This is a genomic window from Foetidibacter luteolus (genome assembly GCF_009650435.1).
Classification (GTDB): Bacteria; Bacteroidota; Bacteroidia; order Chitinophagales; family Chitinophagaceae; genus Foetidibacter; species Foetidibacter luteolus.
The window spans coordinates 1-57,671 of sequence record NZ_VVIP01000020.1 but is presented as its reverse complement, the minus strand read 5'-3'; the positions used below and the strand labels follow the sequence as shown (position 1 = coordinate 57,671).

At 43.3% G+C, this 57,671-nt stretch carries 56 protein-coding genes and 1 tRNA gene (1 of these 57 running past the window's edge); 37 read left to right on the top strand and 20 right to left on the bottom strand.

All coding sequences use genetic code 11. From position 1 onward, the window contains the following. From lolB1 to porV, 4 genes are all read right to left on the bottom strand, one after another. Positions 1-504 carry the 5' portion of a lipoprotein insertase outer membrane protein LolB1 gene (gene lolB1 / locus F0364_RS06065; protein WP_153796872.1) on the bottom strand. It extends 315 nt beyond the left edge of the window, so the window shows 504 of its 819 coding nt (coding positions 1-504); it begins with the start codon at positions 502-504; its stop codon lies beyond the left edge, outside the window. Positions 505-513: 9 nt separating this feature from the next. After that, the gene (gene dut / locus F0364_RS06060; protein WP_153796871.1) at positions 514-957 is read right to left on the bottom strand and encodes a dUTP diphosphatase; all 444 of its coding nucleotides are present in this window, start codon (positions 955-957) and stop codon (positions 514-516) included. A 592-nt stretch (positions 958-1,549) separates the two neighbouring features. Continuing rightward, a complete protein-coding gene (ispF, locus tag F0364_RS06055; RefSeq protein WP_153796870.1) occupies positions 1,550-2,026 on the bottom strand; it encodes a 2-C-methyl-D-erythritol 2,4-cyclodiphosphate synthase in 477 nt (158 codons plus the stop codon). A 230-nt stretch (positions 2,027-2,256) separates the two neighbouring features. Next, a complete protein-coding gene (gene porV / locus F0364_RS06050) occupies positions 2,257-3,402 on the bottom strand; it encodes a type IX secretion system outer membrane channel protein PorV (RefSeq protein ID WP_153796869.1) in 1,146 nt (381 codons plus the stop codon). 335 nt (positions 3,403-3,737) lie between these two features. Here porV and F0364_RS06045 point away from each other — a divergent pair, with 335 nt between their 5' ends. From F0364_RS06045 to F0364_RS06035, 3 genes are all read left to right on the top strand, one after another. Further along, positions 3,738-5,285, top strand: a complete 1,548-nt coding sequence (locus F0364_RS06045) for an SUMF1/EgtB/PvdO family nonheme iron enzyme (protein WP_153796868.1) — start codon at positions 3,738-3,740, stop codon at positions 5,283-5,285. Between the two features lie 91 nt (positions 5,286-5,376). Further along, positions 5,377-5,820 carry a DUF2721 domain-containing protein gene (locus F0364_RS06040; protein ID WP_153796867.1) on the top strand — a complete coding sequence of 148 codons (444 nt, stop codon included), beginning with the start codon at positions 5,377-5,379 and terminating at the stop codon, positions 5,818-5,820. 373 nt (positions 5,821-6,193) lie between these two features. Then, the gene (locus F0364_RS06035) at positions 6,194-7,375 is read left to right on the top strand and encodes a hypothetical protein (RefSeq protein WP_153796866.1); all 1,182 of its coding nucleotides are present in this window, start codon (positions 6,194-6,196) and stop codon (positions 7,373-7,375) included. 240 nt (positions 7,376-7,615) lie between these two features. On the opposite strand, the gene F0364_RS06030 is transcribed toward F0364_RS06035, so the two are convergent. Continuing rightward, positions 7,616-9,043, bottom strand: coding sequence for a beta-helix domain-containing protein (locus F0364_RS06030; protein WP_153796865.1), 1,428 nt, complete (start codon positions 9,041-9,043; stop codon positions 7,616-7,618). 43 nt (positions 9,044-9,086) lie between these two features. After that, the gene (locus F0364_RS06025) at positions 9,087-11,888 is read right to left on the bottom strand and encodes a TonB-dependent receptor (RefSeq protein ID WP_207632540.1); all 2,802 of its coding nucleotides are present in this window, start codon (positions 11,886-11,888) and stop codon (positions 9,087-9,089) included. Positions 11,889-12,094: 206 nt separating this feature from the next. Here F0364_RS06025 and F0364_RS06020 point away from each other — a divergent pair, with 206 nt between their 5' ends. The 8 genes from F0364_RS06020 (at position 12,095) to F0364_RS05985 (ending at position 21,235) form a co-directional block, all read left to right on the top strand. Further along, the gene (locus F0364_RS06020) at positions 12,095-12,742 is read left to right on the top strand and encodes a DUF47 domain-containing protein (RefSeq protein ID WP_153796863.1); all 648 of its coding nucleotides are present in this window, start codon (positions 12,095-12,097) and stop codon (positions 12,740-12,742) included. A gap of 66 nt (positions 12,743-12,808) precedes the next feature. After that, positions 12,809-13,849 carry an inorganic phosphate transporter gene (locus F0364_RS06015; RefSeq protein WP_153796862.1) on the top strand — a complete coding sequence of 347 codons (1,041 nt, stop codon included), beginning with the start codon at positions 12,809-12,811 and terminating at the stop codon, positions 13,847-13,849. Between the two features lie 48 nt (positions 13,850-13,897). Then, entirely contained in the window at positions 13,898-14,953 is a 1,056-nt protein-coding gene (gene galE / locus F0364_RS06010) for a UDP-glucose 4-epimerase GalE (RefSeq protein WP_153796861.1), read from the top strand. A 1,140-nt stretch (positions 14,954-16,093) separates the two neighbouring features. Then, positions 16,094-17,659 carry a ribonuclease Y gene (gene rny / locus F0364_RS06005; RefSeq protein ID WP_153796860.1) on the top strand — a complete coding sequence of 522 codons (1,566 nt, stop codon included), beginning with the start codon at positions 16,094-16,096 and terminating at the stop codon, positions 17,657-17,659. A 153-nt stretch (positions 17,660-17,812) separates the two neighbouring features. Beyond that, the gene (gene rplS / locus F0364_RS06000) at positions 17,813-18,163 is read left to right on the top strand and encodes a 50S ribosomal protein L19 (protein ID WP_153796859.1); all 351 of its coding nucleotides are present in this window, start codon (positions 17,813-17,815) and stop codon (positions 18,161-18,163) included. Positions 18,164-18,282: 119 nt separating this feature from the next. Continuing rightward, complete coding sequence (locus tag F0364_RS05995) at positions 18,283-18,498, top strand: Sec-independent protein translocase subunit TatA/TatB (protein WP_153796858.1); 216 nt, start codon at positions 18,283-18,285, stop codon at positions 18,496-18,498. Positions 18,499-18,620: 122 nt separating this feature from the next. Then, positions 18,621-20,057 carry an Asp-tRNA(Asn)/Glu-tRNA(Gln) amidotransferase subunit GatA gene (gene gatA / locus F0364_RS05990; RefSeq protein ID WP_153796857.1) on the top strand — a complete coding sequence of 479 codons (1,437 nt, stop codon included), beginning with the start codon at positions 18,621-18,623 and terminating at the stop codon, positions 20,055-20,057. Between the two features lie 116 nt (positions 20,058-20,173). After that, positions 20,174-21,235, top strand: coding sequence for a lytic transglycosylase domain-containing protein (locus F0364_RS05985; protein WP_153796856.1), 1,062 nt, complete (start codon positions 20,174-20,176; stop codon positions 21,233-21,235). A 413-nt stretch (positions 21,236-21,648) separates the two neighbouring features. Here the strand turns inward: F0364_RS05985 and F0364_RS05980 are convergent, their stop codons facing one another. Further along, on the bottom strand, positions 21,649-24,003 hold the full coding sequence (locus F0364_RS05980; protein ID WP_153796855.1) for an efflux RND transporter permease subunit: 2,355 nt from the start codon (positions 24,001-24,003) through the stop codon (positions 21,649-21,651). Between the two features lie 181 nt (positions 24,004-24,184). Here F0364_RS05980 and F0364_RS05975 point away from each other — a divergent pair, with 181 nt between their 5' ends. Next, the gene (locus tag F0364_RS05975; protein ID WP_153796854.1) at positions 24,185-24,802 is read left to right on the top strand and encodes a hypothetical protein; all 618 of its coding nucleotides are present in this window, start codon (positions 24,185-24,187) and stop codon (positions 24,800-24,802) included. An 80-nt stretch (positions 24,803-24,882) separates the two neighbouring features. On the opposite strand, the gene F0364_RS05970 is transcribed toward F0364_RS05975, so the two are convergent. Then, positions 24,883-26,022 (bottom strand): cystathionine gamma-synthase, encoded by a 1,140-nt coding sequence (locus F0364_RS05970; RefSeq protein WP_153796853.1) that lies wholly within the window; start codon positions 26,020-26,022, stop codon positions 24,883-24,885. A gap of 336 nt (positions 26,023-26,358) precedes the next feature. Between F0364_RS05970 and F0364_RS05965 the strand changes: the two genes are divergently transcribed. Continuing rightward, on the top strand, positions 26,359-26,793 hold the full coding sequence (locus F0364_RS05965) for a hypothetical protein (protein ID WP_153796852.1): 435 nt from the start codon (positions 26,359-26,361) through the stop codon (positions 26,791-26,793). A gap of 151 nt (positions 26,794-26,944) precedes the next feature. Here the strand turns inward: F0364_RS05965 and F0364_RS05960 are convergent, their stop codons facing one another. After that, entirely contained in the window at positions 26,945-27,226 is a 282-nt protein-coding gene (locus F0364_RS05960; RefSeq protein ID WP_153796851.1) for a hypothetical protein, read from the bottom strand. 142 nt (positions 27,227-27,368) lie between these two features. After that, positions 27,369-27,845, bottom strand: a complete 477-nt coding sequence (locus F0364_RS05955; protein ID WP_153796850.1) for a hypothetical protein — start codon at positions 27,843-27,845, stop codon at positions 27,369-27,371. 227 nt (positions 27,846-28,072) lie between these two features. Here F0364_RS05955 and F0364_RS05950 point away from each other — a divergent pair, with 227 nt between their 5' ends. Beyond that, positions 28,073-28,999, top strand: a complete 927-nt coding sequence (locus tag F0364_RS05950) for an IS1595 family transposase (RefSeq protein ID WP_153796849.1) — start codon at positions 28,073-28,075, stop codon at positions 28,997-28,999. Positions 29,000-29,188: 189 nt separating this feature from the next. On the opposite strand, the gene F0364_RS05945 is transcribed toward F0364_RS05950, so the two are convergent. Both F0364_RS05945 and F0364_RS05940 read right to left on the bottom strand, forming a co-directional pair. Beyond that, positions 29,189-29,261: transfer RNA gene (locus tag F0364_RS05945), tRNA-Thr, on the bottom strand. Positions 29,262-29,312: 51 nt separating this feature from the next. After that, positions 29,313-29,750: a hypothetical protein gene (locus F0364_RS05940; RefSeq protein WP_153796848.1), complete on the bottom strand. Its 438-nt coding sequence runs from the start codon at positions 29,748-29,750 to the stop codon at positions 29,313-29,315. A gap of 140 nt (positions 29,751-29,890) precedes the next feature. Here F0364_RS05940 and F0364_RS05935 point away from each other — a divergent pair, with 140 nt between their 5' ends. From F0364_RS05935 to F0364_RS05900, 8 genes are all read left to right on the top strand, one after another. Then, on the top strand, positions 29,891-30,040 hold the full coding sequence (locus tag F0364_RS05935) for a hypothetical protein (RefSeq protein WP_153796847.1): 150 nt from the start codon (positions 29,891-29,893) through the stop codon (positions 30,038-30,040). Then, positions 30,037-30,282 carry a hypothetical protein gene (locus tag F0364_RS05930; protein WP_153796846.1) on the top strand — a complete coding sequence of 82 codons (246 nt, stop codon included), beginning with the start codon at positions 30,037-30,039 and terminating at the stop codon, positions 30,280-30,282. The genes F0364_RS05935 and F0364_RS05930 overlap by 4 nt, the downstream gene beginning before the upstream one ends. A 401-nt stretch (positions 30,283-30,683) precedes the next feature. After that, positions 30,684-30,971, top strand: coding sequence for a hypothetical protein (locus F0364_RS05925; RefSeq protein WP_153796845.1), 288 nt, complete (start codon positions 30,684-30,686; stop codon positions 30,969-30,971). A 3-nt stretch (positions 30,972-30,974) separates the two neighbouring features. After that, entirely contained in the window at positions 30,975-31,274 is a 300-nt protein-coding gene (locus tag F0364_RS05920; protein WP_153796844.1) for a cell division protein ZapA, read from the top strand. Positions 31,275-31,411: 137 nt separating this feature from the next. Continuing rightward, on the top strand, positions 31,412-32,377 hold the full coding sequence (locus F0364_RS05915) for a transketolase family protein (protein WP_153796843.1): 966 nt from the start codon (positions 31,412-31,414) through the stop codon (positions 32,375-32,377). A gap of 83 nt (positions 32,378-32,460) precedes the next feature. After that, on the top strand, positions 32,461-33,006 hold the full coding sequence (locus F0364_RS05910; RefSeq protein WP_153796842.1) for an RNA polymerase sigma factor: 546 nt from the start codon (positions 32,461-32,463) through the stop codon (positions 33,004-33,006). 34 nt (positions 33,007-33,040) lie between these two features. Then, complete coding sequence (locus F0364_RS05905) at positions 33,041-33,769, top strand: hypothetical protein (RefSeq protein WP_153796841.1); 729 nt, start codon at positions 33,041-33,043, stop codon at positions 33,767-33,769. 14 nt (positions 33,770-33,783) lie between these two features. Next, the gene (locus tag F0364_RS05900; RefSeq protein WP_153796840.1) at positions 33,784-34,182 is read left to right on the top strand and encodes a hypothetical protein; all 399 of its coding nucleotides are present in this window, start codon (positions 33,784-33,786) and stop codon (positions 34,180-34,182) included. 268 nt (positions 34,183-34,450) lie between these two features. Here F0364_RS05900 and F0364_RS05895 read toward each other — a convergent pair whose 3' ends face one another. From F0364_RS05895 to F0364_RS05865, 7 genes are all read right to left on the bottom strand, one after another. After that, complete coding sequence (locus tag F0364_RS05895) at positions 34,451-34,909, bottom strand: DUF983 domain-containing protein (protein WP_153796839.1); 459 nt, start codon at positions 34,907-34,909, stop codon at positions 34,451-34,453. Positions 34,910-34,970: 61 nt separating this feature from the next. After that, entirely contained in the window at positions 34,971-35,288 is a 318-nt protein-coding gene (gene trxA, locus F0364_RS05890) for a thioredoxin (RefSeq protein WP_153796838.1), read from the bottom strand. Between the two features lie 65 nt (positions 35,289-35,353). Further along, a complete protein-coding gene (locus tag F0364_RS05885) occupies positions 35,354-35,659 on the bottom strand; it encodes a rhodanese-like domain-containing protein (RefSeq protein WP_153796837.1) in 306 nt (101 codons plus the stop codon). Positions 35,660-35,736: 77 nt separating this feature from the next. After that, entirely contained in the window at positions 35,737-37,014 is a 1,278-nt protein-coding gene (locus tag F0364_RS05880; RefSeq protein WP_153796836.1) for a UDP-N-acetylmuramoyl-tripeptide--D-alanyl-D-alanine ligase, read from the bottom strand. Between the two features lie 331 nt (positions 37,015-37,345). Next, entirely contained in the window at positions 37,346-37,696 is a 351-nt protein-coding gene (locus F0364_RS05875) for a HesB/IscA family protein (protein WP_153796835.1), read from the bottom strand. Positions 37,697-37,713: 17 nt separating this feature from the next. After that, positions 37,714-38,130 (bottom strand): Fe-S cluster assembly scaffold IscU, encoded by a 417-nt coding sequence (gene iscU, locus F0364_RS05870; RefSeq protein WP_153796834.1) that lies wholly within the window; start codon positions 38,128-38,130, stop codon positions 37,714-37,716. A 28-nt stretch (positions 38,131-38,158) separates the two neighbouring features. After that, positions 38,159-39,376: an IscS subfamily cysteine desulfurase gene (locus tag F0364_RS05865; protein WP_306452325.1), complete on the bottom strand. Its 1,218-nt coding sequence runs from the start codon at positions 39,374-39,376 to the stop codon at positions 38,159-38,161. Between the two features lie 101 nt (positions 39,377-39,477). On the opposite strand from F0364_RS05865, the gene mce reads away from it, so the two are divergent. The 9 genes from mce (at position 39,478) to F0364_RS05825 (ending at position 45,703) form a co-directional block, all read left to right on the top strand. Next, positions 39,478-39,888, top strand: a complete 411-nt coding sequence (gene mce / locus F0364_RS05860; RefSeq protein ID WP_153796833.1) for a methylmalonyl-CoA epimerase — start codon at positions 39,478-39,480, stop codon at positions 39,886-39,888. Between the two features lie 228 nt (positions 39,889-40,116). After that, positions 40,117-40,773, top strand: coding sequence for a hypothetical protein (locus F0364_RS05855; protein ID WP_207632539.1), 657 nt, complete (start codon positions 40,117-40,119; stop codon positions 40,771-40,773). An 80-nt stretch (positions 40,774-40,853) separates the two neighbouring features. Further along, entirely contained in the window at positions 40,854-41,153 is a 300-nt protein-coding gene (locus F0364_RS05850; RefSeq protein ID WP_153796831.1) for a winged helix-turn-helix domain-containing protein, read from the top strand. A gap of 52 nt (positions 41,154-41,205) precedes the next feature. Then, positions 41,206-41,391: a hypothetical protein gene (locus tag F0364_RS05845; RefSeq protein WP_153796830.1), complete on the top strand. Its 186-nt coding sequence runs from the start codon at positions 41,206-41,208 to the stop codon at positions 41,389-41,391. 10 nt (positions 41,392-41,401) lie between these two features. After that, positions 41,402-41,611 carry a hypothetical protein gene (locus F0364_RS28855; RefSeq protein ID WP_207632538.1) on the top strand — a complete coding sequence of 70 codons (210 nt, stop codon included), beginning with the start codon at positions 41,402-41,404 and terminating at the stop codon, positions 41,609-41,611. Further along, entirely contained in the window at positions 41,608-43,440 is a 1,833-nt protein-coding gene (gene creD / locus F0364_RS05840) for a cell envelope integrity protein CreD (protein WP_207632537.1), read from the top strand. The genes F0364_RS28855 and creD overlap by 4 nt, the downstream gene beginning before the upstream one ends. Before the next feature lie 409 nt (positions 43,441-43,849). After that, positions 43,850-44,617, top strand: coding sequence for a ferritin-like domain-containing protein (locus F0364_RS05835; RefSeq protein WP_207632536.1), 768 nt, complete (start codon positions 43,850-43,852; stop codon positions 44,615-44,617). Between the two features lie 8 nt (positions 44,618-44,625). After that, the gene (locus tag F0364_RS05830) at positions 44,626-44,979 is read left to right on the top strand and encodes a diacylglycerol kinase family protein (RefSeq protein ID WP_153796828.1); all 354 of its coding nucleotides are present in this window, start codon (positions 44,626-44,628) and stop codon (positions 44,977-44,979) included. Between the two features lie 4 nt (positions 44,980-44,983). Next, positions 44,984-45,703, top strand: a complete 720-nt coding sequence (locus F0364_RS05825) for a DUF1361 domain-containing protein (protein ID WP_153796827.1) — start codon at positions 44,984-44,986, stop codon at positions 45,701-45,703. Here the strand turns inward: F0364_RS05825 and F0364_RS05820 are convergent. Further along, positions 45,700-46,716, bottom strand: a complete 1,017-nt coding sequence (locus tag F0364_RS05820) for an alpha/beta hydrolase (RefSeq protein ID WP_153796826.1) — start codon at positions 46,714-46,716, stop codon at positions 45,700-45,702. The genes F0364_RS05825 and F0364_RS05820 overlap by 4 nt on opposite strands. A gap of 94 nt (positions 46,717-46,810) precedes the next feature. Between F0364_RS05820 and F0364_RS05815 the strand changes: the two genes are divergently transcribed. From F0364_RS05815 to F0364_RS05790, 6 genes are all read left to right on the top strand, one after another. After that, the gene (locus F0364_RS05815; protein ID WP_153796825.1) at positions 46,811-47,032 is read left to right on the top strand and encodes a DUF2905 domain-containing protein; all 222 of its coding nucleotides are present in this window, start codon (positions 46,811-46,813) and stop codon (positions 47,030-47,032) included. A gap of 106 nt (positions 47,033-47,138) precedes the next feature. Further along, positions 47,139-48,263: an acyltransferase family protein gene (locus F0364_RS05810; RefSeq protein WP_153796824.1), complete on the top strand. Its 1,125-nt coding sequence runs from the start codon at positions 47,139-47,141 to the stop codon at positions 48,261-48,263. 376 nt (positions 48,264-48,639) lie between these two features. Beyond that, positions 48,640-49,989: an MFS transporter gene (locus tag F0364_RS05805; protein ID WP_153796823.1), complete on the top strand. Its 1,350-nt coding sequence runs from the start codon at positions 48,640-48,642 to the stop codon at positions 49,987-49,989. A gap of 332 nt (positions 49,990-50,321) precedes the next feature. Beyond that, positions 50,322-52,265, top strand: a complete 1,944-nt coding sequence (locus F0364_RS05800; RefSeq protein WP_153796822.1) for an alpha-amylase family glycosyl hydrolase — start codon at positions 50,322-50,324, stop codon at positions 52,263-52,265. 750 nt (positions 52,266-53,015) lie between these two features. Further along, positions 53,016-54,311 carry an APC family permease gene (locus F0364_RS05795; RefSeq protein WP_207632535.1) on the top strand — a complete coding sequence of 432 codons (1,296 nt, stop codon included), beginning with the start codon at positions 53,016-53,018 and terminating at the stop codon, positions 54,309-54,311. Positions 54,312-54,892: 581 nt separating this feature from the next. Beyond that, the gene (locus F0364_RS05790) at positions 54,893-56,911 is read left to right on the top strand and encodes a tetratricopeptide repeat-containing sensor histidine kinase (protein ID WP_153796821.1); all 2,019 of its coding nucleotides are present in this window, start codon (positions 54,893-54,895) and stop codon (positions 56,909-56,911) included. Positions 56,912-57,671 lie beyond the last annotated feature (760 nt).

Here is a 57,671-nt window from a genome sequence, read left to right as displayed (position 1 = left end):
AACAATATTGCTGTCCAGGAATACTGGGTTACCCATAATTAAATCCTGCAGGCTGTAAAAATCCAGCGGAATATCGGCCAGTTCCTGCAAATAGCTGATGCTGCGGTATTGAACGGTTTTATTCAGCTTGTTCATCAGGCGTACACTGTCTTTGTCAGCCAATAGCCGGTAACCTTCAATGCCCAACAAGCCGGTAAGAGATACCCAAATAAGGCTGTCTTTCTGGATGCGTATATTGGCTGTGGCCTGGTCGCTGCCGTTTTTACCCTCATACTCTACTTTAATCTTGGCGGAGAATGTGTTAAAGTCAATTTTATTCTGCCCTACGTTATGGAGTATGTTCTTAACCACCGCGTTGGAGTCTACCTTTTCATTCGGCTGTATAATAACCGTTTGAGAGGTATCTTTCTTAGAAATTGAGGTTTCAATGCGCTGCACTTTTTTTGCCGGCCTGCACGATGCCAGCAGCAACAGTACAAGTATGGTGTATAACTGAATTTTCATTTTTGCTCTTTATTGTTTGCCTGTATGCCCAAACCCACCTGCGCCCCTCTCGGTAGCGCCAATTTCCTGCACCAATAACCATTCCACCTGACCTACCTGCTGTATTACCATTTGCGCAATACGGTCGCCGGGATGAATGACCTGTTCTTCCGTTGAAAGATTAATGAGTATTACTTTTATTTCCCCACGATAGTCTGCATCAATGGTTCCGGGGGTGTTAAGACAGGTAATGCCCTGTTTTACCGCCAGGCCGCTGCGGGGCCTCACCTGTGCCTCATAACCCTGGGGCAGCTCTATAAAAAGCCCTGTAGGCACCAGCATACGTTCCAGTGTTTTCAGTGTTACAGGGGCTTCCAGGTTTGCCCGTATATCCATACCGGCCGAACCTTTGGTGGCATACTCTGGCAAGGGGTTGGGCGACTGGTTGATAATTTTAACTTGTAAACTGCTCATTGCGGCAAAGCTATAGAAGTTGGCTTTAGGCTGTATGTGTAAGTTTTCCAGCATGGTGAATAAGAATAACCGGGTACTAAGCTTGAGGTACGAACTAAGTTAGTCTCAAAAACCTCCAGCGCTATTGAAAACAAGTTTTAAATAATTTTTTTATGTACCCTAGCAGCAAGAATTATGAAGCTTTGGTTGCGTCGCACACTTGTACGCTACCGTGTGTACACAAATAACTATTGGAACACGGATGACACGGATAGAACGGATACGCTGGATTTTCAATGCTGCTTCGCAGCATTATCGGTGCCAATCCGTACTTTTTTTGGCTTGTAAGTTTGATTTCTTACCGGATGTTTTCGCATTCTGCGAAAACAAACGGTGAAAATCCATTCTATCCGTGTCATCCGTGTTCCCTTTTTTTCTCCGAAAAGACGTGTACACACGGTAGCACACTTGTACGTTCTAAACATTATTCCTCCTTTTTTCCTTTAGAAGAAGGTGCCGGAAGGACGAATGTTGCAAAACAAGGATAGAAATCCAGCCATCATAAGCCGCCAATTCCATACTTCGTTCTTAAACCTTCTTATTTTGTACTTCCCTACCCTTGCAGCAGCACCGAAGCATAAGCCACCAGCCCTTCTTCCCTGCCCACAAAACCCATTTTTTCAGTAGTGGTGGCTTTTACAGAAACATCCTTTACCGTAATGCCGGCTATGGCAGCAATTACATCCTGCATTTGAGGTATATAGGGTTTTATTTTGGGTGCCTGCAGGCACAGGGTGGAATCAATGTTTACCACCACGTAGCCTTCCGCTTTTACTAGCTCAACCGTACGCTGCAACAATATTTTACTGTCAATATTCTTAAACTCCTGCGAGGTATCCGGAAAGTGCATTCCGATATCGCCCAGGCACGCTGCGCCCAGCATGGCATCGCAAATGGCATGCAGCAGTACATCTGCATCGCTATGGCCCAGGGCGCCTTTGCTATGCGGTATTTTAATGCCGCCGATGTACAAATCCCGGCCTGTAACCAATTGGTGAAAATCAACTCCCTGCCCTATTCTTATTTTCATACTGCCTGATAAATTTTAGTGTGTTGCACCAGGGGCCCAACGCCATGTACAAACCTGCTGCACTATGGCGAAGAAAGGACAAGGCGTACAAGAGTGCGACGCAAGGGACGCCTCATAGTAGTTCCTGCTGCCGGGCCCAAAATGCTTCAACAGCCACCCGAAGGGTGCTGCCATAAAAAAAGCGAAGGTAATTGCTGCCCCCGCTTTTTACAACTTAGTTTAACAGTGGTTTACTCACCGCCACCAATATCATCAAAATTGAAGTACAGGCTAAAACGCATAGTGTTGGACAGTGGGTTTCTTGTTACACCGCTGCCTGATGGCGCCAGGTAAGATATATTAAGCCCGAACGCATCGTATTTTAAACCAACACCGGCAGTAAAAAACTTTCTGTTACCGGCTTCAGCGGTTTCGTAATAATAACCGGCGCGGGCAAAAAACTGCTCATTGTAGTTGAATTCTGCACCGGCCTGCAAACTGTAAGCTTTATTGCTGAAAGAGCTGAACCAGCTACCGAAAATGCTTTTGCTGCGGTAATCCTGCATGGCTACTTCAAAGGCTGAATCAGAAGTGTAATCCGGGTAATATGGCACTTCGGGTACCAGCAGTTTGTTCACTTCGGCGGTAAGGGTAAACTTACTGGTTTCTTCCACAGCCCAGGTATAAGCAGCACCGAGGCCTAAGTTTGCCGGTATAAAATCTTTTGACTGGGCATTGTCTGTATAGCCTATTTTGGAACCCAGGTTACTTAACGCCAGCCCCCAGGAAACGCCCTGGCCGGCCTCATCCGTATGATTGCCGTATAATGATATGTCTCCTGAAACAGAAGTACCCGCTTTATAAGTAACCCCGCCAAAAGCGCCGTTGGCAAGGTTAGAGTTTACGTAGCGCAATGCCACGCCAAGGCCCATTTGATCGCTAAGCTTGCGGGCATAACCAACATCAATACCAAATTCCCTGGGGCGGTTAGAGCCCAGGCTGTTACCCAGGGCGTCAACAAAGTCTATGTTGCCCAGGTTAAAATACCGTATGCCAACATTAATGGCCTGCTCTTCATCCAACTGGTGGTAGCCAGCCGCTGTTATCATGTAAACGTCCTTGGTAATATCGCGGAGCCATGGCGTATAGGTAAGAGAAAGTGCTGTTTTTTCTTTTGCAAAAGGTATTTTGCCTAGGTTATAAAACCCGGAGTTGGCATCCGGACTTGTGGCAATGCCAATATCTGCCATGCCGCCTGAACGGGCATCCGGTGATATTCTTAAAAAAGGAACGGCCGTGGTAACTACATTAACAGGGTCCTGCGAAAATGATTGTAACCCAACACCTAAGCACAATATGGACAACAGCGCAGTAGTTTTAAAGTTTCTCTTATTCATTATACATGTTTATAGTTGGCTATGAAAATAACTGAGGCAAGGTTCCTTTTAAGGCCTGCGTTTATTTTCATGAAAAGTGTGGGTAAAAGTTAGTCTATAATAATGAATTTATGATGCTTCCGGACTGTTGGTGAAGGCAAATATGCTAATTTTTTGGAACTTATGCAACTAAGCCAGCTTTTTTACAAGCTTTATTTATACTTAATCAAGCTTATTTTAATATGTCCGTCTTAACTGGAAATAGTCAAATCAACTATATTCGCAAATTATAGCAATGTTTTACAATAAACTTCATCAGCTAACGTTCATATTCTTGTAAAAAACCGGTTTTCACAATGGTTAAAACGCTTAGAAACTGTGTATTGTTGTTGGCAACGGCTGGTTTGTTCGCCTCCTGCAGTGCACTTAGCAAGAAAAAAGAAAAATCCACAGCCACTGGCTGGAACTACAATGATAAAGACCAGGGTGGTTTTTCTGTTCCTAAACCCAAAGACATTAAAACAGGTCCAGGGCTTGTGTTTGTTCAGGGTGGTACCTTTACCATGGGCGCCACACAGGAAGATGTGATGGGCGACTGGAACAATGTACCCCGCCGTGTAACGGTTAACTCTTTCTTTATAGATAAAACAGAAGTGGCCAACGTACACTACCGCGAGTACATGTACTGGCTGGAAAATGTTTTCTCTGACCCCATGTATGCCAATGTAGTACAGGGCGCTATGCCGGATACACTTGTTTGGAGAAGCGAGCTGGCGTACAATGAGCCGATAGTGGAATATTACTTCCGCCACCCGGCCTACAATTACTACCCGGTAGTAGGCGTAACCTGGAGGCAGGCCCACGATTTTTGCATTTGGCGTACAGACCGTGTAAACCAGATTGCCTTAATTGAAAGCGGTTACCAGAATAAAAATGTGTTGAAACAGGAATTGAACGGCGGCGGACAGGAAAACTTTAATACAAAGTCTTACCTGGTTGGTGAATACCAGGGCGTACCGGGCAAACCTAAAAAGAACCCGTTGAAAGATGCCCAGGGCAGGCCAAGAACATCTGTAAAATTTGAAGACGGTGTACTTTTCCCCGATTACCGCTTACCAACAGAAGCAGAATGGGAATATGCAGCCGTTGCTTATATAAGCAGCAACCCCCAGCCACGTAAAAACGAAAAGAAGCGTGGTGAGGAATTGATAGCCAACAAACAAATTTACGCCTGGCAGAATGATGGATTTGACAACCTGCGCTCTACCCGCAAAGGTGCATGGCAGGGTGCTTTTCTGGCAAACTTTAAGCGCAGCAGCGGTGACTACATGGGTACTGCCGGCGGTTTGAACGACCGTTCTGCTATACCTGCCGAAGTAACATCTTTCTTCCCCAACGCATTTGGCTTATATAACATGAGCGGTAACGTAAATGAGTGGGTGGCCGATGTGTACAGGCCTACCACCGGTATTGAAGAAGATGATTACAACCCCTATCGTGGTAACGAATTTAAAAAGGTGGATCTTAGCGGTGGCGAAGGCAACATGCGAGACAGCCTGGGTCGCATAAGGTACATTCCTGAAAACGACTCAACCTTGCGCAACCGCCGCAACTACCAGCGCTCTTACGCGGTGGATTACCTTGATGGCGATTCATTAAGCGGCGTAAGCTACGGATACGGTATTACTACTTTAATCAGCGATAAATCCAGGGTTTATAAAGGCGGCGGCTGGAACGATATGCCTTACTGGCTAAGCCCCGGTGCAAGACGCTATATGGAAGAAGACCAAAGCAGCAATTCATTAGGTTTCCGTTGCGCCATGACACATTATGGCGCCCCCGAAGGAACCAACATGAAAATTAAAACCGGCAACTTCTTCCCCAAGCGCAGAGCCAAGAGATAAGGAAAAGGTAAATAAAGAAAAGGCCATTTTGCAGCAGCAAAGTGGCTTTTTCGCTTTTAGTACAGAACTTAGCCTATTAACTGCGTAACGCATGGATATATCCATTAACACACCGGCATTACTTTTTCCCGCCATCAGCTTAATTATGCTGGCTTACACCAACCGTTTTCTTGCGTTGGCAAACCTGATAAGAACCCTGCACGATAAATACAAAAGCGAAGACAACAAAATGCTTTTGCACGGCCAGATAAAGAACCTGCGCTACCGTATGAAGCTTATTAAAAATATGCAGGCACTGGGTGTATTAAGTTTTATACTCTGCATAGTGTGCATGTACTTTATTTATATTAACTGGATGCGCCTTGCCAGCATACTCTTTGCAATGGCTTTACTGGCCTTTACATTTTCACTTTTGTTATCCCTGCTGGAAATACAAAAAAGCAACAAAGCACTGGAGCTTCAGTTAAGTGATATGGAAGGACTGGAAGACCCTTCGGTGATTGAATACATCCGCAAGAAGTTTGAAAAAGAATAAACCCCGATAAAAATATCGGGGTTTCTGGCATGAGAAAATCTACTGACTAAATTTGCTTGCTTGCTGTTTGATGTTGCAAAGGTGCCCTGGCTGTATAAACTAATTGTAACCGTAATAAGACCATAGTATTAATAATCCACCCGGTAGTATTTTGGTGGCGGAGGTCCGGTTTTTCAATGAAGCATCGTTGCGTCGCACTACGTTTATCGTTCGGTTCATTGGGCGGCATTTCAGGCCCGGATGCACCGGTTGCCTTTAAACTGAAACTTGCGCTACAACTTCTAATCTAAATTTCATATTACCTTATTATTAAGTTTTGTAATTTTAAATACGAAGCGATTGCCTTTTGAAAAAAGCACTCTACATATTATTCATGCTGCTTTATTGTAGCTATGCGCCGGCCCGCGGTATAGGCCAGGGTACATTTGCAGTGCGTTTTGACTTTTATGGAGATACTGTAAACGCATTATTCGACAAATCCTGCACCGTAACCTTTTCAGGGCCGCTTAGCGAAAATGCCATCCTGTATTTTTACCAGCAAATGGAAAATGCCAACTATGAGCCTTTTATAGCTTCTTTAAACGCGTACAAGGAAAAACAGCAACTGGATGACTGGCTTTATTACCAACTGATACGCAAGGCGGCGCAATTTGTAAGCCCGAAAGCTGACAATTACCTGAGGTACACATTGTATAAATGGTTTTTCCTGGCCAAATCCGGCTACGGTACCACATTAAGGATTATTGATGATAAGCTGCTGTTTTACGTACAAAGCGACGAGAACGTTTATGAAATACCCTGCTATACCCGTGACGGCAAACAATATGTTTGCCTTAATTACCATGATTATGGCAACAGCGTTAACCTGGAAAAAGCTTCCATTACAGAAGTAAGCCTGCTACAGCAAAATGCGGTTAAATCTTTCTCTTACAAAGTATCTCAAATGCCGGAATTAAACCCTGCGGATTACCAGGAGCGGGATTTACAATTTGCCATAAACGATAACAACTATCGGTTTAAAATTAAGCTTAACCCACAGGTACAAACCATGTTTGCCAACTATCCTGTTGTAGACTATGCTTCTTACTTTGATTTGCCTCTAAGCAGGGAAACTTACGAATCGCTGGTGCCGGTGCTGAAAAAAAACATGAAAGGGCTAAACGTAAAAAATGGCATTGATTACCTGATGCGGTTTACCCGGTATGCCTTTTTATTTGAGCCGGATACACAACAATTCGGCAAAGAAAAACGGCTTACGCCAGAGCAAACCCTGTTATATGGCCAAAGTGACTGTGAAGACCGGGCAGCCCTGTTTTTTTACCTGGTGAAGGAAATTTATAACCTGCCCATGATTGTAATGGCTTATCCCCAACACGTAACCATAGCTGTTAAATTTGATAAAGCCTTAGGCAAACCTATTATATATAATGGCGAACGTTACACTGTTTGCGAACCTACACCGCAAAAAAAAGACTTGCGTGTAGGCCAGATGATGCCGGAGCTTTCTAAGGAAACTTATGAAGTGGTGTATTCATACCACCCCAAAAGCAAGTGACGTGGTTGCCTTACCGTGGTTTTGGGCTGTGCTGAGTAGTGAACCAGACGTACAAGTGAGTGACACAACAGGCGTTCAATAGTAGTACTTTAGCCGGGGCCATAAAAAATATAACGTCATAAATTACAGGCAAAGCAAAGAGGTTGTTCCCCAATGAACAACCTCTTTGCTTTTATTATTGCCGGCCTGTTTCCATGCCTGCTATGCTCTTGCTTTAACGAGTTATATTTTACCCTGTGATTATTTAAAAGAAGTCCACCCCTTCCACCATGTAGCATCGGTACCAGTTGAACCTACTGCTCCACGGAAAGTAACCTGATCAAACCCTGTAAGTTTTGTGTCAGAAAAATCCGCGGCACCGGCAGCAACTAATGGAGAGCTTGATTGAGGGGTAAAATCTGGCTGCTCATTAGGTTTGGATGCAGTAGGATAAGCGAACGCTGCTGTTAGTTTAACATCATCATTTGTTGTATAGATGTTGTTCTTTTTTGCCGGCTCATTAAACCAGGTTTCAACGGCGGACAGACCGAAATCAACCGAACCCTTCGAATAGTCGAGTGGTTTTGCACATCCGGAAATTGAGGTGTTTTTTATAACTAATTTGCTGGCAGTAATATTACCGCTTGTTGCAGTACCCTTGCTGTCGTCAATTAAAATACCGGTTGGCCAACCCATGATAACAGAGTTAAAGATAGAGATAGAGGAATTACGCCTGATTTGCGCACCTGCAAGAAACAAACTGTTACCAATATTTGAAGTGGTTGCACGAGGCCCTAATACTGTCATGTTACTGTAAACGGCACTTGTTTGAGGAGTTAAAGTGCTTCCGTTGGCATCATTATCACTTTCCCAACCCTCAACCTTTGAAATATCTGCACGGGCAGAATCTCTCAATACAATACCAAATTGAATTTTTCCGCTATAGCCATTATCTGTATCAAAGTCATCATCTAAAGTTTTATAAGCAACAATATGCTTTAAATCAACATTACCGCCAAAACATTCGATAGCGTCATCCAGTGCATAACTGATTTGTACATATTCAATCTTGGTACCCTTGCCAACAGCGCCAAGGGTAAGACTGTTCAATTCTTTATCCGGAATGTAAGCAAAACCAGCGTACTCAATACGAACATACTTTAAAACACCTGAATTATCGTTATCATCAGGAGATGCTCCCCCGCCATATAAACCCTGTCCTGCACCATTGTTTACACCGCCCTCTATTTCACCTACACCTGCCTGATTATTGTAGCTTGCATTTGTAGAAGCTTTGCCCAGTATTACTATCCCTCCCCAATCGCCAGCTCTTCTGTTAGACTCTGCTGCTTCAGATGTAAAAATGATTGGCTTATCAGCAGTTCCTTCAGCCATAATCTTAGCGCCTCTTGTTATTATTAATGCCCCTTTTGAAGAAAGTTCCCCGTACACGGTAATACCGGCAGCAACTGTAAGGGTAACCCCGCTATTCACATAAACTGTTCCGCGGATAATGTATGTTTTATTGGGGTCATCCAGAGTTTGGTTTTGCGTAATCTGACCTTCCAGGATTACTTCATCAGATTCTCCAGGCTTGATTCCACCATCGCCGTCTCCATCTACTTCAATTTTACGGCAGGAAGCAGCAAGTAAGCCTAATGAACATGCTATTAAAAAATACTTCTTCATACAACTGTTTTATACTGTTTTACTAATTATGAATGTTATATTGTTATTTAAAACTGTAACCGAATGTTATACTAAAATTGGTTCCGTAGTTTCTTCTGATTGCCAAAGCATCATTAACTGAATTGGCGGTATATTTTTTATCCTCATTCAAATCGTGATAGAAATTGGCTCTCTTATTGATTAAGTCAGAAATGTTCAGCCTTATTTCTCCTTTATTCTTCAGTATTTTCTTAGCTATTTGCAAGTCTAACAACGGCCTTGGGGCCTCCCATATTTCAGGAACGTCTTTATTGCCTACGTATAAAATGCGGCGTCCTATTTGGTTAAAAAGAATCGTTGAGTTAAGTCCAAGCTTTTCAACATCATATTGTAGGGCAAAATTGATGACGTAAGGTGATTGGCCTTGAAGAGGACGATCCAGTTCTACTCCCTTACTCTCAACCCTGCTATAGATATAAGAGAGATTAGTTTGAAAAGTGAAGTTGCGCAGCGCAGATACAAAATCAAGTTTTTTTCTAAACTCAACCTCAGCCCCATAACCGGTAGCTTTATCGGCATTGATAAAGTTAAATGTACTGCTGCTCCCTGCACCGCTTTGATTATAGAATTGCTCTATGGCGTCTTTAAAGTATTTATAAAAAACACCAACTGTAAACAATTCTCCGGCTCGTGGGTACAATTCGTACCGCAGATCAAGATTGGTAACCTTTGTACGTTTTAATTCTTTATTACCAAGAACTGTAGCACCTAAATCAAAGTCATAAAAAGCAAGATTGGAAAGTTCACGAAACTCAGGCCTAATTACAGTCTGGGAACCTGTTAAACGTATATTGGTTTGATTATTTAGTTTAAAAGTCGCATTTACTGCCGGAAGAAAGTCAGTAACCTTTGTATTAACAAACCTGTCATCAGATTTTTTTACACTTCCTACCAACTGGTCAAAATCTTCAACCCTTACGCCCCACACAATTCGCAGCCAATTAGCAAACTGATTATCTAACTGTATGTAGCCTGCATTCAAAATTGAGTTAGCCAGATAACGGAAGTTTGCCTCGCCAAACTCATCAAATTCAAAACCGTTGCCTCCAAAATTGCTGGTTGCAAAAATTTGTTCCTCCGGTAATAAAAGCAGGCTTCGGTTATTAGAACTTGGCATTGTTATAGAAAAAGGCCTTGCATTGTATAAACGGTCCTTTACCTGGAACAGGTAACCACCTTTTACACTTTGTGACAGGCTGAATAATTTAAAATTCGTTGTCCAGTCAGCCCCGGCCGTATAGATATAATCGGAAAGGTTGGAATAAAAAATACTTCCTGATTTTTGAGACTTCGCTTCGTTTATAAGTGCTTCAAAAACTTTAGTGTCTATTACTTCATTATACTGTAGCCTCTTTTGATCGGGAATGTATTGGTCAAGAATAGTGAAACTGCCATACCATTTTAGTTTGCTTTTTAAGCTGTTGATATTATGCTCACCGGTAAGTTGGGTATTGTACAAAGTGTTTGACTTAAAGGCGAGCTCACGGGCCCTGATCGGGGCAGCCCTTCCGGCGCCAAACTCATAATCCTGTCCCTGTCTTATAGTTACATAATCCGTTGCGTTGATGTTAAAGACATTTTTTAAAGATATCTTGTTGTTATTGTCAATTTGTAAAGCGAAATTGGCAAGAGCCCCCCATAAGACATCCTTACTGTACCTGGTGTTTTGGTAAGCAAAACTTGTATCAGCGGTTCTGGCTGCCCTGTTTAGGTTATAAATATTATTATCGAATGCAAGCCTACGGTTATTACTGCTGTAAGTTAAAGCGATAACTCCACCAAACTTTTTACTGAAGAGGTTGGTATTGAATCCCCCGCTAATCTGCATTGACGTATTGATGGGAGCAGAGCCCTCATGATAAGACCAGTCATTATTAAATTTTTTGCCCCATTCTGTTTTTTCCTCGCGGCTTAAGTTCGAGAAACTGTTTTTATAGGGAATTCCTTCAGGCAATTTTCTTCTGCCATCATCTATTCCCAGCCAGTCAAGTTTTCCACCTTTGTAAGAGTAGAAGTCTTTTCCAATTGTTTGAGAGTTAAAACCCGTGCCAACCTGTATGTTAAAAAAGGACTGTGAGGGAATATCTTTCGTATTCACTTGCACCAGTCCGCCGGCCCATTCTCCCGTCATTTCCGGCACGAATGCCTTATTGATAACTATGTTATCTACCATTGAGGAAGGAAAGATGTCAAATGAAAAGGTTTTTCTATCGGGTTCTGTGCTGGAAAGTTGTATGCCGTTTAGCATTGCCTGGTTATACCTGTCGCTCAAACCTCTCACAACCAGGTATTTTCCTTCCTGTATGCTGGCACCGGGAATACGCTTCAAAACTTCACCCGTGTTTTTGTCGGGAGAGCGCCGTATTGCCTCGGAGGATATTACCTGTGCTACTGTGTTTGTATTTTTCTGAAACTGTATTAAAGCGTTGGTGGTTTCCTTTTTGGCAGATGTTTTAACCGTAACCGTTTGCAAATTGTTGGAAGAGGGTGTAAGTATTATTTCAATACTGGATACCTGGTTAACCGTTACTAATACATTGCTGATTGTTTTGGATACATACCCCAAGGCGGTTACCTGAATTTCATACTCTTTGCCAGCATCAACGGTAAACAAAAAGCGTCCATCCTGATCCGAGGCAAGGCCGGCATTAATGCCTGTTACCAGCACGGAAGCACCGGCTACGGGTTTGTTATTTTCATCAAGTATTTTTCCTTCAATTTTTCCCTTTTGTGCAGTAGCGCTGGTTGCGATCAACAATATGCCCGCTATTATGGTAAAACAGAAGGCTATTTTCAAAGAATGCATGACCTTAATTTTCATGCGGCGAAAGTAGAAGGGCTGTATTACCGAATTGTTAACGTAAGATTATGCGAATGTTAACCCCGGTTATCGTTAGTAATCTGTATTGATTCTCAACACGGTCTATATTATTTATACATTAAGTTATTGTTAACTGTCATCTTTTTAAAGCCATGCGGAGCCATAGTTCTATTTTTGCCAAAATTTAGAATATGGGTATTAATACCATTGGCAGAATTTTTATGCCGAAGAACAAAATTTTCTACGAGTTATTTGAAGATGTGGCAATTACCGTAAACCAGATGGGACAGGTTTTAAAACAAATGGTATATGAACCAGATATAGACAAGCGTAATGCCCTGTCAAAACAAATTGAAGACCTGGAACATAAAAACGACGACCATACCCACCGCATTTTTACAGAACTTGGCCGCAATTTTATTACCCCTTTCGACCGGGAAGATATCCATTACCTTGCATCCGCACTGGATGACATTTGTGATTACATATATGCAACTGCCAAAAAAATCAATTTCTACAAAGTAAATCCCAACGATACCGGCATACAGAAAATGGCTGACCTTATTGAAGTTGGCGCCGCTGAAACTAAAACCGCTGTTTACGGTTTGCGTGACATGAAGAATCTTCGGCAGATGACGGAAGCCCTGGTTAAGATAAACAGCATCGAAAACCAGGGAGATGATGTATTTGACATGAGCATTGAAAAACTTTTTGAAAAAGAAAGCGATGCCCGCGAACTGATTAAAAAAAGGGAGATATACCAGGTTATGGAAATCGTAACCGATAAATGCGAGGATGCAGCCAACGTAATTGAGTCAATTATAGTTAAATACGCCTAATTATACCCCCAACACCGTAACGCCGGTATGTAATTCCTTTATATACTGGCCCGGAAAACAACATTTATGGTTACACTTCTTATCCTCATCATCATTCTTGCTTTTATTTTCGATTATATCAACGGCTTTCACGATGCGGCTAACTCCATCGCTACCATCGTTTCTACCAAAGTATTAACCCCTTTTCAGGCAGTGCTTTGGGCGGCTATGTTCAATTTTGCAGCCTATTTTATTTCCAGGTACATTATTGGGGAGTTTAAAATAGGAAATACGATTGCCAAAACCGTTAACGAGAACTTTATTACGCTCGAAGTAATTTTCGCAGGCCTTCTTGCCGCTATTGTATGGAACCTGCTTACCTGGTGGTTTGGCATACCATCCAGTTCATCTCACACGCTTATCGGTGGTTTTATGGGTGCTGCCGTGGCTAATGCACATGGTTTTAAACAGGCTGGTATAGATGTAATCAACTATGCCAAAGTGGTTCCCACATTCCTGTTTATATTCTTAGCACCGCTTATAGGCATGATCATCGCCTTTATTATTACCATATTAATTGTGCATTTGTGTAAACGGGCCAACCCTTACAAGGCAGAAAGCTGGTTTAAACGCCTGCAGTTGGTATCCTCGGCCGCTTTTAGCTTGGGCCACGGGGGCAATGATGCGCAAAAAGTAATGGGTATTATTGGCGCCGCTATCATCTTTTATGAAAAATCAAAGGGCCGCGACCTCAGTTTTAACGACTTTGTAGTTCACTATAGCTGGGTACCGTTTTGCAGCTTTTTGGCTATCGGCCTGGGTACCATGAGCGGTGGCTGGAAAATTGTAAAAACAATGGGCACCCGCATTACCAAAGTAACCCCGCTGGAAGGTGTTAGTGCAGAAACCGCCGGCGCTATGACTTTGTATCTTACCGAACATTTGGGCATACCCGTTAGTACTACACATACCATTACCGGTTCTATCATTGGCGTGGGCGCTACAAAAAGATTATCAGCCGTAAGATGGGGTGTTACCGTTAACCTGCTGTGGGCATGGGTACTTACCATCCCCATCAGCGCAATAATGGCAGCCACTTTCTTCTTTATAATCAAACTTTTTGTATAAGATACGCCCGTTTTTTTATAATATTGCCAGCGCCATAAAAGCACTTATATGCCGAAAATTCTCGTTACGGGCGGATGTGGATACATTGGCTCTCATACAGTTGTAGATTTAATTGAAAACGGGTTCGATGTAGTTTCCATAGATGACAACTCCCGCTCTACTAATTACCTGCTGGACGGCATTGATAAAATAACCGGCAAAAAGCTTAAAAACTACAAGGTAGATCTTAAGAACTTTGATGAAACCCTGGCAGTCTTCCAGGAAAATGAAGATATTATTGGTGTTATTCACTTTGCGGCATACAAAGCAGTGGGCGAATCGGTTGAAAAACCGTTGATGTATTACGAAAACAATCTCTGCTCCCTTATCAACCTCCTTAACTGTGTAAAAGAGTTTAATATTCCGCATTTTGTATTTTCTTCTTCCTGTACAGTATATGGTAACCCGGATTCTATCCCGGTAACCGAACAAACACCAGAGAAAAAAGCGGAATCTCCCTATGGCGCTACCAAGCAAATGGGCGAGGAAATTATACGCAGTTTTGTAAAAGTTGCAGAAACAAACGCAATACTGCTGCGCTACTTTAACCCGGTTGGCGCCCACCCCAGCAACCTTATCGGAGAATTGCCGTTAGGCAAACCCCAAAACCTGGTACCGGCCATTACGCAAACAGCCATCGGAAAATTACCACAGATGCAGGTATATGGCAATGATTATGATACCCGCGACGGTAGCTGCCTGCGTGATTATATTCACGTTTCAGATATTGCCAGCGCCCATACGCTTGCTATGCGTTTTTTACTGGAAAATAAAAACACCGGCAAATGTGAGGTGTTTAACCTGGGTTCCGGCAATGGCGTTACAGTGCTGGAAGCTATTAAAGCGTTTGAAACCGTAACCGGCCAAAAACTCAATTACAAAATAGGCCCCCGCCGCCCTGGCGATGTAGTGGCTATCTATGCCAACAACAACCATGCGGTATCAGCGTTAAACTGGCAAATAAAGTACGATTTAAATGAAATGATGCGTACAGCCTGGGCCTGGGAGCTAAAAGTGAAGGAAGACGAAGAGTTGATGAAAAAACAAAACCCGGTACTTAACTAATATTCGCTGGCAATTTATGTTTCCCAAAAAAGGAAGAGGCGCAGCTTCTTCCTTTTTTGTTTCCCGGTAAACCCAATGCATAGCCGTTGGCATAGTCACAAGAACAGTTCTCAAAAGTTCTCAATCTGCATCGCATATCTAACGTGTAACATACAAAGTACTTTGCCTTTCTCCTTTCGTATTTGCTTTTGGGGGTGCCCCCAAGCTATCGCAAGGGGTCGGGCTTTCCGCTCATACTCCGGCACAGCCCCGCCGCTCATTGGCTTCACCGGGGTATCCGCTGCAATCCCTCACCCAAAGTGCAACCTGCTGCTGCTTTCATAACCTGTTATATAGGGTCAAATAGAAGCAGGTTATCTATGCTACTTTTCTCAATCACCAATAAATCAAACACTTGCAGAAGTCAACAGGAAAGAAGAGAGGTTAAAGAGTGGGAATTTTATAAAAAAATAGAGGCTGCCCCCCAAGCAGCCTCTTAGTTTTTAAGGTAAACTTCTTCTTAACAATTTTTGTTGGCTTTGCTTTAAAAGAAGTTTTTTAAAAGGGTTGAATTTTGAACGCAAACTCCAAAATATAAAAGGTTTAGGCTTTAAACTTCTTTAGCAGGCTTTATGTTCAGGTAATGCTTTTCGCCTGAAAAAGTAGGGTTTAAAGCTGAATTGATGTATAAATATCTAATCTGGTGCCAAACTAAAAAACTATATTAACTATTTGATTATCAATATATTTAAAAAATCAAAACAAACTTTTATTCCCAAAAAGAGAAAAAAGGCCGTCCCATACTGAGAAAAACGACTTTGGAAGTATAGTTTTAGTTTGTGGCAACTGAAGTTATACATGCCTACTTACGCTGCGGCACCGCGCAAGGGATAGAAATGGATACCCCGCTGAGGATACGGCAGCCAGGCTTTGTGGCGGAGTAGGAATGGATAGCCCGGTGCCCTTGCGATAGCTTGGGCATGCGCCCTAAAAACCTTCATTGGTTTATAATCTCCTGTCCATACATTATTATAGAAACTTATAGGAGCAGATTTATATTACGTTGCTTTAATTATCTTCGCACACTTATCGCTTGCTCATCTTCGTCAATGAGATTCGAGACAGGAAATACGATTATGAATCAAACAAAAATCCATAAGCATGGACCAATCAGTATTAACCATTATAGTTGGTGCAATTGCACTGGCAGCGGGTATCATAGCGGGTAAATTTATTTTTGCCAAAGACACCAAAAAACAAGTGGAAGAGGCGGAACAGCAGGCTCAAACCCTGCTGAAGGAAGCAGAATTAAGAGCGGAAACAATTAAAAAAGAAAAACAATTAGAGGCCAAAGAAAGATTTGTACAGCTTAAAGCAGAACATGACAAAGAAGTTCTTGAAAAAAACCGGAAAATAAGTGAAGCTGAAAACCGTGCAAGGCAAAAAGAAATTACCATTAACCAAAAAGAGGCATCGTTAGACAAACAAATTAAAGAAAACGAAGCCATTAAAGAAAATCTGAACCGCCAGATTGAAGTAGTTAACCAGAAGCGCACAGAACTGGAGAAACACCAGGAAGAGCATATACGCCGCCTGGAAAAAATTGCCGCTCTTACTGCTGAAGAGGCCAAAGCCCAGTTGATTGAAAGCCTTAAGCATGAGGCGCAAACACAGGCGCTTACCTTGCAGCAGGAAATTGTGGAAGATGCCAAACAGAAAGCCAATAAAGAGGCAAGAAAAATCATTATTCAGTCTATACAGCGTACCGCCGCGGAACAAACTATAGAAAACACGGTAACTGTATTTAACCTGGAAACAGATGAAATTAAGGGCCAGATTATTGGCCGTGAGGGCCGTAATATCCGCGCTATTGAGGCTGCTACCGGTGTAGACCTGATTGTAGATGATACGCCTGAAGCCATAGTACTATCCTCTTTCGATCCCCTGCGCAGGGAAATAGCCCGCCTCTCTCTGCAGCGCCTTGTTGCCGATGGCCGCATACACCCCGCACGTATTGAAGAAGTGGTGGAGAAAACCCGTAAGCAATTGGAAGAACAGGTAATGGAAATTGGTGAACGCACTGTTATAGAGCTGGGTATCCATGGCTTACACAAAGAACTGGTGCGGATTGTAGGCAAAATGCGCTTCCGCTCTTCTTACGGTCAAAACCTGCTGATGCACAGCCGTGAAGTTGCCAATATTTGTGGCATGATGGCTGCCGAATTAGGGCTTAACCCTAAACTGGCCAAGAGGGCCGGCCTGCTGCACGATATAGGCAAGGTGCCAGATGAAGAAACAGAACTAAGCCATGCCCTGCTGGGCGCTAAGCTGGCGGAAAAATACGGGGAAAACCCAGCCGTAGTAAACGCTATTGGCGCCCACCACGATGAAATGGAAATGCAATACGTAATCTCCCCTATTGTGCAGGCCTGCGATGCCATAAGCGGTGCCCGGCCCGGTGCAAGGCGTGAAATTATGCAGCAATACCTGCAACGCATTAAAGACCTGGAAAACCTGGCTATTGGTTACCAGGGTGTGGAAAAAGCTTATGCGATACAGGCTGGCCGTGAGTTAAGGGTAATTGTTGAGGCCGAAAAGGTAACAGATGCAGACAGTGATAAACTAAGTTTTGAGATTGCCCAAAAAATACAAACCGAAATGACCTACCCCGGCCAGATTAAAGTAACGGTGATAAGGGAAAAGAGGGCCGTAAACGTAGCACGATAAATAATATTCAAACTAAAAGCGGGTTTCTCAAAATGAGAAATCCGCTTTTCATTTTTTCAGCACCTAATATTAGCATCATTTGGAAAATAAGGAGATTGTTATTTGGAATTTATACCTCATACAGTTACCTTTGCCGTCCTTAAATTTTAAGCCATGAACGCAGCAGTTCAATTTGTGCATGAGCAATTAACAGCTAAGAAAGAATTTCCTAAGTTTAAAGCAGGCGATAACGTTTCTGTTAACTATAAAATTATTGAAGGCGGTAAAGAGCGTATCCAGAGCTTCCGCGGAGATGTTTTAAAAATCCAGGGAACAGGTGCCACAGCTACTTTTACAGTACGTAAAATATCAGACGGCGTGGGTGTAGAAAGGGTATTTCCTTTCTTTTCTCCCAACATTGACTCTGTAATACTGAATAAAGTAGGTAAAGTACGTCGTGCGAAACTGTTTTACCTGCGTGAACGCAGCGGTAAAAGCGCCAGGATTAAGGAAAAACGCTTCTAATTCAGCATACCTTATTAGCCAAAAGCGGAAGACAGTCCTTCCGCTTTTTTATTTTCACGTTAACTTTAGATGTTTATTTTTCCTCTAACTTTGACCTTCATCCTCAAATTTTTTTTACAATGGGTAATTTAGGTTTTCAGGAAATTCTTTTGATTGCTGTAGTAGTACTTGTGCTGTTTGGTGGCCGTAAAATTCCTGAGTTTATGAAGGGCCTGGGTCGCGGAATACGTGAGTTTAACGACGCCAAAAACAACGTGAAGAAAGAACTGGAAGAAGGTATGAATGAAAAAGACAAGCAGCCTGCTGCTTCTGCATCCACCACAGCTCAGAACTAATTTCTTCTTAAAAGTAAGCACCACTAACCTTGCAGGTTTTATGGCAGCAATAAATGTTGCTCCGGTAAAAAACCTGGCAGGTTTTATTTTATTTTAAGTTACCAAAAACTACGCTACATCCTTTGTTTACCTTCCGGGGCATTCAGCAATATTTCCAGTTATTAGCATCTAACCAGGCCACCTGCGAAGAGGCCGTTCAATATTTCCTGCACAAAATTACCGACAACACCCACCTGAATGCTTTTCTTGAAATTTATGCAGAAGAGGCGCTGGAAAGGGCACGCCAACTGGACACAAAGAGAAAGGCTGGTGTACCTGTAGGTAAGCTGCATGGCGTAGTTGTAGGTATAAAAGATGTGATTTGCTACAAAGGCCACAAAGTTTCAGCAGCTTCAAAAATACTGGAAGGTTTTACCTCGATATACAATGCAACCGCCGTTGAGCGGCTGCTGGCCGAAGATGCCATTATCATCGGCAGGCAAAACTGTGATGAATTTGCCATGGGCAGCAGCAACGAAAACTCGGCTTTTGGCAACGTTTTAAACGCTAAAGACAACAGCCGTGTGCCGGGAGGCTCCTCCGGAGGTTCGGCGGTGTCTGTACAGGCAGGACTTTGCATGGTTAGCCTGGGCAGCGATACCGGCGGCTCTGTACGCCAGCCGGCGGACTTTTGTGGAATTATAGGGCTCAAACCTACGTATGGGCGGGTGTCCCGTTATGGGTTAATCGCTTACGCCTCTTCGTTTGACCAGATTGGCATATTCGCTTCTTCGGTAGAAGATGCAGCCACCGTATTGGAAGTAATAGCGGGCCAGGATGACTACGATAGCACATCCAGTCACAAGCCTGTAATGCCTTACCTTCAGCAAAATACAGCTCCCGCAAAAAAAATCGCTTATTTTAAAGAAGCCCTTTCTCATCCAGGACTTGACCCGGAAATTAAAGCGCAAACAGAAAGTTTTTTGCAGAAATTAACAACCGAGGGCTATGATGTACAACCGATTGATTTTGAATATCTTGACTACATCGTATCTACCTACTATATTTTAACTACGGCTGAAGCATCCAGCAATCTGTCCAGGTTTGATGGCGTAAAATATGGCCACCGTTCTGCTAAGAATGCTCCAACCCTGGCTGATTTTTATAAAAATAACCGCAGTGAAGGCTTTGGCAAAGAAGTAAAACGGCGCATACTGTTAGGTACATTTGTACTTAGTGCGGGCTATTTTGACGCCTATTTTACTAAGGCCCAACAGGTTAGAAAACTATTACTGGATAAAACAACCGCTATATTCAAAGATTTTGATGCCATCATCTCCCCTACCGTTCCTACCCCCGCATTTAAAATCGGTGAAAAAAGTAATGACCCTATTGAGATGTTCCTGGCAGATATTTATACCGTTTTTGCCAACCTGGTAGGCATACCTGCCATCTCTCTTCCATTGTTTACACATTCTAACGGCATGAATTTTGGTATTCAGGTGATGACCTCTCATTTCGATGAGGAAAATTTGCTGCACTTGTCAAAAGATTTTATGCGGCTGCGTATTTCAGAATAGCGGGTTACTCTACCTAAGATACTGTAAGTCAATAGCTCTGAAAAGTTTTCACCGGTCAAAATTTCAACTCGACGCCATCAACCAAATTGTTTAACCGTTAAAAAGGGACAACATTTATGTGGCACCGGTTACCTATAGAAAAAATTAAGTCTTCGTTTTCTTTTGCCCTGTTTGCCTTATTTGTGGCTTCTATTATGTCTTTTACCTACGAAGGAAAAGATTATACAGGAGAAAAAACAAAAAGAAACGATACCACTGCCTCCAAATCAAAAAGCTTTAAAAGCCTTTTATCCAGTTACGATGCCACTGAAGCATCTTATCAATTTCAGTTAAACCCCAAAGCTGAAGAATTTGTAGAGGCTTATCTTGATAAAAACAGGTACGACCTTGAAAAAATGAAGGTATGGGGTAAAAAACAACTGGAGCTTTACGACAAAATTTTAGCGGCCAACAGCCTTCCGGTGGAGCTGAAATATATATCTGTTGTTGAAAGCAACCTAAAGCCCGGCCTTGTTTCCAGTGCCGGGGCGGTAGGTGCCTGGCAATTAATGCGGGACGAAGCCAAAAGATTTGGCTTAACAACCGGCAAGCACGACCAGCGCAAAGACATTGCCCTTAGCACCAGGGTTGCTGCTAAACTACTAAAAGAACTGTATTTTGAATTTGGCGACTGGCTGTTGGTGGTAGCCGCATATAACTGTGGCGTGGGGCGCATGAAGCAGAGCATAAGGGCCGCCGGTACAGATGATTTTTGGAAATTGCAGAAATACCTACCGCTGCAAACCAGGAACCACGTAAAAAAGTTTATAGCTACGCATTATCTTTTTGAAGGTGGCGGCGGCTGGACAACCATGACGGCCAAAGAAACCGAAGAACATAAAGCTGCTATTGCAGATATGATGCAGCAGACAGACACCACAGCACTTGCTGCCGGCAACACTGGTACTGAAACCATTACCGTAAGCGGCAGGTACAACTCAGTCGTAATTTCTAAAAATGTGCAGATGGATGTTTTGGAGTTTAACGACCTTAATCCTTACTTCGACAGGATGATGGCTGAAGGACGTAAAGTAGAACTCCGCCTTCCATCGGAAAATATGGAGTTGTTTAAATCTAAAAAACAACAAATTTTACAGGAAAGCGTGCAAATGCTGATGGCGCCTATTTCACTTAAGTAAAAGCCAATTATCCATAGAAAATGCCCGGGTTTTAAAAGCCTGGGCATTTTTATTAGATACTACCCTATGTGCAGTTTTTTCTAACCGGATTTTTTAGATACCAGCTAATTGTTTCATGGCATCGTCCCTTGCGTCGCAATCCGTTCATCGTCCGGATCAATGGGCGGCTCCAGTTTCCGGTGCAAACTACCTCCGGCTTTACCAAATGTTTCTTTTCAAACAGGCTGACATCAGCAACATCTGTTTCTGCCACCTCCGGTGCCAGAAATGTTATCTACCAGGGGCTGAAAAGATGCCACAGAGAATCCGGACGATGAACGGATTGCGACGCAACAGGCGATGCCACAACGTACCGTCGCTGGTATAATGATTGATGATTGCACAACCGAAATGCTGAATCAGGCAACAGAAGATTATTCCTTTCCCGATGCTGTTTTTTTGGCCAATGAGTAAATTAATACGGGCAGTAAAACAAGGTTGGTAATGGTACCGGTAACCAATGTTAGCGATGTAAGCCAGCCAAGCGCTTTTGTGCCGCCAAACTCGCTGATGCAAAATATGATAAACCCTGCTATTAGCACCAGTGATGTATAAATGATGCTAAGGCCTGTGTGATGGATGGTTTGTATTAAAGTGTGCTTTACGTGGTTGCTGTGCATGGGCAGCTCCTGCTTGTAATTGACCAGGAACCGTATGGTAACATCTATGGCTATACCCAACGCCACACTAAACACCAGAACGGTTGATGGCTTTAGGGCTATACCCACCCAGCCCATAACACCGGCTGTAACTACCAACGGTATAAGGTTGGGAATGAGGGAACAAAGTAATATTCTAAAGGAACGGAATAAATAAAGCATGCATAGTGTTATAAGCAGGAAGGCCCACATGATGCTTTCTTTAAGCCCGTTGATAATAAAGGAGGAGCCTTCCAGGAAAGTTACACTGCCACCGGTAAAAGTGATATTGTATTTGGAGCTGTCGAATATTTTGTTGGCCTCTTTTTCAAAATCGCTGAGCAAGCCTGGTAGTTTGGCGCTGCCAATATCTTTCATATTTACGCTGATGCGGGCCATTTGTTTGCTGCTGTCCATAAAAGTATTCAGCAGCTTGCTGAAAGTGGTATTTTTTGTGGCAGCACTTGTAGATGAGTCATTATCTGTACCGCCACCTTTCAGGTAATTTTTCATCAATGGCACATCAAACTCTGTTGGGGTAACATAGTTAACACTATCGCCATCGTAATAAGCCTGTTTGGCAAATTTCAGGCCTTCTACAAACGATAACGGGGCTGCGGTTTCAGGCCGGTCTGCTATATACTTTGAAAACTCGTCAATTCTTTCGATAGGCTGCAGGGATTTTAGCAAACCATTCTTTCGCTTTGTATCCACCACAATTTCCAGCGGCATTACACCGTCAAAATTTTCTTCAAACCATTTAAGGTCGGTGTATATTTTATCAGTTTTAGGCAGGTCGTCTACTACAAAACCCTCGCTTTTTATCCTGAACATACCTATAATGGCTACAACAGTAATTAGTGCTGAAATACCGTACACCCATTTGCTGTGCAGGAAAGCCCAGCGCTCTATTTTGGCCAGCAGCAGGTGTATAATTTTACTATCCAGGTATTTTACATGGCGTTTTTTTGGTGGTGGCAGGTAGCTTAAGCATACAGGAATAAAAATGAGAGATATAAAAAACAGCGCCATGATATTAATACCTGATACTACGCCAAACTCTTTTAAAATAGCGCTGCGGGTAAAAGAAAATACAGCAAAGCCGATAGCCGCGGCTATATTACAAAACAGCGTTACAATACCCATACGCCCAATCATGGTTACAAGGGCTTTTTCTTTATCCCCGGTTTCCTTATACGTGCTGTGGTACTTGTTTAAAAAATAAATACAGTTGGGTATGCCTATTACTACAATCAGCGGTGGAATTAATGCTGTAAGCAGGGATATCTTGTAGTCAAATAGCACAATAGTCGCTACACTCCAAACCACGCCCATGCCTACCACCAGCAGGCTCATAATCATGGCGCTGATGGAGCGGAAAAAGATAAGCAGCGTTATAGCTGATAACACCAGCGAACCAATCAAAAACCAGTTAAGCTCTTTTTTTATTTTATCGCTTACGGTTGTTCTTATGTATGGCAAACCACTAAGGTGAACCTGCAGGCCGGTACCCTGCTCAAATTTTTTTACCTCTCTGGCAATATCATCTATTAAAATAGTACGGTATTTACTGTTAGCCATATCCCGGTTAACCCTTACGGCCATTAGGTAGGTATTTGTTTTCAGGTTATACAACCTGCCATTATAGAAAGGGAGGTTTTCAAATTCAGCCTTTGCACTGTCGAGTGATTGCTGGCTGGTATAGGGATAATTAAAAATACGTTTGGGTAACAGTTTTTCAGTTGAATCGTCTTTAACCAGTGTAACTGCTTCGGGTATGCTGAGTATTTCTTCAACGCCCTTTACAGTTTTTAAATCCTTATGCAGTTGAGCGTACTTGTTAAATTTTTCTACAGTGTATAAGTCTTTTGCCTGTATGCCCGCTACCAGTGTACCGCCGTCATCGCCAAACTTTGCCTTAAAATCCTGGTAGGCTATGTATTTGGCATTATCTGTAGGAATGGTTCTGGCAAACTCATAACTCAACTGCACTTTAGCAGCCTTAAACGCCATAAAAGCTGTAATAATAATAAGCGCAAATAACAATGGAAGACGGTAACGTAATATAAATCTGCCTAAGCTATACCACATGTGTAGTTGAAATTGATAATGCCTGCAAAGAAAAGGATTATATTGAAACGCAGGCCTCATCCCTGTTTTAACCGCCTTTTCTTAACCACCGTTGCCGTTAAAAGTATTGTTAACTGTTTATGCCGGTTAATCTTTAAAAACCCGTTACCATCCAAAGTAGCATAAATAAAAAATAACCATTATGAAAAAGCTAATCATACTTGCATTACCTGCCCTTCTTTCGCTGGCAGGGTGCAGCAGCACAAAAGTTACCGATAGCTGGAGCGACAATACTGAAAAACCTGCCCTAAAAAAGATATTGGTGCTGGGTTTATTTAATGACAAAGACAGGAACACACGCATGCAGATGGAAGAGCAGCTTGCAGAGGATCTGCGGGCTTACGGCTATGATGCAGTAACATCTTTTAACGCCTACGGGCCAAAATCATTTGGCAACATGAGTGAAGATAAAGCGCTTAAAATGCTGCGCAACAGTGGTATTGACGGCGTGGTAACCATTACGCTTCTTGATAAAAGCAAAGAAAGAAACTATGTGCCTGGCAATATGGCTTACAACCCTTATCCCTACCGCAGGTTTTGGGGTTACTATTCCTATTACTACCCACGGGTTTACCAGCCGGGTTACTACGAAACCAACACCAACTATTATTTTGAAACCAACCTGTATAACATAGATAACAACAAGTTGCTGTACTCTGCACAATCACAATCTTTCGACCCATCATCTACCAGGGTGCTGGCCGATGAGTACGCAAAAACCATTGTAAAAGACCTTAAGAAGAAAAATATAATTGGTTAAACATAACAGGTGTTTTCTTTTGATAAACAATAAAGCCGCAGTAAGCGGCTTTATTGTTTATCGTATTGTAAGAAGAATAATTATCCCAATGCCTGTTGCAGGTCTTCCATCAAATCTTCCGCATCTTCAATACCAACACTCAATCTTATAAGCGAGTCACTGAGGCCGTTTTTAATTCTTTCCTCTCTTGGTATGGAAGCATGTGTCATAGTAGCCGGATGGTTAATTAAGGATTCCACACCACCAAGGCTTTCAGCCAGTGCAAACAGCCGGGTTGATGACAAAAGTTTTTCCGCTGCTTCTTTGCTGTCGTCTTTCAACTCAAAACTCATCATGCCGCCAAAGCCCCGCATTTGTTTTCTGGCAATAGCATAACCCGGGTGGTCTTCAAAACCGCACCAGTACACTTTGGCTACTTTTGGGTGGCTGCGCAGAAAATGCGCTATTGTTTCACCGTTTTCACAATGCCTTTGCATGCGTACATGCAATGTTTTAATACCCCGCAGCACCAGGAAACAATCCTGCGGTCCGGGCACGGCGCCACAGCTTTTCTGAATAAAATACAATTGATCTCTCAATGCACTGTCATTTATTACCAGGCTGCCTTGTATAACATCACTATGGCCGCCCAGGTATTTGGTAGCGGAATGCATTACTATGTCGGCGCCAAGGTCAAGCGGGTTTTGCAGGTAGGGAGATGCGAACGTATTATCTACACACAACAATACATTGTTCGCTTTCGCCATTTCAGCGGTTGCTGCAATATCTGTAATGTTCATTAAAGGGTTAGTAGGTGTTTCCGTCCATATAAGTTTGGTATTGGCAGTAATAGCGGCATTTATATTGGCCACGTCCTGCATGTTAACATAGCTAAACTTTATCCCGAATTTTTCAAATACTTTTGTAAAAAGCCGGTAAGTGCCGCCATACATGTCATTACCTGCAATCACTTCATCGCCAGGTTGCAGCAGCTTAATTACAGCATCTGTAGCAGCCACGCCACTGCTGAATACCAGGCCGTATTTACCATTTTCAATTTCGGCCATAGCTTTTTCCAGGGCAAAGCGGGTAGGGTTCTGGCTGCGGGCATATTCATAGCCTTTGTTTTTTCCGGGCGCCTGCTGCACATAGGTTGAGGTTTGATATATAGGCGTCATAATAGCCCCGGTTGAGGGGTCTGGTTCAACGCCTGCATGTATAAATCTGGTAGCGGCTTTCATGCTGTTATGGTTTTAGAATGGCAAAGATTGGGCTATTGTTTCATTGCACCAAAGCAGTTATTACGTTAATCCACGTCAACTTTCGTACTTCTTTACCGCTCATCCTGCGCTGTTGCAACTTAACAAAAGGTTAACCCCCATCATGTAACATGCTTTTTTCCTTTCGTCCGCTAAAAAGGGGGTCTTATCATAGTAAATTCCACCTTCGGACACTGCCACTGTTTGTTATGGAAAAGCTAACGAAAAACATATCGCCAGTGGTGTATAATTCATTGCCTTGCTGCATGTTCCATTCTACTTTTAACTCATCAAATCACCACCACAAAAAGCAGTTGTATGAAAAAGATATTTGTAATAGCAGCAGGTCTTATACTTTCCACATCAGTCGCAAAGGCAGACCCCAATGAAAAACTTGTGCAGTCTTTCAACCAAACTTTTCCTAATGCGCAAAGCGTAAAATGGAGCGAAAATGACAACGGTTACCTGGTTTCCTTTACACAAACAGGTACGCTTACCAAAATACGTTACGATAAAGAAGGCAACTTTTTAAACTCTTTACGCTACTACCAGGAAAAAGATTTGCCACTGAAAGTTTTACTGGCGGTTAAGAAAAAATACAAAGACAAAAGCGTGTTTGGCGTTACCGAGCTTACCAACGAAAATGGGGTAACTTACCAGCTTACCCTTAACGATGACAAAAAATGGTACATCATTAACTCTACCACAGATGGCGACCTTAGCCTTAAAGACTCTTATACCAAAAGTGAATAACATGGTTTAAATAAAACAACACAGTAGGGTATTCAAACTGCAAAAAGGGCGTATGCCCTTTTTGTGTTTTATTATGGGCCCGGCAGCAGGAACAAGTATGAGCGTCCCTTGCGTCGGCGACTATATACGGTTTGGGACAAGGGTAGATTAGTTATTTGGCTTCACAGCATTTTTTTATTATTTCAAGTCGTCTTTTAGCCTCTTCGATATAATTTCTTGCAATGTTAAATTTGTATTCGTAATACCTGGCTGTCCAGCACGTATCTTTTAACCATTTATAATGCGGGGCTATAGATAATTGCTTTTTCTGAATCAGGTTTAATCTTTCGGCATGTTTGTTCCCGCTATTGGCCTTGTTGTTGCAGTAAAGGTTATAATATTCGTCGAAAGTTTTAATTTTAAATTTGTTCCCCGCTGCGTCCTTTTCCGACATAGGAAACAATTTGTACTCAACAAAATGAAGCGCAGAGTAAAAAGCGGTTGTTATTACCCAGTCTACACTATCTTCATCTGCGCATAGAGTATTGCATACTTTTTCATTGTGCTGGGCATGAGAAAGCCTATCCCCCATCAATCTATTTTTTAAAGGTTAATTGGAAACCATCAGAAATTAGGGCGTTTTTATTAACGCCTCTAACCGCTGGCATAAAATGAAAGCTAATGCAGAAATTTTTTGAATTGTAATCACTAATAATCTTTGATGCATATTCATAGGCAATGTCGAACTTTTCAGATAAATAAATTTTTTCTGGAAGAACAAAAATTGCATCAAACGTATCGATAGAAGTATACCGCAAATGAATTTTACTACATGTAATTTTAGTATCCGCTAAAAGAGAAAAAAATATTTGTTCACAAGCTTTTTTTGCAGTGTTAAAATTATTTTCAAATTGCTCTTGTATTTGTTTTTTTAAGCTGTCTCTGAATTTATTATACTCACTAATTATTCTATTATTTAGTTCATCATCTGTATACCACCTTCCAGCCGGGACAGCCTGATGATGCTCAGAATGAGTAAGGGATGATTTAACTACAGCAGTAGATATAGACATATCACAAAAATATTTGTATAATACCAAATAAAAATACTATCAGTATTTATTATAACATAACACACTGCAAAAATAGTCTGATTGGGATAGTTTTAGCCCTATAAACGGCTATTTGCGCTTATTATATACCCAAAAAAGACTTTTTTTAATGAAATCCTATAAAATAAATTCATAAAAATTAGGTAGAATACTGGACAATATTTATCTTTATGTAACAAAAAAAGGGCATGAACTTCAAAAATTTAAAAGAGGCAACCAAATACTTTTCGGATGAAAAAGTATGCAGGGACTACTTAATACTGCAACGCTGGAATGGTAACCCTGAATGCCCTTATTGTGGTCATACCAAAGTTTACAATATTGAGGACGGGAAAAGGTTTAAGTGTGCAAATAAAGAGTGCTACAAAAAGTTTTCAGTTACAGTTGGCACAATATATGAAAACAGCAACCTGCCTTTAAGTACATGGTTTATTGCAGTGTGGCTTATTACGGCCCACAAAAAGGGGATTAGCAGCATCCAGTTGGGCAAAGATTTAGGTATTACCCAAAAGGCTGCATGGTTCGTTTTACACCGTGTACGTGAAATGCTGACAGATAAAGCGCCTGAACTACTTAACAATATGGTAGAAGTGGATGAAACTTTTGTGGGTGGCAAAATGAAGAATAAGCATAAATCAGTAAGGGCTAAAGCGCACAGGGAAAACACAAGCCATACGGGCAATAAGACTATGGTAGTAGGGTTACTGGAAAGGGGCAAGCAAGTGAAAACAACTATCTATAAAAGCGAAGAAAAATCTTTGAAAAATATGGTAGTTGACCATGTTAATACCAATGCAGTAATCGTGACAGACAGCTTAAATGCTTACACTGGCTTAAATAAGCTTTTCGCCGGGCATGAAGTTGTTAACCATAACCAAGACGAATATGTTAGGGGTATCTGGCATACAAATTCTATTGAAGGGTTTTTTAGCCAATTAAAGCGTAGCATCTACGGTATTTACCACCAAGTAAGCCCAAAGCATTTGCACAGGTATTGCACTGAAACTGCTTACAGGTACAATTTTAGAAAGATTAGCGACAAAGAAAGATTTGAACTGACAATAAGCAATAGTGAAGGCAGGTTAAAGTATGCTGATTTAATTAAGAAGAATTAACTTTATAAAAAACAATCTCCACACGCAACACTTACGCCTAATGAGAGACCCTTATGAGAGGCTGTGCGTGTGGAGTTCAGGGTGTATACAATTACACCCCTATTGTTTTGTCGCCTCGGAAACGACAAATTTTTAACGGTAAAAAGTTAGGTTTTATAACTTAACTTGTTAACTTAGCAAAGCAAAAAGAGAGCAGGGCGGGCTACGACCCCGCGTCTCCCCAGTACCAGTGGGGTGCCTTAACCAGCTTGACTACCTGCTCATTTATGTGAATCTGCAAAAAAATTACCGCCTGTTGGTCGCAGGCGGTTTTTTATTTCATTAGTTCATAAGCCCATTCATTTTTATCATTACGGAATCTATTTATTTTATTGTCCTTTACAGCAGCCACGCTCAGTGTTGCAGGTAAACTGTTAACAGCTTTTTGCCTGTCAAGATTGGGCTCATACCTTTCAATGATTTCATCAATTATTTCATTCGACGTCAATCCGGGCCTGTTTTTTAAAATAAACTCCGCTTTAGCAAACCATGACCATTTGGAATTATACTCCCAAGATGGGATATTTATCGGAATATGGTTATTCACTACCCTTTTTTCAACCACCGTTCCGTCCAGGTTTTTTAATGCTTCCTTTAGCTCATCAAGCTCCATTTTTGCGGTCAAAAACTTTTCCGTTGCCGACTTTATTTGCTCCGTAAGAATTAGTCTCAATTTTTGTGAAACTTTATCTGATATTTCAATTATAGCCATGTTATCAATATTACGTAGGCGAATCTACGTAATAAAATTATAAATAATCCAAGTAGCTAAAATTTTCATGTAGGTTTTATGTAGAAAACTTTATAATAGTTATATCTGTCTAAATCATTATATTTCGCAAAATTGATTATATGACCGTAGAGAAGAAAAAAAGGTCGGACAAATACGATAAAAAACTTTCGGTAAGCGGCTCGTTTGCCGATGTGATTGCCGCGTCAGTTAAGAATATAAAGGTTGAACAAAAAGAAAAACAGCCTAAGAAGGCTGCTAAGAAAAAATGAGCGAAGGGGCTTGGATAGGTGTCCTATTAACCTCAAATAATTCCGATGACTGGGAACTTGCATCGGAGATTCTGGATATTTATGAGTCAGATAATATTGTTTTGTCTGATGTAAATACTTACTTAAATGATAATTCAGCATCAAATGTTGGAGTTACTGAAGACCTTATTTTAATAAGGAATATGGTAATTGATAAATTCGACAAATACTACAAAACATCACTTGTCCCAAACCGTATATAGTCGCCCTTGCGTCGCACTCTTGTACTCTACCGCTATACGCAGCAGCCTTTCGTACCTCCCCTCAAATTTTCGGTTAAATAAAAATATTCGCAGCGCAAGCCCGGCAACTTATTGCGTTGCGTCACCCCGCGCCAGGGATTAAAGCACAACCATCATCAAAGCAACCAAATGTTGCTTTGATGATGGTTGCGGACGCAGTTCTGCCCGGTGCCTTTGGCAGGCGCCCTAATCAACTCCATAAGGGGCATAAATTTTGAACAGAACAAACCAACACCGAAAGAAAGCAACGGTAAACCTTTGATTATACAGCTTTTTACGGTTAATTTGGATGATTGTTAAAAACCTGCACACTGCATGCCTGTTGAAATTGGCAGCACGTTGTCCGGATATTACTGGCATGTATGGCTCAACTTGAAGAACAGATAAAAAGCCTTCAAAACAAAGTTCAGCAGTTGCTGAAACAGCACCAGCAGGTGCAACGGGAAAACCATCACCTGAAAAAAGAAATTGAAAAGCACCAGGCAGAAATGCTGGCCAAACAGGAAAAAATTAACCTGTTGCAACAGCAGGCTGATGTGTTGCGGCTTGGTACGCAAAACTGGAGCCCCGAAACAAGAAAAGAGCTGGAAAAAAGAATTGAGAGCTACCTGAAAGAAGTTGAAAAATGCCTTGCTTTATTAAATGCTTAAATTATGCAAGAACTAATTCCCGCCAACATCTTAATAGGAGACCGTACCTACCGGATAAAAATAGAACCTGCGGAAGAAGAGATGGTGCGTAAAACAATAAAGCTGATTAACGAAAGAATACTTGAGTTTAAAACCAATTTTGCCGGCAAGGATATGCAGGACTATATTGCCATGGTGCTGATATGGTTTGCCACTGAACAGAACAAAATGGGCAACGAGTGGATAACACTAAAAGAAACAGCGGAAAAACTGGGTGCGTTGGAGCAACAAATTGCCAAAGCACTGAATGATGACAAGCAATAAGCAAGAAAAATAGGTCTAATCGTCTGAAAACCAAGCCTTTTGTTTCTTCTTAAAAATATCAAACAGAAGTTACGGTTACAACCTAATCATTACTTATTTTGCAGGCCATTTTAAAACACCTAAAACTAATACGGGCAATGCTGAAAGATATAACAGTGCTTAATGAGAAAGAAACACGCGGCGGTTTTGGCGAGGGTATTTATGAATTGGGCAAAAAGAATCCCAACGTAATTGTATTAACGGCAGATTTGGCCGGTTCTTTTAAGCTGGGGCCTTTTATGAAGGAAATTCCTGAGCGCTTTATACAGTGCGGCATTGCCGAAGCCAATATGATGGGTATTGCAGCCGGCCTTACCATAGGTGGCAAAATACCTTACACTACCACATTTGCCAACTTTAGCACTGGCCGTGTGTACGACCAGATTCGCCAAAGCATAGCTTACAGCAATAAAAACGTAAAAATTTGTGCCAGCCACGCCGGCTTAACCCTTGGCGAAGATGGCGCTACCCACCAGATACTGGAAGACCTGGGCATGATGAAAATGTTGCCCGGCATGACGGTAATAAATCCCTGCGATTTTAACCAGACTAAAGCGGCTACACTGGCTGTGGCTGAATTTGAAGGCCCTGTTTACCTTCGCTTCGGCAGGCCAAAATGGGCCAACTTTACCAAAGAAGATGGCAGCGATTTTGTAATTGGCAAAGCCCAGGTATTTAGTGAAGGAACAGATGTAACCATCTTTGCTATTGGCCACCTGGTTTGGAAGGCTATTGAAGCCGGCAAAATACTTGAAGAAAAAGGGTACAGTGTAGAAGTAATTAATATTCATACGTTAAAACCCCTGGATACCGAGGCCATTGTAAAATCTATTTCTAAAACCAAATGTGCCGTTACCTGCGAAGAACATAACATTTGGGGTGGCCTGGGTGACAGCATTTCTCATGTTGCCGCTAAAAACTTCCCGATACCAATTGAGTATGTGGGCACCAACGATACATTTGGAGAAAGCGGTACTCCTGTTCAATTACTTAAAAAGTATGGCCTTGATACACCTAACATTGTAGAAGCGGCAGAAAAAGTGATAGCCAGAAAGAAAGGTTAAGACACTAATACATATTAAACCGTATTGCAAAAAACTCATCGTATGTATGAGTTTTTTTATTTTTAATAATCAAACCGCCCTGCATGCACTTAGACGATAAAGAATTATTGTATCAATTCCGGCAGCCTGGAACCAAGGAGAAAGCATTTACGGCCATTATTAAAAAATACCAGGAAAAGCTGTACTGGCATATAAGGCGGATGGTTGTTAACCACGACGACGCCAACGATGTGCTGCAGAACATGTTTATTAAGGTTTGGAATGCATTGGACAACTTTAGGGAAGACAGCCAGCTATACACCTGGCTATATAGAATAGCCACTAATGAATCGCTTACGTTTATAGAGCAACAAAAAAGACGCTCTGCTGTAAGCCTTAGCGATGTTGAAAGCGGGTTAAGCAATAAAATAAAAGCCGACAGCAACTTTGACGCTAATAAACTGGAATGGAAGCTGCAACTGGCAATACAACAATTACCTGAAAAGCAGCGGGTTGTTTTTAACCTGCGCTATTACGATGAAATGCCTTACGAGGAAATGAGCCGTGTGCTGGAAACGAGCGAAGGCGCCCTAAAGGCCAGCTACCACCATGCTGCAAAAAAGATAGAAGAGTTTATTAAAAGTCATTAAACCTTTTTTAACAAAAGGCATCAAACCAGATTGAATGGAAAACAGGAATGAAATATTGAATGAGTTAGCCACTGTTGCGCCTGCATTGCTTTCTGTTGATCGTACTGCGGTTTACGCAGTGCCTGAAGGTTACTTTAACAACCTGGCAGATAATATAATGCGGCAATTACAGGAAACCAACCCAATAATTGAAGGCAACCTGCCGCATCCCTTCCAGGTACCGGACGCTTATTTTGATAACCTGGCAGAAGGTATAATGCAGAAAATAAAATTTGCAAAATCCGGCAACAACGAGGTTAGCAACGAACTGGAAGAAGTGGCGCCTTTTTTAAACAGCATCGGCAAAGCAAATGTTTATACTGTTCCGCAAGGCTATTTTGACAATTTTCAGGTTAACCTGAAACCGCAGCCTGAAATAATAAAAATGCAGCCCCGCAAAAAATGGTACCTGTACGCATCTGCCGCAGCAGTTGTGATTGTATTACTAACAGGTAGCATTTTTTGGTTTGGTCAAAATAAAGGCACCCTGCCCGGTGTGGCAGCAATACCTTCTGTAGATGTGCAAAAAGAAGTGGCCGGGATACCTGAAGAAGAAATCATCAGTTACCTTACACGCCAGCCTGTTGCAGGCGAGTCTGCATACTGGAGCGAAGAGCAGGAACCCGACTTAAATGAGTACATTAAAAGTACCGGCACCGATGAAATACAGCAATTTTTAGAAGAAAACCCCGTACCGGAAGAAAAATCATCTCAAGGAATTTAAACTTTGATTAAAGAATGAAAAAATTATTACCGCTGATGATGTTTTTTTGTTTAGCAGGTTACCTTTGTAATGCACAGCAACAACAAAGCAAACAGGAACGGTTGCAAGCCTTAAAAGTAGCCTTTATAACAAAAGAATTAAAGCTTACTACCGAAGAGGCCCAGCAGTTTTGGCCGGTGTACAATCAATATTTTGATGAAATAAAACAGGCCAGGAAAGAACACCCTGACGATGAAATTGCTTTTGAAGAAAAAGTGGTTGGAATCCGCAAAAAATATAAAGAAGAATTTAAGCGGGTGCTGAAAGATGATGTAAGGGTAAACCGTATTTACACTGTGGATAAAAGTTATAGAGAATTATTAAGAAAAGAGTTGCAAAACAGACAAAGATTTCGCAAATTTGAAAACAAATAAAAGTTAGTTTTTACACCTTATTATAAACTCGGTGTTTTTCATAGGTTAGCAACGGCCAGCTCTTTCTAGAGCGGGCCTTTTTTTTACAGCCTGTTGCTAATGGAAAGGATAAGGTTGCACCTTAACGAATAAAATTCATTTACTTTTTATTGAAAGGGAAGGAAAAAGGCGAGTAATGCTCAGAACGTACAAGAGTGCGACGCAACGGAAGCCTCATAATAGTTCCTCCTGCCGGGCCCATAAAATGTATTATGGAAAACCGTTCTTATTACCAGTTGCCCATTTGTTCAGGTACAATTCTTTCGGGTTCTTCGGCTTTGTGCTTATCCCATTCCTTATCATACTTTACAAACCAGCTTAGCCACATTGTACGGGAAAGCCGCATAATAACCGGTTGCAGCAAAACGAGTAATACTATATCCAGGCCAAGGCACCAGAACAAACGGTTATCATCAATGGAAAAACCAATAAGTACATACCAAGCTATAAAAAAGGCTACTGTAAATGCAACACAAAGCGCATAACTTACATAGCCTGTACCGTAATAAAAGCCCACTTCAATTTCTGTTGCCTGCCCGCAAACAGGACACTTGTCATGCATCTTCATGTACCTGCTCCCTTTAAATGCGTAGGCGTTATTGCTTTGAAAAATTTTACCCCGCCTGCACCTTGGGCATTTATTGTTTAGCACACTTAAGAGGTAAGATGGTTTTCCCTGGCTGCTCATAATTGTTTATAGTTGACTGCAAGGTAAGAAGATTGTTAACCGCAGAGAGAATAATTGAGCTTTAAAGAATGGTATGCAGCCGGATTACCTCTGCCAGGCGGGCTGCAGGCATAACGCCGGACTGACGCCATTTAACCTGCCCGTTCTGAAAAAGTATTAATGTAGGTACGCCCTGTACCTGGAATGCAGAAGCCACCGCCGGATTCTTATCAACATCAATTTTGAGAATCCGCACAGCATCCCCCATCGTGTTTCTGAGTTCTTTCAAAATAGGTGGCATCATTTTACAGGGGCCACACCATTCTGCAAAAAAATCTACCAATACCGGCTTCCCGGAATTAATAACCGCGCCAAAGCTTTCTTTTTGAACACTTTCCATAACAATAGAATTTACAACAGGCTGCATTGCCTGCCGCTATTATCCCCAAAAAAACATACCAATGTTTAGCTAAAGCTGCTCCAGGAACCACCATTAAAAGCCCTTACCCCGGCGTTACTTAACAAAGACACCGCCATACTGCTGCGTATGCCCTGCCGGCATACCGTAATAACAGTAGCATCCTTTTCCTTAAACTGTTCTGCTTTTTGCACAATAAACTGAAGTGGGATGTTCATGGCATCAGGCAGATGCCCCTCTTCTTTAAATTCATTGGGGGAGCGTACATCAACAATAACGGCACCTTCGGCCACAAGGATATTGAAATGTTCCCTGGACAATCTCTTACCCAGAAATTTTTTTAAAAAATCCATCGCACTAATCTTTTCACAAAGGTGCTAACAATTGTTGCAAAATAAAAGAGGCGCCGGCAATTTTAATGTGACTATAGTTACTCAAGCACTTTTTCCATCTGCATGCTGCGGGAACCCTTTACCAGCAGGTAGCAGTTTTGTAACTGCTGGCCCCGTAACCAATCGCCGGCCTGCTTTGAATCAGCAAAGTATTGGTATGGCTGAAGAAGTTTTCCAAAATCGCCGCCTACCAGCACAACATTCTTCCATGAATACCTGCCGATAATGTCTATCAGCGCGGCATGCTCCTTAATGCTGTCTTCTCCTAATTCCATCATGCCGCCCAGCAACAATATCTTGTTATTGGCATGCAGGTGGGCAAAGTTTTCAATAGCCGCCTTCATGCTGGTTGGGTTGGCATTGTAGGCATCCAGTATTATTTTGTTGGTACCCTTCTCCAACAACTGAGAGCGGCTGTTGGAAGGAACATAATTTTCGATAGCGGCCTTAATTTTTTCTTCCGGTACATTAAAGTGCATAGCCACTGCAATGGCACAAAGTACATTGGGTAAATTATAATCGCCTACCAGTTGAGTTTTAAGCTGGGGAGAAGAAAGCCCTTTTGCTATTGCTACTTCCAGGAACGGCTCGCTGGCTTTTACCGTGCCGGTAACACTTCCGTTTAACGTTCCGTACCAGGTAATATCTTTAATGCCTGCACTCATGCTGTGCAGGTAGTTATAATCATCAAAAGCGAAAATAGCGCCGCCATTTGCCCTTATGTAATCATATAGCTCACCTTTACCTTTTCTTACGCCTTCTATACCGCCAAAGCCCTCCAGGTGGGCTTTACCGCAGTTGGTAATGATGCCGTGGGTTGGCTGCGCATACCTGCAATATCCTTCTATTTCTTTCTGGTGGTTAGCCCCCATTTCTATCACTGCCATCTGCGCATCGCCTTTAACGCTTAATAAGGTAAGAGGTATGCCAATATGGTTATTGAGATTGCCCTGCGTAGTGTAAGTAATAAAATGAGATGAAAGTACAGCATGCACCAGCTCTTTAGTGGTGGTTTTTCCATTACTGCCGGTAATGCCTATAAAAGGTATGTTGAACTGTTGCCGGTGGTATTTAGCAAGGTTTTGCAGAGTGGTTAATACATCATCTGTCTTAATTATGCGCCCTGTTTCGCCTGTTACATCTTCATCAACAATAGCATAAGCCGCACCAGCCTCCAAAGCCTTTTCGGCAAATAGGTTGCCATTAAAATTGGGGCCTTTTAAGGCAAAGAACAAGTCGCCCTGTTTAAGCTTACGTGTATCTGTTTGGATGGATGGGTGTTGTTGAAACAGGCTATATAGCTCCGGGATAGTCACAGTAATTTTTTTGCACAATTTACAGGCAATTTGCCACGGAAGCACGGAAGAATATTCCGTTTAGCAGAAAATATTGCCACTGAAGCCAGTAAAGAAATTTTTTTCAAACAGAAGGGATTGCCACGGAAACACGGAAAATTTTGTTAGGATATGGATGGCTAATCCCCGCTTAAATGTCGCCATGAAAAACCGGAGGATGAAGTGCTTGCGACGCAACAGGCGATACCATGAAAAACAAAAGCCGGTATATAAAGGCTGCTTAATGTTCTAATACATGGGATAATAAAAAAGCCGGGGACTAAGCCCCGGCTTTACACAATATCGTTGCTGCTTATACCGCAAAGCTTTCGCCGCAACCACAGCTACGGCTGGCATTGGGGTTATTGAAGAAGAACCCTTTTCCATTAAGCCCGTCCGAAAAATCGAGCTCGGTATTTACGAGGTATAAAAAGCTTTTCAGGTCTGTTACCACTTTTAATCCATCGCTTTCAAACACCTGGTCGTTAGGTTTTTGCTCATTGTCAAAATCCATTTTATAACTAAGGCCGCTACAGCCGCCGCCTACCACGCCCACACGCAGAAAATAAGATGGGTCGTTGCCAATGCCCGCTTCATCCATCAGCTTTTGCACCTTAGCCCTGGCTTTGTCACTTATGATTATCGCGTTTTCTGTTGCCGTCATAATTTTAATTTTTCCGTTTAATGAATTCTTTCTTCAAACACCAAAGCTTCCAAACCCTGCTTTTGCCTGTAGTCGTTAATAGCCGCTTTTATGGCATCTTCGGCCAGTACAGAGCAATGTATTTTCACAGGCGGCAGGTTAAGCTCTTCCACAATTTCCATGTTATCAATCTTCAGTGCATCATCAACGGATTTGCCTTTAAGCCATTCCGTTGCCAGCGATGAAGAAGCGATGGCGGAACCACAGCCAAACGTTTTGAACTTGGCATCTTTTATTACACCGGTAGCTTCATCCACTTCAATCTGCAGACGCATCACATCGCCACATTCAGGAGCCCCCACCAAACCGGTACCCACATTTTTACTGCTTTTATCTAAAGTGCCAACGTTTTTAGGGTTGGTGTAATGGTCAATCACTTTTTCAGAATATGCCATAACTAAGGTTTATGTTTTAATGTGTTTATTAATGGTGCGCCCACTCAATGCTGTTCATATCAATGCCTTCCTTGTACATTTCCCACAGCGGGCTCATATCACGCAGCTTGTTCACTGTATCTGTAACATGCTTAATGGTATAATCAATCTGTTCTTCAGTGGTAAACCGGCCTAAACCAAACCGCAGCGAACTGTGTGCCAGGTCATCGCCCAGGCCCAGTGCTTTTAACACATAGCTTGGCTCCAGGGAGGCTGAGGTACAGGCTGAACCAGAAGAAACCGCAATATTTTTATTAAAGCCCATCATCAGCCCCTCTCCTTCCACGTATTTAAAAGAAATATTGCTTACATGCGGCAGGCGGTGCTCTTTGTCGCCATTCAGGTAACTTTCTTCTATCTGCAATAATGCGGTTTCCAGCTTATCCCTAAGCGCTTTGATACGTTTTGTATCTTCTTCCATATCCAGGCGGCATAATTCGCAGGCTTTTCCGAAACCCACAATACCGGGAACATTTAATGTACCGCTGCGCATACCCCTTTCGTGCCCGCCGCCATCCATTTGAGCTGTTACCTTAACACGTGGATTTTTGCGGCGCACATACAAAGCGCCAACGCCTTTGGGCCCATACATTTTGTGGCCGGTAAAAGCCATTATATCAATACCGTCTTTCTGCACATCTACCGGAATTTTACCAACCGCCTGCGTGGCATCAGTAAAAAACAGTACCCCATTCTTTTTGGCAATATTGCTTATTTCTTTAACCGGCTGCACTACGCCAATTTCATTGTTGGCATACATAATGGAAATGAGTATGGTAGTAGGTTTAATGGCAGCTTCCAGTTCCGCAAGATCAACCAGGCCATTATCCTTTACCTGCAGGTAAGTAACCTCGCCCCCCAGTTTTTCAATGTGTTTGCAGGTATCAAGAACAGCCTTATGTTCCGTGTTGGCCGTAATAATATGGTTGCCTTTGCTGGCATACATTTCAAATACCCCTTTAATTGCCAGGTTATCGCCTTCTGTGGCGCCGGAGGTGAAGATGATTTCCTTGGGGTCCGCGCCAACCAGTTTAGCTACCTGTTCACGTGCATAATCCACCGCTTCTTCAGCTTCCCATCCAAAAGGGTGGTTGCGGCTGGCGGCATTGCCAAAATGCTCTGTAAAGTAAGGTATCATGGCTTCCAGCACACGGGGGTCCATGGGCGTGGTGGCATTGTTGTCCAGGTAAATCGGCAATTTCAGCATATCAAAATTTTTGATAAAGACAAATTTAATCCAAAAGCTCCTATTTTGGGCCCGTGCGGGAATAGAAACTATCTATTTTCATATATCGAAAATCAATCCAGATGCAAAAAGTAGAACATATTGGCATAGCCGTTAAAGATTTGGCAGTATCCATCCCACTGTTCGAAACGCTTTTAAACACCGTTTGCTACAAACAGGAATTTGTTGACAGTGAGAAAGTTACAACAGCCTTTTTCGTAAAGGGTGAAACCAAAATTGAATTGCTGCAAAGCACAGAACCTGGCGGCGTTATAGCAAAATACATTGAAAAACGCGGGGAAGGTATACACCACATAGCTTTTGAGGTAAAGGATATTGAAGCTGAAATAAGCCGGTTAAGCAGCCAGGGCTTCCAGGTATTGAATGAAGTACCAAAACCCGGCGCAGACAACAAAATAATTTGTTTTTTGCACCCTAAATCAACAAACGGCGTATTGATTGAGCTTTGCCAAACGGTAATACCCGGCCGCTAAAAACAAAGTTTTATGGGCCCGGCAGCAGGAACAAGCATGAGGCTTTACTTGCGTCGCACTCTTGTACGTTCTGTTCGCTATGCAGCTTTTCCCACCGGGTAGAAATTTTCATCGCCTCATATCAGTTCTTCGTTTTACTTTCCTAATTAGTTCCTCTAAAAAAATTCTTTTCAAAAAATTTGGCCACATCAATTTTTCTCATGTACTTTGAAACACAAAGTGCTTTTTATGAGTGACAATTCTCAGCATCTGGATACCTTAAAGGATATCAGGCAAATGATGGAACGCAGCAGCCGGTTCATCAGCCTTAGCGGCTTAAGTGGTATTGCGGCGGGGTGCTGCGCATTGGTGGGCGCTTTTTTTGCAAGAGTTGAAATAAACATTTACCAGTTGAATAGCGCAGGTAACAGCAGCGGATACATTATGCGGGAAACCGCAAAAGGTACCATCAGCGACCTGGAGATACGCCTGCTGACAATTGCACTGATTACTTTTCTTGCTGCTTTTACGTCCTCTTTCCTGTTTACCTACCTGCGCAGCAAGAAAAACAAAATCCCCTTATGGGGGGCCACTGCAAAACGCCTGATGTGGAATGTGTGCATACCCTTATTTGTGGGGGGCGTTTATCTGATCAGCGTGCTGCAGCATGGCTCTTTCGAACTGGTAGCATCAGGCTGCCTGCTTTTTTACGGGTTGGCATTGGTTAACGCCAGTAAATACACACTCGTAGAAATCCGTTACCTGGGTTTCGGCCAGATTTTGCTTGGGCTACTAAACTTATACATTGACGATTCAAGCTTCGGTCTTTATTTTTGGGCGCTCGGTTTTGGGGTATTACATATTGTTTATGGAGCGCTGATGTGGTGGAAGTATGAAAGAAATTAAGCAGCTTACCCCTCAACACATGTTTTGTGCAGAATGGAAACTGTTAACCAAATTAAATTTCCCCACAGGGGATAAGGGGTATGAAGAATCCGATAGAAAATTTAAATAAAGTGTTCGACAGCCGCATACGGCTGGGTATTATGAGCGCCGTAATGGTTAACACCGAAGTAAACTTTAACGACCTTAAAGAACTGATACAGGTTACCGATGGCAACCTGGCAAGTCACCTGAAAACATTGGAAGAAAGTGGATACATCAAAGTTCAAAAAGGCTTTATTGGTCGTAAAACAAACACAACTTATTCTGTTACCAAAGCAGGCGAAAAAGCTTTTAAGCAACACCTTGACGCTTTGGAGCAAATGATAAAGTCTTTGGGGTAAAATTTTTTTTGCACTTGTACTTTGAATTTCAAAGTACTTTTAAATAAACAAAATGAAACTTATAATTATTTACATTGTATTCATGGGCCTGGCGCTCATGTACGCATGGGCCTGCAGGATCAGGAAGCAAAAACGGGTACGTACAAGGCTTATCATCCATACCATTCAACCGCAGCTAAACGGTACAGTTACAGCAAAACAAAAAAGCCTGCTCAGGTTTACACTCCAAAAGAATTAAACGCACAGCTATGAAAAAATTCATCCTTTCCACGCATTTGATAGCAGCCCTGCTGGTAACAGTGGTAATAATATTTGTATGCCTGGCCATACCTCAACAGTACACACCGCAGGATAACCTACTGATTAGAATGGCGGGGCTAAGCTGGGTAATATGCATGAGCGTTTTGTTTATTCATTGTGGATGGATGATGCACACCGAAAAAAACCTAACCAAATGAGCAAAGAATATACTGATTACAGCATCTCTGCAAGATTGTGGTTTCACACTGTGCTCACTTTTACCGCGGGTGTATCCATCTGTTTCTTAATTGGTGAACCTCGAGGCGTAATTCCAGCATTATTTGTTTCCTTTTTTGCCTCTTTGGTGGGGAGCCTGCCTGTATTGATTGTATACTTTTTCACAGTATTCAGAATAGAGGCGATGGAAAAGCGGTTTACGACAAAAGTCTATTACCTGGTTGGCATTAATTTTCTCCTAAGCCTGTGCTATGGCGTTATCGCTGGCATTGTTTTCTCCCCCTTCTACTGGAAAAATGCAGATCAAATTCTTGAAGTAGCCCTTGCTATCACCACCGCTCTTTTTACCTGTAGCGGCATAGCCATACTACTCAACCTTAAACCCTTAAAAAACTATTTCGGTTATTACGACCATCCGGCAGAAACCGGACCGCAACCAGGAAACTTTTCAAATCAAACATACACATATATGGAAACCAGTTACGCCCCAAAACCATCACAGCCCGGTAACAACAACAAAGTGCTTATTAAGGCCTGCATTACAGGCGCCCTTATTTTGGTAATGCTCATCCCCACGGTTTTTGTTCAAAGCCTGGTGCAGGAACGGGAGCAGCGCCAGAAAGAAATAGTGGAAGAAGTAAGCAGCAAATGGGCATCAGCCCAAACTATTTCCGGCCCGTACATTGTAGTGCCGCATGTAAAAACAGATGAAAAAGGTTTACCCCTTGCCGCTCAAACCAACATCACGCTGCTTCCTGAAGAGCTTAGCGTGAATGGCCAAATAATACCAGAACAAAGGCCACGCTCCATCTACAAAGTGTTGCTATACCACAGCGATTTAAACCTGCAGGGCAACTTTAAAGTAAGCCTGCCTAAAGACATTAACCCGGCCAATCTTAAGCTGGATGAAGCCAGGCTTTGTATTGGCATCAAAGATTTTAAAGGCATTGAAGAAAAAGTGGCAATCACCTTCAATGGAGCCCGTTATACTCTGTCACCCGGCCTGCCCACCAATCCAATAGATACTGATGGACTTTCCGTACCCATACCTTTAACTTCCGAAAACCTGTTACTGCCATTAAGCTTTGCAGGCAACATCAAAATACGTGGCAGCGAGCAACTGCACTTTATGCCGCTCAGCGCCAACAGCACATTCAGCATGCAATCAGAATGGCCAAGCCCATCATTCAACGGCTACGGCTTGCCCACGGACTATACCATTAACAGCAAAGGCTTTAACGCTGTGTGGAAGTTTAACCAGGCTAATCTGCCGTTCTCAACCGTTATAACAGGCAGCCTTAAAAAAGACAATAACCTCTCCTTTGGTGTAAGCATGGTACAACCTGCAGACCAATATGCACAAACCATGCGCAGTGCCAAATATGCAGTACTCATCATCGGTTTAAGTTTCGCGTTGTTCTTTATTACTGAGCTTATGCAAAACAAACCGGTACACCCGGTGCAGTACATACTGGTAGGTTTTGCACTGGTTATCTTCTATACGCTGCTCTTATCCATCAGCGAGCTTATACGTTTTGTATATGCTTACGGCATAGCGGCAACAGCTACCATAGCGCTTATTACCATGTATGTTAAAAGCCATTTTAAAAACTGGAAGCCTGCGCTGGCCTTTACTTCTGTGCTTACACTGTTATACGCGTTCATATTTGTGCTCATCAGTTTAGAAGATACATCCCTGCTTATTGGCAGCATAGGATTGTTCATCATACTTGCACTAATCATGTACGCCAGCAGAAAAATAAACTGGTACAACCCAGCCCTTAAAACAGTACCGAACGATGCTGCATAAAACAAAAAGCACTTTACATGCAGTTACAAATTCAACGCACCCTTGAAAAACCAAAGGCTACCGGTTACCTCCGTAACCGGTGCCTTTACCCAAAAAACAGTTCTTACATATACAGGGCGCCTGCCCAAGCTATCGCAAGGGCACCGGGCTTTCCGCTATTACTCCGGCACAGAAGCCAACACACAAATCCTCACCGGGGTAACCGCTGCAATCCCTGGCGCGGTGGTGACACAGCGTATTTGTTTGCCAAAAGGCTCAAGTTGAAAGTCCATCAATAAGGGGCTGAAAAGCCGCCCATTGAACCGAACGATGAAGTGATTGCGACGCAACGATGCCGCCATGAAAAACCAGTGCTGGTATCCTGAAGCTACCAGGGCCGGGTACACAATAAACACTTAAAAAACGCACGATGAAAACTTCTGAACAATGGTTCTCTTACTTCAGCAATAACCTGCAAATAAGCAGGATTAACTGGAACCAGCAACCGGGTGCAACAAAAGCAGAAATAGATCCGATACTGCCGTCGCTACAGGCCTGGCAACTGGGCGAAACATCCGACGGTAGCAACCTTATTAAGGCAGCCAAACGCTATGCTGCACAAACAGGAGACTTGTTTTATGTTAAAGCCGTTGAACTGTTTATTAAAGAGGAACAGAAACATGGCGCTAACCTGGGCAGGTACCTTGATATGATTGAAAAACCCAGGCTTACTTATAACTGGGGAGATGCGTTATTTAGAAAAATACGGCACCTTAATACAAGCATGGAATGGTGGACAATCACTGTAATAACCGTTGAATGTGCGGCACAAATATTTTACCAGTCACTTAAAGACGCAACGGGTTGTAACCTGTTGAAAGAAATATGCACAGACATACTTATTGATGAAGCGCCGCACATACAATTTCAGCAGGAAAGGTTGCGTACCATTTTTATGAGGAAAAGCGGCATATCCAAATTATTTTGCTTTTACTGGTACAAATATTTTTACCTGCTTACCGCCCAGGTAATATGGATGGCGCACAAAAATTTATTTAAAGCCGGCAACAATCATTATGCAGCCTACAACAAAAAAATGAAACTGAAATTCAGTAAAACTATAGGCAGGCTTAAAACTACCATTCATGCAAACGGGCAGTATCAGAATAAACCCTCACCCTCATTAAATGGCAACTAACATCGTCAATGAAACGGCAATCCATTATATCATCTTTTAAAAACGCATTTAACGGCCTGTGGTATTTCTTCCTGCACGAAAGGAATGGGAAAGTGCAGTTATCGGCCGCTGTTCTGGCAACCGTATTGGGCTATAGTTTGGGGGTATCGGTTACAGAATGGCTGATGCTGCTGTTGTGCATGGCTGTTGTGCTGGCATTGGAAATGGTGAACAGCGCCATAGAAAGAATATGTGACCTGGTGCAGGAAGATTACCACCCTGTTATTAAAGCAGTAAAGGATATGGCCGCAGGGGCAGTGTTGTTTACCGCGGCCATAAGCGTTGTTGCCGGCGTTGTTATTTTTTTACCTAAGCTGTTATAACTGTATGAACAACAAAATTAACCTGGCAGACCTTGCCACCACCTATATTAAACCTGCAAGAGATATGAAGAAGATGAAAAAGTTAACCAATGTTGAAAAGACGTTACTGCTTTCCATAGGCTTTACACTGGTACTGTTGGCAGCAAGGCTTGCTTATACACGCAGCATGGCCTATATGTTTTATCCATGGAACTTCTTCCTGGCCATAGTGCCGTTGCTTTTTAGCAGGCGCCTGCAGGCTTACACAAGCATGGGGCTAAAGCCGTTACTGTTAATGGGGGGCTGGCTCTTGTTCTTTCCCAATGCGCCCTATATTGTTACCGATGTTTTTCACTTTGAGCAAAGGGCACCAATACCCTACTGGTACGACCTGTTGCTGGTAATATCCGGCGCCTGGAATGGTTTGATACTTGGCTTTGTATCCTGGATGCAGGTAGAAAGCTACCTGGCCCGCCAACTTAAACCGGTATGGCTAAAAATTACCAGCTCGCTGTTTATCATACTCGCTGGCTACGGCGTTTATGTTGGCCGTTATCTTAGGTATAATAGCTGGAATATTGTTACAAAACCCACAGTACTGCTTAAATCATCGGCAAAGCATGTATTAATACCACAGCAATATTTGCAGGTATGGGCCTTTACTTTCGCCTTTAGCGCCATGCTATTTGTAGTGTATTATACCATACGCATATTGCAGAAACAATCCTTTGATGTAAGGTATTAAATGTGCGGCACACGTTGCAGCCCCAGCTTTTTCTCCATAAAATCCTCAATGGCTTTTTGCACGGTTAGCAGGTCATGGCTTTTTATGTAGCTGCCCAATACATGGTTATCCGCGTTGGGTATGGCCTGTTTTATTTTTTGGTTTTTAGGTGTGCCCAGTTCATTAAACATCTGCAGCATGGCTGGCACACTTACAACACTGTCCTGGTGTACTTCATCCCGGTAGTAGTACAGCATTAGTGTAGGCTGGGTAATTTTTTTAAAGGTTTCAGGCGTCATGGTGGTTTCCAGGTATTCCTGCAATTCTACCGCCGCTTCCAGCGGGTAACGCCAATGCCAGTATTGTTTGTAAATGGGCCGGTCATCTTTGGCTGTACTGTAATCATCCCCGGTAACCAGCCGGGCAATCTGTAAACCCCAGGGGTTGTTCAGCAGCCAGGCCTTATCGTTGTTAATGGCAATGTTAGGGCTTAGTAAAACCAACGCGGCAATATCGTTTGGGTAAGCGGCGGCCAGTTGTAAGGCGTTAGACCCGCCGGTGGATGTTCCCATCAGTATTATTTTTTTGCCTAACTGCCTGCCTATGGCCAATGCCTGTTTGGCACTGGCCCAATACTTTTCAGGAGTAAGGTTTTTCATCGGGTCAATGGTATCTATGCCATGTTCAGCCAGCCGGGAAAGGTACAGGTTGCACCCAAACTCCCGGGCTATATTGGCGTGTACAGGCCGCCCTTCCTCCTGCGAGGCGGAAAAGCCATGCAGGTACACAATAGCGTAATCCGTAACATTTTTCAGGGAGTCATTGTACCAAACAATGCGGGCCTCATTGTTGGGCTTTAGTTTGTGCACGGCTTCGCCGGCTGCTATATATTCTTCCAGCAGTGTTGCCTGTTGCGGTACTTTAGGCATATCCGTAGCATACACAGGGGTGGCAGGGTGTGGGCCAAGCAGGTACACTAAAACAAGTACAGCTATCAGCAGCAACAGAATTTTAAACCATCTTTTTCTTAACATATGCAATAGGTTAATAATTTTACGGGCAGCATGGCAACACGCATGCTTACAGCTAATCTACAAACATTAAACATCACACCGTTATTATAAAAACATGAACCCTGAAACAGGTAAATACATCATCATTGCCGGGGCGCTGTTGCTGCTGGCCGGCATTGTTATTTACTTCTTTCACGACAAGCTGCACTGGATTGGCCGGCTGCCGGGCGATATCCGCATAGAAAAAGAAAATTTCCGCTTTTATTTTCCCATTACTACCATGATACTGCTAAGCATTATCATCACTATCTTATTGCGCATCTTTAGAAAAATATAGCGCTGCAACTGTAGCGTTTTATAAAATTCTTTGCCGGGCATGCAATTTTTTTGAAGGCTGTTTTTCATAATTAATTACATTGGGCAATAAATTAACCTAACCTCACATGAGCGTCACCAATCAACGTTTCCCGGCTCTGGATGTGTTCCGTGGAATGACTATTTGCCTGATGATTATCGTTAATACCCCCGGCAATGGAGATACCACTTTTGCACCACTGCTGCATGCATCGTGGAATGGTTTTACCCCCACTGACCTTGTGTTTCCTTCCTTCATGTTCGCCGTGGGAAATGCCATGAGTTTTGTGATGCGCAAATGGGAATTCATGAGCACCTCCCGTGTGGTAGGTAAAATCCTTAAACGCACCATCCTTATCTTTTTACTGGGTTACTTAATGTACTGGTTCCCTTTTTTCCAGTATAACCAACAGCATGAGCTTGTATTAAAACCCATTGCAGAAACCCGCATTTTTGGCGTACTGCAAAGAATTGCGCTGGCTTATGGCATCAGCAGCCTTATGCTATACTTTTTCAAAACCCGCGCTACGGTAATCATTACCATTATCATACTGTTATTATACAAACCCATACTAATGTTTTTTGGCGACAGCCCCGACCCCTTGAGCCTGGCCGGCAATGCGGTTTTAAAGCTTGACCGCTGGCTTATTGGAGACAAACACCTGTACATGGGCGAAGGCGTACCTTTTGACCCCGAAGGCCTGCTTAGCACCTTCCCATCCATCGGCAACATTGTCGGCGGTTTCGTGGCAGGCGCCTACATACAGGAGCGCGGCAAAACCTTTGAAGGCCTTGCCAAACTGCTGCTGGTAGGTTTTCTGATTTTTGTTATTGCTTACTGGTGGAATTTTGGTTTCCCCATTAATAAAAAACTCTGGACCAGCACCTTTGTCCTTCACACCGTAGGCCTCGATTGTATGCTGCTGGCCGTTGTTATCTACTATGTTGATTTCCTGGGCCGCACCAAGGGCACATACTTCTTCCAGGTGTTTGGCAAAAACCCGCTGTTCATTTACCTGTTAAGCGAGGTTGGCGTCATCATCATGTGGCTGGTAAGCGTTGGCGGCACATCGTTGTACCAGTGGCTGTATCAAAACGTTTTCAGTCACGCAGGCGCTTATACCGGCTCCTTGCTGTTCGCCATATCCTGGATGCTCTTTTGCTGGATGGTGGGTTATATTATGGACAGGAAAAAATGGTACGTACGGGTTTAAACATGTCTATATAAGATTTTTTTCAGGGGGTGTCCCTCGTACCTCGGGCCGGGCTTTCCGCTCCTACTCCGGCACAAAGCCCCGCTGCGATGGCCTCACCGGGGTATCCGCTGCAATCCCTCACCCGAAGGTGCAACACGCCGCTGCTTTCGCGGGCAGGTTTTATAAAAGGAAATGAGAACGCAACAGGCTTTTCCTTTTCCTGAAAACCAGTAGGGTCGGCGCACAATAGCCACATTTTTACCCTTGACTGCCGCCATTTACTTTTTAGACGTTTATACTTACAGCATCTTTTTTTAAACAGCAGGCAATGTTTATTGTTATGATGTTTGGTTATATTTAATGCCTGTAACCATCATTACGCTAAAGATTGCTTATGTCTCTAAAACCAAAACTGAGTTTCTGGCAGATCATTAATATGAATGTCGGTTTCTTCGGTATCCAGTACAGCTTCGGGCTGCAGCAAACGGCGGTTAACCCACTCTACACTTTCCTGCATGCCAAACCAGAAGAATTGCCTATTTTAAATCTTGCCGGGCCTATGACAGGCTTATTAATCCAGCCCCTGATAGGCGCATTAAGCGATAAGACCTGGCACCCAAAATGGGGGCGGCGCAAACCTTACTTTCTTATAGGGGCCATTTTTTGCAGCCTTTGCCTTTTCGCTTTCCCCTTTAGCAGTGCCTTGTGGATGGCGGTTGGCCTGTTGTGGATTTTAGATGCCGCCAATAACACCGCCATGGAACCTTACCGTGCTTTTATTGCAGATAAGCTACCCACCGAGCAGCGGCCGCTGGGTTTTCTTACCCAAAGCTTTTTTACAGGGCTGGGCATAACGCTGGCCAATGTTTCTTTGTTTTTGTTTGAGAAGGTTATAAAAGGAGAATCCACCACCGCTGACGGGCAAAGCGGCATACCTTATTGGGTGTATGGCTCCTTCTTTGTTGGCGCCTTCTGCTCCATTACATCCGTCCTGTGGTCGGTAACAAAAACGCCTGAAATACCGCCCACCCAGCAGGAGTTGGCTGCATTAAGGGCACACAAAGGCGGTTTATTCGCCCCTTTCATAGAAATAGCTTCCGCTATAAAAGATATGCCTAAAACCTTATGGCAACTGGGGCTGGTGTACCTGTTCCAGTGGTATGCCATGTTCTGTTACTGGCAATATATTTCTCACAGCATTGCTAAATCAGTATGGAATATTAGTTCTGAAACCAATAAAACACTGTATGAACAGGCAGTGGGATGGACAGGCCTGGTAAATGGCTTTTATAACGTTGTTACCTTTCTCTCCGCTTTCAGCCTGGTGTGGCTGGCCAAAAAATTCAGCGCCAAAAGGGTGCATGTAGTATGCCTCGCACTGGCCTCATTATCGCTCTTTATCCTGCCGCACATTCAAAACAAATACCTGCTGTTTGCACCTATGATTGGTTTTGGTATTGCCTGGGCCAGCATGATGGGCGTGCCCTACATAATGGTGGTGGGCAGCATACCTAAAGAGCGTTATGGCGTTTATATGGGCATTATTAATATGATGATTGTGGTACCCATGATATTGCAAACGCTAAGTTTTGGCTACATATACAAACATTTTTTGGGTAACGACCCTTCGCTTGCCATAACATTCGCCGCAGTTTTGCTGTTAGTTGCGTCGGCGGCAACCACACTCATCAAAACGGTAAAAGCCGAAGAAGGGGTGCAGGTGCCCGTGGGGGTGGGTCATTAGGCGACCTTATGCCGGATGACCCGTGGAAACAACATAGATAACGAATTAGCCATGGTGGGCAAAGCCCCATTGATAACCGGACGATGAATCCCGAAATTTCGGGACGACGCAACGAAGCTTCATGGAAGTTTCTGCCCCCTGCCACCAAAAAAATCTCACTTACCGTGAGCAACATTAGTGCAGTGTTTTTTATGAGCCAACCGTTGGGAACTACCGTCAAACCCGGTTGTGCAATTCTGCGTGTAGAAGCAGCGGAATTGGAAACTCCGGCATAATGCCGTCAACATTACAAACCATACCCTATGTAGTATATAAAACTTATTAACGAATTTATGTACAACTACCACCTGCATCAACAAATAAGCGCTTTATTGCAAAAGCATACTACCGCTGCGCAAGACAAGCTTTTTTACGCCCGTTTTATGGCCAACAGCGCCGCTATTAACACACTGTACCATGAGCTGTACGACCAACATGCAGCCTGCGAGGAAGCTTTTGAAAAGCTGCTAACCGTAATAATAACCGCTCATGAACAACGCAGCGCAGCCCTGCAACAAAAAGACCTGCTTAAACAGCAGCAACAGCAGGCCTGGTTTTTATCCAACCACATTACCGGCATGAGCCTTTATGTTGACCGCTTTTGCGGCAACCTGCAACAGCTTGCGGAAAAACTGGGCTATTTTGAAAAACTGGGCGTGAATTTTTTACACCTGATGCCTGTGTTTGAAAGTCCTGCCAATGAGAGTGATGGCGGTTACGCGGTAAGCAATTTCAGGAAAGTGGATGAGCGTTTTGGTACAATCGCAGATATGCGTGAGTTACAGCAGAAAATGCTGGAGAAAAACATGTACCTGATGATTGATATCGTGCTTAACCACACTTCCCACAAACATGAATGGGCAGAGAAAGCCCGCCAGGGCGACGCTTATTACCAGGACTTTTTTTACTTTTTTAACGACCGTACCCTGCCCGATGAGTACGAAAAAACAATGCCCGAAATATTTCCTGAAGCGGCGCCGGGCAGCTTTACCTATGTGCCGGAATGCGGCAAATGGGTAATGACGGTTTTTCACAACTACCAGTGGGATTTAAATTACCGCAACCCCAACGTACTGGTAGCCATGCTGGAAAACATTTTGTTTTATGCCAACCTGGGTGTAGATATACTGCGCATTGATGCGCCGGCTTTTATATGGAAAGAGCTGGGTACCACCTGTCAAAACCTGGAGGAAGCGCATAGCATTTTGCGCCTTGTTAAGCAGTGTGTGCAGGTGGCGGCGCCCGGCATGGCCCTGCTGGGCGAAGCAATTGTAGCCCCCAGGGAAATAATGAAATATTTTGGCTCAGGAGAATATACTGCCCAGGAATGCGACTTTGCCTACAACGCCACCCAAATGGCGCTGCAATGGGATGCGCTGGCAACCGGCAATACCGCCGTTATGCTTAAAGCACAGCACGATATATGGAACAAACCTTACGGCACATCATGGATTACCTATACCCGCTGCCACGATGATATTGGCCTGGGCTTTACAGATGAAACCATAAGGCAGGCCGGCTTTGAACCATTTGCCCACCGTAACTTTTTAAAAAACTATTATGCCGGCACTTATCCCGGCTCGCCAGCCAGCGGGGCACTATTTTCTTCTAACCCCAAAACGGGCGATGCAAGGATAAGCGGGTCGCTGGCCTCTCTTTGCGGGCTGGAGAAAGCCTTAGCCGATAATAACAGCGGGGCCATAGATACCGCGGTTAACAAAATACTCATGATGCAGGCTTTAAGCATGTTTATAGGCGGCGTACCTATGCTGTTTTACGGTGATGAAGCAGCTTACACCAACGATTACAGTTATGAAACCGACCCCGGCAAAAGCTATGATAACCGCTGGATGCACCGGCCCGTAATCAACAGCAGAAAAAGCAAACTGGCCGAAACCCCCGGCACGGCAGAGAACCGTGTTTTTACCGGCACACAAAAACTCATCAGCATACGCAGCAACCTTAACGTAGTTGCAGATAAAAGCAATATTACCTGGCTATCGCCGCACAATATTCATGTTGCCGGCTACCTGCGGGATGATGTGGAGCAACGCCTGTTTTGTGTGTTTAATTTCAGCAACAGCCAGGCACTGCTTACCTGGTTTGCCTTTAAAGAAAAAACCAACGCCCCCACCCTGCTGTACGACCACTGGACAGAACAAAACTTCAGTGTTGGCGCTGACCATGAATACCTGGTAATAGCCCCTTATGGCTTTCATTTGCTGGAAGTAAAATAGGATCGCAACAGGGTGCATATCAACTTTGCTTCCTTAGTGCTGCCAGCCAATGTAATTAAGTTAAGCCCCATCGGGGCTTTATGTTTGTAGAAACAAAATCATTTACATGAACGGATGCCACGTAGTGGCTACCCAATCGACGCTTAAGGGTAGCCGCTATGCGGCATGATTCCCTTGTTTTATGCTATTTCTACAAACAGGTAGCACCTACAGCGCAAAGAACAAAGTCTTTCTTCTTAACTTAATGACATTGTGCTGCCAGCCTGGGCTTGTTGAATGCCGGGGATATAAGATAACGGTATATAACACAATTTAGACAGAGTTTATCCTGCTTATGCGCAGGGCAGTTACATTCTAACTAACATTTATACAAGCAGCCCGATAAAGCAGCAGCGTGATTCACTTTCGGGTGAGGGATTGCAGCGGTTACCCCGGTGAGGTTATCGCAGCAGAGCTTTTGTGCCGGAGTAAAAGCGAAAAGCCCGGCCCGAGGTACGAGGGACACCCCCTAAAAATCTTCTAAAGCGGAATGCAATAGCCCCTGACCTATTGCTGAGCTGAACCTGACATTAATTTTCTTAAGGAAACGGTATCAGGGTGCCTGTCACTATCCTTCGCTCATCTACTAAACTGTTTAATATTTGCTGGTACGGCCATGCTGTAATATTTTTATGAGGCGCCCGGTTTTATGGATAGCGGGCGCCACTAACCGCCAACCAACACATTTTCTGTAACCTTAACATTTATTGTTTGAAAAAGAAGATTGGTATTTATACCGCATCAGCAATTGTGGTGGCGAACATGATAGGCACAGGTGTTTTTACCAGCCTGGGCTTTCAGCTTTCATCTGTACAAAGCACCTGGAGTATCTTAATCTTGTGGATGGCCGGCGGCATACTGTCACTGTTTGGGGCCTATGCCTATGCCGAACTGGGTACGCATTTTAAAGAGTCCGGCGGAGATTATATTTACCTGTCCCGGTTGTTTCACCCGGTACTGGGTTATCTTTCTGCCTGGGCGGGGCTTACTGTAGGTTTTTCAGCGCCGGTAGCACTGGCAGCCATGGCCTTTACCAAGTACCTTTCGCCATTTGGGCTGCAGGGTAACTTATGGCTTGCCATAGGTATCATCATCGCGATAGGGTTAATGCACAGTTTTACCATACGGCACAGCAGCCGTTTTCAAAACATTACCACGCTTATTAAAGTGCTGTTTATTGTAACACTTATTGTACTGGCTTTCTCGCTTTCTTATAGCGGCGCCAATGCCGTAAACTTTAACGCCGGCTGGCAGCAGGAGTTGCTGCAGCCCGGCTTTGCCGTATCTATGGTATTTGTAAGCTTTGCCTATATTGGATGGAATGCCGCGGCCTATGTGGCCGGCGAAATTGACAACCCACGAAAAAACCTGCCGGCGGCACTGGTGGGGAGTACCTTATTTGTGATTGTGGTGTATGTGCTGTTCCAGGTGGCGCTGCTGCGCAATGCTTCTGCCGCAGAAATGCAGGGCAAAGAAGAAGTTACTTTTATTGCCTACACTAACTTGCTGGGCAGCACTGGTGGCAAGTGGGTAAGCGTATTTATAGCCATTCAACTGGTGGCCACCATCAGTTCTTATTTATGGGTAGGCCCAAGGGTAACCTGGGCTATGGCGGTTGAACATAAGCTATGGCGGCCGCTGGCACAGAAAAACAAACATGGCATACCGGTAAAAGCGGTTTGGGCGCATGTGCTTATCAGCATTGTGCTTACGCTTACCGGCTCTTTTGAAAAAGTATTGCTTTATGCGGGTTTTGTGCTGCAGCTAATGGCCTCGTTAACGGTAGCCACCAGCCTTGCCATAAAAGGTAAAAAGCCCGGCCGTTTTACCAGCCCTTTGAAGCCGGTTCTTCAAATTATTTTTCTTGCCTTTAATGCCTATGTGCTGGTGTTTACTTTTAAAGACAAACCTGTGGAAAGCAGTATTGGCATTGGCATACTGGGCCTCGGTTTGCTTATTTACCTGTTTGATAAACCAACAGGCGTTACAGCTAATATGGTGGAATAACGGAAATTTCACATCACCAGGACTTCCACCTGGGCTTCCCGGTTGTTCGCCTTTTTCTTTCATTATTCAAAGCGTTTACCATTGCAGGTTTTTTACTGTTTGCTATCCAACACTAATGCTTTAAAAATACCAAGCCGTTTTATTTTCTGCAAACTAACAAAACACTCATCAGCCGGGTATGGCATAGCAAATTCCTTCCCTGCAGGAAAAGCCGCATAGCGAATCTAACCGCCGAAGAGTGCGACGCAACGATGCTCAATATCGGTTCCTGCTGCCAAGGCCATAAAACTTGTATTCAAACGCCGGAGGCGTCTTGCAATTCCTGCAGGTAAACTACCTGAGGGAAAGGCAAGCGGGCTATCACCTTACAAACCGTAAGCTACATGAGGGTATTGTTCAATAGACAGGTATTCACAAAAGCCGGATGCAATTTCGCCCCCGTTTTCTTTACTTTTTAAAGTTATCACGTTTAACAGATCCCCAAGAAGCCGCCTGAAATCGAGCCCTTATATTTTTTAGGTTTGCGTAAACGGGCAGGTATGCTATAAAAAAATTAGCTTCGTGCATGTAACCCGGCTGCAATGCTGTTTAGAAGTTATATTACCCCTCTGTTGGTCTGCTGCATTTTTATCTTAACAGGCTGCTACAGCCCCGAAGATAAAGAGGGCCATCCTGAGTATTTTCAAGTGTACTACGATAAGTACGACTCATCTAAAAATGAGGATAAAGAAGCGGCCCTGGAACTGCTGAATAACGCTTTTCGCTCATTCCCCAACCCGGGCCTTATAGACTGGTTTGAAAAATTTGACCGCGACAGGGATGTGGCCTATTATGTAAAAACCAACTACATTAAAGCCATGTCTGTTTCAGACAGCATGCTGCTTTTAACAGAGGATAAAAAAGAGAGGGAGGCTTACGCATCCTACCATGTAAGGGCATTGTTTTACAAAGGCGATTGCTACTACAAGCTGAAAAGGTACAACGAAGCTTTCTACTATTATTCCCGCGCCAAACAAATGGCAATGCAGTTTATGAAAGACAAATGTAGCCTGGTAGAATACGACAGCTACAATGGGTATCTTTTTTTTACCCAGGCCAGGTATGATTTGGCGGCCAGCTATTTTTACAATGATTGTATACAGCAAATGCAATGCCCGCAGGATAACTATAACCGCTTTGTTATTATACAACGCAACCTGGATAATATTGGCATCTGCTATTACCGCCTGGGCCGGTTTGACAGTGCCGACCACTACTACAACAAAGCGCTTGATTATATTTCCCAAAACGAAAGCAGGTTTCCCCAGCAACATTATTTTGCAAGGCTGGCCAAAGCTGTTGTATATGGCAACAAAGCGCAGATGCTGGAAGACATGCGCAAATACAGCGAAGCTGAATCCATGTACATTAAGAGCGCCGAAGTAACAGGGTTAACAGATAAAGCCTATACCAGCAGCACACAGGTATCGCTGGCTGGCCTGTATATTAAAATGAACAAACTTAACCAGGCTGACAGCCTGCTGACCATAGTTAAAGCGCTGCTGGATACATTGCCCAATGAAAACGCTATGCTGCGCTGGTACCGCCTTAAAACAGAGCTACTGGTTAAAACACAACAACGCGATATTGCTTTTGATGTTTTGCAGGCCTACAATAAACTTAAAGATTCTGTTGACATACGCGACAGGAAATTTGCTGCCATGGACATTAACCGGGAGTTTGAAAGCATGGAACAAAAGGCGCTTAACGCGGCCCTGCAAAAGGACAACCAGGTAAAAAATATGTACCTGGTTATCGCAGTTACCGTGCTTATGATGGTGGTAGCCATTGTGTTGCTGGTTTGGTATAACCTCAGGCGGTCATCAAGGCATGTAAAAGAATTGAACCGGAAAAATGAAGACCTGCAGAACGCGTTTAACTCGCTGGAACAAAGCCACCGGGAGAACAGCCATATACTGCGCATTATGGCGCACGATTTAAAGAACCCCATCAGTGCCATGCGCAACCTGGTATATTCCCTGTTACGCAAAGAGCAGCCAGCCCAGCAGCGGGAAATACTGGAGCTGGTACAGGATACCTGCGGCACATCCCTTAACCTGATAAACGATTTGCTTAACGACAGGCGGCAGCTTTCCTCCACCAGGAAAGAACTGGTGGATATGGCCCGGCTTTTAGAAAGTTGCGTAGAACTGCAGCAGGCCAAAGCCGATGAAAAAAACCAGCAGCTTTACCTGGTGGCAGAGCCTGCAGAAATAATGCTTAACACACAAAAAATATGGCGGGTTATAAGTAACATTATCAGCAACGCTATAAAGTTTAGCCCACCTGGCACCGAAATCAAAATCAGCCTGCAAAAAAGAACTTCATCCGTATTATTGTGTGTACAAGACCAGGGCATTGGCATTCCTGACGAGTTTAAAGACAAAATATTCTCAGCCCCGGAAAAAGTAATGCGGCTGGGTACATTCGGTGAAAAGTCCTACGGGCTCGGGCTTTCTATTTCAAAAAAAATTGTGGAAGAGCACAGGGGTAAAATATGGTTCGACAGTGTAGACGGTAAGGGCTCCTCTTTTTATGTAGAACTCCCGTCTTTAAACTAAACAGTTTTTTGTGTGGCTGTTATGCTTTAATCAATTACAGCAATCAGCCTCCGGCTGTTTTGAAGATTTTTTATGGGCCCGGCAGCAGGAACTACCATGGAGCGTTCCTTGCGTCGCACTCTTGTACTGTGGATTCTCTATGCGGCTTTTCCCGCAGTATAGCAGGGCCTGGTAACCAACAACAACATCCTGTTACACATCATCCTGCTTAACATATCGCACCTACGGCGCTACGGGGAAACCTTGTTTCGTTGGCTACTAACATGCCGCCTCTACGAGGCTTTGGTGTTCAATGTTCTCTTGTTCAACGTTCAATGTTAGCCTGAAAGGCTTTACTTAGCCCCGGTTGCAAACCGGGGTTGCCTGCGGCGTAACAATCCAACCCTGTAGGGGTTGAACGTTTGTGTATATTCAACCCCTGCAGGGTTGTTAGTCGGTTATTTTCCTTAACCACGGGTTGCACCCGTGGCTATTGTTATTAATGCCCTTCGGGCAAACGGCAACCGTTAATACCACATCACTTCTTAAGGACAACATATCAACATCAACACAATGAAAGCCTGAAAGGCTTTACTTATAATAGCCCCGGTTGCAAACCGGGGTTACCTGCGGCGTAACAATCCAACCCTGCAGGGGTTGAACACTTGTTTATATTCAACCCTCCGCGGGGGTTGCTGAATGGTTATTTTCTTTGACAACGGGTTGCACCCGTGGCTATTGTTATTAATGCCCTTCGGGCAAACGGCAACCGTTAATACCA

Bases quoted from the DNA above. Each gene is read 5' to 3' on its own strand.
- F0364_RS05865 (WP_306452325.1), bottom strand. From the start codon at position 39,376: ATGCTGAAATTGCCGATTTACCTGGACAACAATGCCACCACGCCCATG.
- F0364_RS05900 (WP_153796840.1), top strand. From the start codon at position 33,784: ATGAAAAAATTATTACCGCTGATGATGTTTTTTTGTTTAGCAGGTTAC.
- F0364_RS06030 (WP_153796865.1), bottom strand. From the start codon at position 9,043: ATGAAGAAGTATTTTTTAATAGCATGTTCATTAGGCTTACTTGCTGCT.
- F0364_RS05805 (WP_153796823.1), top strand. From the start codon at position 48,640: ATGTCTCTAAAACCAAAACTGAGTTTCTGGCAGATCATTAATATGAAT.
- F0364_RS05790 (WP_153796821.1), top strand. From the start codon at position 54,893: ATGCTGTTTAGAAGTTATATTACCCCTCTGTTGGTCTGCTGCATTTTT.
- F0364_RS05930 (WP_153796846.1), top strand. From the start codon at position 30,037: ATGAGCGAAGGGGCTTGGATAGGTGTCCTATTAACCTCAAATAATTCC.
- rny (WP_153796860.1), top strand. From the start codon at position 16,094: ATGGACCAATCAGTATTAACCATTATAGTTGGTGCAATTGCACTGGCA.
- F0364_RS05800 (WP_153796822.1), top strand. From the start codon at position 50,322: ATGTACAACTACCACCTGCATCAACAAATAAGCGCTTTATTGCAAAAG.
- F0364_RS05905 (WP_153796841.1), top strand. From the start codon at position 33,041: ATGGAAAACAGGAATGAAATATTGAATGAGTTAGCCACTGTTGCGCCT.
- F0364_RS05960 (WP_153796851.1), bottom strand. From the start codon at position 27,226: ATGTCGGAAAAGGACGCAGCGGGGAACAAATTTAAAATTAAAACTTTC.
- porV (WP_153796869.1), bottom strand. From the start codon at position 3,402: ATGAATAAGAGAAACTTTAAAACTACTGCGCTGTTGTCCATATTGTGC.
- F0364_RS05845 (WP_153796830.1), top strand. From the start codon at position 41,206: ATGAAACTTATAATTATTTACATTGTATTCATGGGCCTGGCGCTCATG.
- iscU (WP_153796834.1), bottom strand. From the start codon at position 38,130: ATGGCATATTCTGAAAAAGTGATTGACCATTACACCAACCCTAAAAAC.
- F0364_RS05985 (WP_153796856.1), top strand. From the start codon at position 20,174: ATGTGGCACCGGTTACCTATAGAAAAAATTAAGTCTTCGTTTTCTTTT.
- F0364_RS05825 (WP_153796827.1), top strand. From the start codon at position 44,984: ATGAACAACAAAATTAACCTGGCAGACCTTGCCACCACCTATATTAAA.
- F0364_RS05970 (WP_153796853.1), bottom strand. From the start codon at position 26,022: ATGAAAGCCGCTACCAGATTTATACATGCAGGCGTTGAACCAGACCCC.
- F0364_RS05995 (WP_153796858.1), top strand. From the start codon at position 18,283: ATGGGTAATTTAGGTTTTCAGGAAATTCTTTTGATTGCTGTAGTAGTA.
- F0364_RS06045 (WP_153796868.1), top strand. From the start codon at position 3,738: ATGGTTAAAACGCTTAGAAACTGTGTATTGTTGTTGGCAACGGCTGGT.
- F0364_RS05855 (WP_207632539.1), top strand. From the start codon at position 40,117: ATGAGTGACAATTCTCAGCATCTGGATACCTTAAAGGATATCAGGCAA.
- F0364_RS05955 (WP_153796850.1), bottom strand. From the start codon at position 27,845: ATGTCTATATCTACTGCTGTAGTTAAATCATCCCTTACTCATTCTGAG.
- F0364_RS05920 (WP_153796844.1), top strand. From the start codon at position 30,975: ATGCAAGAACTAATTCCCGCCAACATCTTAATAGGAGACCGTACCTAC.
- F0364_RS05980 (WP_153796855.1), bottom strand. From the start codon at position 24,003: ATGTGGTATAGCTTAGGCAGATTTATATTACGTTACCGTCTTCCATTG.
- F0364_RS05950 (WP_153796849.1), top strand. From the start codon at position 28,073: ATGAACTTCAAAAATTTAAAAGAGGCAACCAAATACTTTTCGGATGAA.
- ispF (WP_153796870.1), bottom strand. From the start codon at position 2,026: ATGAAAATAAGAATAGGGCAGGGAGTTGATTTTCACCAATTGGTTACA.
- F0364_RS05895 (WP_153796839.1), bottom strand. From the start codon at position 34,909: ATGAGCAGCCAGGGAAAACCATCTTACCTCTTAAGTGTGCTAAACAAT.
- F0364_RS06035 (WP_153796866.1), top strand. From the start codon at position 6,194: ATGCTGCTTTATTGTAGCTATGCGCCGGCCCGCGGTATAGGCCAGGGT.
- F0364_RS05875 (WP_153796835.1), bottom strand. From the start codon at position 37,696: ATGACGGCAACAGAAAACGCGATAATCATAAGTGACAAAGCCAGGGCT.
- F0364_RS05820 (WP_153796826.1), bottom strand. From the start codon at position 46,716: ATGTTAAGAAAAAGATGGTTTAAAATTCTGTTGCTGCTGATAGCTGTA.
- rplS (WP_153796859.1), top strand. From the start codon at position 17,813: ATGAACGCAGCAGTTCAATTTGTGCATGAGCAATTAACAGCTAAGAAA.
- F0364_RS05965 (WP_153796852.1), top strand. From the start codon at position 26,359: ATGAAAAAGATATTTGTAATAGCAGCAGGTCTTATACTTTCCACATCA.
- F0364_RS06040 (WP_153796867.1), top strand. From the start codon at position 5,377: ATGGATATATCCATTAACACACCGGCATTACTTTTTCCCGCCATCAGC.
- creD (WP_207632537.1), top strand. From the start codon at position 41,608: ATGAGCAAAGAATATACTGATTACAGCATCTCTGCAAGATTGTGGTTT.
- trxA (WP_153796838.1), bottom strand. From the start codon at position 35,288: ATGGAAAGTGTTCAAAAAGAAAGCTTTGGCGCGGTTATTAATTCCGGG.
- F0364_RS06015 (WP_153796862.1), top strand. From the start codon at position 12,809: ATGGTTACACTTCTTATCCTCATCATCATTCTTGCTTTTATTTTCGAT.
- F0364_RS05835 (WP_207632536.1), top strand. From the start codon at position 43,850: ATGAAAACTTCTGAACAATGGTTCTCTTACTTCAGCAATAACCTGCAA.
- dut (WP_153796871.1), bottom strand. From the start codon at position 957: ATGAGCAGTTTACAAGTTAAAATTATCAACCAGTCGCCCAACCCCTTG.
- galE (WP_153796861.1), top strand. From the start codon at position 13,898: ATGCCGAAAATTCTCGTTACGGGCGGATGTGGATACATTGGCTCTCAT.
- F0364_RS05810 (WP_153796824.1), top strand. From the start codon at position 47,139: ATGAGCGTCACCAATCAACGTTTCCCGGCTCTGGATGTGTTCCGTGGA.
- F0364_RS06025 (WP_207632540.1), bottom strand. From the start codon at position 11,888: ATGCATTCTTTGAAAATAGCCTTCTGTTTTACCATAATAGCGGGCATA.
- mce (WP_153796833.1), top strand. From the start codon at position 39,478: ATGCAAAAAGTAGAACATATTGGCATAGCCGTTAAAGATTTGGCAGTA.
- F0364_RS05925 (WP_153796845.1), top strand. From the start codon at position 30,684: ATGGCTCAACTTGAAGAACAGATAAAAAGCCTTCAAAACAAAGTTCAG.
- F0364_RS05975 (WP_153796854.1), top strand. From the start codon at position 24,185: ATGAAAAAGCTAATCATACTTGCATTACCTGCCCTTCTTTCGCTGGCA.
- F0364_RS05935 (WP_153796847.1), top strand. From the start codon at position 29,891: ATGACCGTAGAGAAGAAAAAAAGGTCGGACAAATACGATAAAAAACTT.
- F0364_RS05910 (WP_153796842.1), top strand. From the start codon at position 32,461: ATGCACTTAGACGATAAAGAATTATTGTATCAATTCCGGCAGCCTGGA.
- F0364_RS05915 (WP_153796843.1), top strand. From the start codon at position 31,412: ATGCTGAAAGATATAACAGTGCTTAATGAGAAAGAAACACGCGGCGGT.
- F0364_RS28855 (WP_207632538.1), top strand. From the start codon at position 41,402: ATGAAAAAATTCATCCTTTCCACGCATTTGATAGCAGCCCTGCTGGTA.
- F0364_RS06020 (WP_153796863.1), top strand. From the start codon at position 12,095: ATGGGTATTAATACCATTGGCAGAATTTTTATGCCGAAGAACAAAATT.
- F0364_RS05815 (WP_153796825.1), top strand. From the start codon at position 46,811: ATGAACCCTGAAACAGGTAAATACATCATCATTGCCGGGGCGCTGTTG.
- F0364_RS05885 (WP_153796837.1), bottom strand. From the start codon at position 35,659: ATGGATTTTTTAAAAAAATTTCTGGGTAAGAGATTGTCCAGGGAACAT.
- F0364_RS05830 (WP_153796828.1), top strand. From the start codon at position 44,626: ATGAAACGGCAATCCATTATATCATCTTTTAAAAACGCATTTAACGGC.
- F0364_RS05940 (WP_153796848.1), bottom strand. From the start codon at position 29,750: ATGGCTATAATTGAAATATCAGATAAAGTTTCACAAAAATTGAGACTA.
- F0364_RS05850 (WP_153796831.1), top strand. From the start codon at position 40,854: ATGAAGAATCCGATAGAAAATTTAAATAAAGTGTTCGACAGCCGCATA.